The following is a 57,671-nucleotide window of genomic DNA, read 5'->3' on the forward strand; positions in this document are numbered from 1 at the left end:
GGCTGGAGAAGCTCTGCGAGTCCGTTATCGAGCTACGCTATGACAAATCAATGGTTCAATGAACTTGGTTTAGTCAATATTGAACATGTTGTGACAGGGCATGTGTTCAGCACTTACGCTGAATGGAAATGTACATGAGCCGTATACGAGGTCCGTACGTACGGTTCTGTGAGAGGGATGAGGCGGCGACGCCTCACCCTACTCGATGTTAATTACTCATTATCCATTGAGAATGCAGAAAATATCATACTCTATACACATTTATTGCTAGAAAAAGTATTCATATTGTAAGAAAATAACCTATATTATGAATCACTAGGCACATGATATTTTTCAACATCATGCATGGAAAAGGAAATCTTCAATGAAAAGCAATAAGGCAAGAGTGATCTCAAACTGGAAACCAACCAATGAGCGTGAATCAGCAGCAATGAAAGAGTTCTTGATGCAAGAAATGGGCGTCACTACACCGCATCATGAAGGCGGGACAGGTAAACTCGCTCCCGACTCTGGCCGCCTTGTTCGCTAAATTCAAACGTCACTCACGCATTGGTAGTGTAATAAGAGAAACATGTACCTAAACTATCTTACGTGCGACAACATCACCCATGCAGTCACTACTCTCTTAATCTAAATTGTGACTGCATGCTTATTGTGTACAGCTTACTCAGGCTTCGCCTTCATTTGCTCCCACTTAAGTGCCCCATTCGTCTCAAAGCTTTTTTCTGGCTGGCAGGTTAGCAAAATACCTTCCACTGCAATGACTGAACCCAATGAGTAAGCCTTACCATCAAAATAACACACTCGTTCTGTGTTCAGGTTACCATCAAATGTAATAGCGGGCTGATACCCAACAGTGGTTTCTTTCGCAGACACAGCAGTAATAGGAAGTACGCTAAATACGCCAGCGATCAATGCTGTGATCATCTGCTGTTTCATTACTCTCTTATTCATTCCCATTTCCCCTATAATAGGGTTATTTTTCAGCCGCGATCACTGAAATTTCAACTAAAAGCACATCTCGCGCCATACTTGCTTCAACACATGCACGAGCAGGAGCATGACCAGCAGGAACCCAGTTGTCCCATACTGCATTCATGGCAACAAAATCATTCATATCTTTAAGGTAAATCGTCGCTGAAAGCATGTGCTCTTTATCGCTGCCGGCTTGCTCAAGTAGGTTTTCTACTTTATCGAGCATGCTCTGCGTTTGTTCAGTAATGCCTTGGGTTGCATCGGCACATACTTGGCCGCACAAATAGACGGTCCCATTGTGTTTCACAATACGGCTCATACGTTGGCCGATTTCCTGACGTTCAATCATGACGATACCTTTTTCCCATTTATTTCATTCATTAAATAGCAATACTAACAACCAATATAAAGAGAATACAGGATGAGACCAACATATTTAACTGATACGTCAAGATATAATAAAAGATCACGCTACATGTGTTTTAACGCTTCTCGCTGGCTTAACGCAGACAATTGATCACTATGACGAGCAACAAAATCTTTAACATACTCAGGATCGGTCTTGGCGTACTCGCGTAGTACCCATCCAATCGCTTTGCGGATAAAAAAATCTGATTCATGGGTTAGCAGTAGAATTGTCTCTTCCAATAAAGCGAGGTTCATCTGATCTTTATGTTTCAAATGCACCAACAAGGAAGCGCGACGTAGCCACATATTGTCTGAACATCGCCAAACAAGCAGTTTCTGCTCCAGTTCGCGGTGATCTATGACTAACGGACCAATCAAATTAGACGCTATTTTATCCAACGTGTCCCAATGATCTGCCCCGAGCAAGATTTCCTCGTACACTTCAAATGCATCCAGAGTGCGAAAGGCCTTATAGTATTCTGCTACGTCTAATGCAAGATACTGTTCTTCACGATTTTCACCCGACCAAAGCCACAGCACTAATCGCTTGTAATCAATCAATGATTGAATCTTGGTATGCTGCCGCGCCCGCCTGAAAATAGCTTTACGTTCTGGAGCTTTAACCCCATAAAATGGTTGCTCGGTTTTCATGTATGCTTGCATTGCTTTAGCGTCGGTGGCATTTCCGGCTTCAGCCATTTGTTGCTGCATGAATATCACCATCGGTATAACCAGTGACATCAATAACTTCCTTTTTCTTATTGTATTTTCAAATATTTGAACATAGTTCGGTCACTAATACCATGGTTACCCAATTACCCTCAACATACTCATTGCCGTAAAAGTGCGTTGGCTTATCAGCAAACAGGGAGCTGTTGACGAATCCCCTTCATCTTCCTACGTTTATTATCAATACCAACGAAAGCTAGACACGGCCAAAGCGTTCATATTAGACACCCTTAAGGTTATGTTATGGGTTTTCTCAAGATATTTGCCACTACGCCAGTACGGGCGTCCTCGACCGATAGGAAAGTAAAATGAAATTGGGCATTTTATTGTGTGACGACGTCAGGCCAGAACTACAAACTTGCCATGGTAATTATCCAGAGATGTTTACTCGGCTGTTTGAACGCATTGACACTGACGTCAAGCTCCATTTTTACCGCGTGACTGATGGTCAATATCCCCAGTCGCTCGACGAGTGCGATGCTTACCTAGCCAGCGGCAGTCGATTTAGTGTTTATAATGAAAGCCGATGGATAACGGTATTCAAAGCATTCATTAATCGCCTGTATCGCCAAAAGATCCCCTTTGTTGGCATCTGCTTTGGCCATCAAATGCTGGCTTGGGCATTAGGCGGAGAAGTCACTCGCTCGATAAATGGTTGGGGTATTGGCGTCCATCAAGCGAATATCGTGCGACACCAGATCACTCAGCACCGCTGGCTAGCAGATATACCGTCGCCATTCTCTCTGCTTGTGAGTCATCAAGATCAGATCACCGAACCACCGCTACACACTACCGTATTAGCCAGCAGCGATTTTTGTCCCTATGCCATGATATTGGTTGGCGATCACAGCCTCGGCATTCAGGGACACCCGGAATTTACCCCAGAATATAGCCACGATTTAATCACATTACGACAAAGCAACTACTCCGTAGCCACCTTCCAAACCGCCATTGCCTCACTCGAATATCCAACTGACCACGATTTACTTACCCGCGGAATTTTGCGATTTATTCGCTCATGCTGATATAACTTTAAAACATGATAGAAACCGCTTCATGCGGCTGCTTTTTATCCCGACTCAACTAAATGATACTTTAATATTATTTATTACTTACAGCCCATCACTTCATCAGTGATATGCATCATACCACCACCATTTAGTAACTCATCAATGTAAACACTGTTGTTGTCCAGCCTTCATCACACGATCATCAACCTTTAACACCCACCAGCCATTTAATTTTGCCAGTGCCTCAACTTGCTGTCTATTTAAGACCACACAGCATTGTTCTGGATGAGATAAAATAATTTGATGAATCCTTTTATCAATTATATCTTTATCAATATATTTTGGATCAAAATACCAACCATCATCATCACCTGGTAGCAGTTCAAACTCCATTACTCTATTCTCACCCGATTCAGATAAAAAATATTCTCAACCGTGATTTTCAACAATGAATAATATTTCATTACACTTATTGTGCATGCAGGAAGCATTAATATAGCCACCAAAAGTAATATCAACCTAATAAAATACATTAATTATTCACACGCCATCATCTCATTATTAACCATTATCTGTGAACCTCCATCTAATAACTTTGCTATTCGCTGCCGATCTAACTCAACCGAACAACCGCTAGGGTGAGATAATGTTATCTTTTGTAATCTTTCATAAAGCCTATTGCCCGCCATTATACTTTGCTCATAAAACCAACCATCAGACTCTCCAGGTAATAATTCAAATTCAAGATTATGATAACCTCCACCCTCTGATTTAAACTCACCTAAGAAAATCAATTTATAGTCAGTTTCATTATGAATCATAATAAGATGTCTTGATGCACACCCAACTAAAATAAATAATGACAATGCTATAATATTCATCATTTTAAAGCTCATTGATTTACCCATTTGATATCCGCCCCCCAGATTAAACGTTTTAAATCTACTTCTGTTACGATTGAATCTCTATGTACGATCTCGAAACGGTTCTCAGAGTCATCAAATTTATAATATTTCATTAAATCAATATCTCCATTATTAGGATATTCTGTAGCTTTATTATTAGCTCTTTGAATGAAAATATCACTTGTTCCTTTATGTCCCCAAGATAGTTTAACCCCACCGGCATACATTAGAACAGAATGGCCAAACTCATGGGCAGTAGTAAGTTTAAAATCCATTTCGGCATTTTTATGTGTCATCGTTCCTTTATTATAAATAAAGCTGGCATCGACACCTAAAACTGCTGGGTTCATTGACCTTGCATATTTACCTCGTTCCATCTCTATATATAGATCAACAGGAATAGCTCGATTATCACGATGATGTGCTTTAACCCTGACAGAGAATCTGGCAGTACCTAGCTTTATATTTCTTGACCAATATTGTTCAATACCTTCTTTAGCCAAGCTAACTAATTTATTATACTCTGACTGTGATAATGAATTTTTCTTGAAGTTTAAATACACATTGATATTTATAACCTTGTTAGTCAAAAAGATGGTTGATTCAGTCCACTCTATTTTATGCGCCCCTGTATGAGTGTTAATATAAGTCGTGCTATTCCCTGCAGGTATTCTCAACTTTCTGGATTCACTTATGGGCTTCTTAATGTCCGTATGAAGAATTTCATGAAATTTCTCTTTCGTTAAAACAGTATCACTCATAACAATTCGCTTATTTATGAAAAAATAACAAGTATTGTTACGCTAAAATGCCTATCGTTACACCATCTGTTTTCATTTCCTGAATTTATCGCAAAATAAATCTCATACCTTTCATTTTTATACAATGTATTTAATCAATACCCAAATCGACACAGTAATACTTACATAGTAGCGTTTTGACATGCAAAAAAAGCGCGAAGGATAACCTTCGCGCTGTTATATGTTATATCGCTTATTATGACGTTATACTTCTACCGTGACCTTTTTCGCCATCGACATGGCTAGGTTATTATCATAGTAAGCCGCTTCATTGATGAAATGCGGATAGGCTTCGTAATCACCTTCCCAACACACTTCAGAGCCATCAAATAAGGTAAAGATTGGATCACCATGTCGCAACGGTTTGAAATCTGCATCCTGAACATTGCGGTGTACCATCCCCAAACGCTCACCGCTTTCATCCTCTGGCAGCTTTAGTGTTTCATGGTATTTATATGCTTCAAAATGGGTAGGCAGTGCAGGCAGCGCATCGCGATTAAAGAGATCAATAAAATCGAGGATATGACCGGTCATCTCCTCCATCCAATCCAGTACATCTTGGCGGATCACTGACTGTGATTGCGGCCCAACTTCAACAATCACTCCCTGCTCGGAAATCGAACTGAGGAAGTGATGTTCTTCGACTGAAATCTGATCTTCTAATACCACCACAGCATCAGGCATATTAACCTTTACATACGCGCCCAATTGACGATTAAACAAATCAGACTGAAGTAATATAAGCGACGGACCCATATTACTGGTGGTATTGTGCAGATCAATAATGAAATCGGTTTTTGCATTGCCTTTGGGGCCAAGCTGCGCATTAATCACTTTTGCGCGACTCTGCTCATAGTTAGCTAATGTCGGATCACTCAGATCAGACAGCCCAAACTGGCGATTCATATCGACATCCAAATAGCGTTTGTTTTCTTCAAACGCTTTTGGATTAGCAAACAGCATCTCAACGCTAAAGCTGTCTCGAGCAATCAATGCAGGGCTTTTCTGCCATTTCTTTAGCAGGTAAATGCCACTAAATTCATTTCCATGTGTTCCGCCGACGATGGCGACGGTATCAATGTTACTCGTCCTTGTTGTCACTTCTCTGACTCACTCTGTCATGGATAAATTACCGTAACAAAATGAATACCAGTTTAATGATGATTTGGCTAGCAAAAGCTGACATCGACACGATATCTCATTATTCATTTTTGTGAATATCAATTGGCCTTGCCTGTACCAGTTTCAGGTATGAATGCAACGCACCATTTTTGTATTCAATCGCAGCGTGAATGCTGCTGCCTAAACTGGCGACAATGTTACTCTTATACTGGTTATTATCTTTATTGATTGTCAATTCAATCATGCCATCAATCAGCTGCCACTCACCCGTGGTTTTCATTCGCTTGAATAAGGTGAACTCCTCAAGCGAACCGTTGGCATGCAAAATTAACTCGGTAATATAGCCTGCACTACAGGTTTTAACCCACCGCTGAGAGGCAATTTCATCATGCTGAAAATGGCGCTTTGTCGCTAACCACACAAGCATGGCTTGCTCTTCAACGGTATCTAACGGAGGCAGGGCCTCGAGATCAAACAACCTTGCTCGATCTGACTCGCGATAAAACAGCTGAAGTAGCTGTTTTGTTTTCTGTTCGGACATCCATTTCACCGGCAAAAAAGTTTAAAAAATAGACTTTAACGCCAATCAGCCAAGAAATTTAGAGCAATTAATCCATTCTGTTACGCAGTTCAAAACTTCACCTTCCCTCTTAACGTCTTAGTCTGTCCCCGTTGAGTCTTATTATCCATCCGTCGCTTCTGTGAGGATCGGGTTGGCTTGGTATCACGACGGGCTTTTTGTTGTACCACCGCCGATTGGATCAATGCCACTAACCGTTCTAACGCATCATCACGATTTTGTTCCTGAGTGCGATATTGCTGCGCTTTAATCACTACCACTCCATCCTTTGAGATGCGGCTATCAGACAAAGCAAGTAGTCGTTCCTTATAAAAAGGTGGCAGTGATGAGCGGTTGATATCAAACCGAAGGTGGATTGCGCTGGAAACTTTATTGACGTTTTGCCCGCCAGCGCCCTGAGCTCGAATTGCGGTTAATTCGATTTCCCAATCGGCTAGCTGTACTGAATTTGAAATAATGAGCATGATAGGCGTTGCTGAGTAATAATGTCTAGAGTATACCACTTCAGCTCAGTAGGAATGCCACTTCTTACCTAACAATAAGAAATGGCATGTTGTTTAAGATACTGGATTCAACCTGATATCAGATCTTTTCATAAGCGAAAAATCTGCTGCATCATCAGCAACCATAAGGCGCTACCAGCAACGGCGTAGAGGCTAAAAACAGCAACCGTCCTTATTTTTGCAAGAAAGCACGACACTAACATAGCGAACCTCCTTCAATACCTTTGGTATCAATTTCCAAATATCCTTTGAATACTTGGAACATCACTACCTTATCTCACCTTGGAGACAAAAATAATGAAGGAGATCGCCTTTCTGAACAGCCGCTGAATAAACCTGACGCTACACCCTGCGATACGGTAAATACACGGGTTCCCAGATATGTACTGCAAGCTCCTGGTCTAGATCTTTACCGACCAATGGGCTATTGGGCTCAGTCGAACGCATATTTTCAAGGATCTGGCGTGCTACATGTAAGGAAACCGGCTTCAGTTCACGGATACGAGGATAAACACACCCCTTCTGTAAGTCTTCATCACTGACCAATTCAGACAATGCATAAGAAGCAGTGGTAAACATATCCAACGTCACTTTCGATGCCTGTGACACAATGGCCGCTAACCCAACCCCTGGAAAAATAAAGACATTATTACCTTGACCAATCCGATAACTGTGGCCATTGTAACTCACATCATTAAATGGGCTCCCGGTTGCAACAATTGCTTGGCCATCACTCCAACGATAAATATCTTCCGGCACCGCTTCACAGTTCGCGGTTGGGTTAGACAGCGGGAATACCATCGGCCGCTTGGTGTATTCCAGCATTTTCTGAATATGTTCTTCTTTAAACGCGCCACCAATACCGCTGGTTCCCAGTAACACCGTTACCGGATGGTTATTGATTAACTCACTTAATGAAACTTTTCCAGCTTCAGCCACCGCCCATCCTGCTGCCAATTCTCTTGGCTTAGCATAACGTTTTTTGTACTCATCCAAGCCTTCACGATCATCAAATACCAATCCCTGAGAATCAAGGATAAAGACTTTCTCACGGGCAGCACTGTGCGAGCAGCCTTCTTTCAATAGGCCCGCGTAGATTTGATCGGCAACGCCGACCCCACCTGCACCAGCGCCATATACCACATAGGTTTGATCCGCGAGAGATTCCCCCTTAATCTTCATTGCGCCAAGAATACCGGCCAATACCACAGACCCCGTCCCTTGAATATCATCATTAAACGACGGCAGAAACTCTTCGTAATCCGTCAGGTTATCAAACGCATTCGATTTACTGAAGTCCTCCCACTGCAATACCGCTTTCGGGAAATTACGCTTAACCTGACAGACAAATTTCGCGATAAATGCTTTATATTCAGCACCGCGCATTCTCCGACGCGGTACACCAAGGTACATAGGATCATCAAGAAGATCCTGGTTATCGGTCCCGACATCCAATGCTATAGGTAAACAGTGTGCCGGGTGAATGCCCGCCCCGAGTGTATACAAAGAAAGCTTACCAATCGGAATCCCCATCCCGCCGACACCCTGATCGCCAATTCCCAAAATCCCCTGACTGTCGGTGACAACAATGATCTTGATATCTTTGCCCGCGAAATGCCGCGCTTGTTCATCCATCTTGTCAATATTGTCTTCCGTGATATATAAACCACGTGCTTTCTGGTAACGGTGGCTAAATTCCTGACACGCTTTACCCACGGTAGGGGTATAAATAATGGGAGTCATTTCTTCAATGTGACGGGAAAGCAGCGCATAAAAGAGGGTTTCGTTTCGATCTTGGAGAGCACGTAAGAACAAATACTTTTCAATATCAGTAGACGCACTTTTAAAGCCGTCATAGACGCGATTTAACTGGTGATCAAAGGTTTGAACTCTTGGCGGGAGCAGCCCGTCAAGCTGGAAAGCTTGGCGCTCTTCGTATGAAAATGCAGTACTCTTATTTAGGGTTCGATCATTGAGTAATTCAGTTCCGGTCAATGAAACGGGCCTAAATTCTTGTCCGTGTTCATCCTTCCAACGCAAGTATTTTCCAATTGTCATTGTGTTTCTCCGTTCACAAGTTCATACGAATTAATTGATAAATCTGCTGATATCTAGTGTCGTTCTAATACTGACACCCCTGATTGTAGATTTTTTGTATGATGAAAAATGTGACATTGACAGTTTTGGAAAAAATAGAATCACTGTCAATTCGCAGAATTGTTCTCATGCCCTCGATTCAAGTGCACAACAGACAGCATGGCTTGACCTGATACCTCAAAAGCTTGCCCGAATCCTTTTACATAGCGCCCAAGCAGTGGATTCAAACAATACAGATGAAAATCACTCAATTGGCTGAGGTTCGTGACCATCCCCCCTAGCCTTTTCCGCATAACCGCCATTGCGACAGGCCAATGGGCGGTATCTCGCTCAATACGTTCAGCGGATGTATCAAAAGAGAGGCGACGGCGCACAAATATAGAATCGGCTTCTCCTTCATCCTCGATCATCATAATAGAAACCGCTTTATTCGTTTTTAAATTTTGACCATGTTGGGCCAAGTCACTCACAAGGATGTAATATCCTTGTTCTGAAAAAGCAAACGGGGCATAACTGGTATGAGGCTTTCCCTTCTGATCCACGGTACCTAATTGCAGCGTATAACGCGAATCTCGAAATGCTCGAATTTCTGACCCTAACCGATGTTGTAATCGCTCAGCTTTATCGTTCACGATACTCACTCCTGCCTTATAAAATAACGCAACATGCTCCCTTTCAATCATTCATTATAGAATGTACAGGCGCACAAAGGACGCTTGAGCTGTGCACTCTGCGCCACTTCATCTTGAGGTCATTGGAATAGTTAAAATAGAGATGGCTAAGGGGAAAGACTAAATACCGCAATTAATGGAGCTGTATGCAGCTATTACGCAGTGGGTTGTATACTTCACCTTGCATCAAGCAGTTTTCGAAATGCCTGTAGTCCAGATACTGAAAGGCAAAAATCACGAACACCGACAGTACCATGCCAAGTAATGACAACTTGACTAACCATATCTTTTTTCGCTTCAGTGCGAACAGCATCACCAACACAGAAATTGGGGCAATAGTGAGCAGTAAAGGTTGAATATCAAGCACAGCAACGGTCACGAACAGTCCAGCAGTTAGGGTTAAATTCAGCAGGCGTCATCATACGTTTTTAGAATACTAAGTGCCAACCTAAACCCCGACATTTGCAAAACATTACATATCAATCACATCTCGGTCACCCCTTCATAGTACTTCGTCCACTCAACATTCACTCACTGCATATTCTTTCTGAAGCTAGTCACACTTTTCACTCGACAAACGTGCACATCGAAACGTTTGCTTTTACATTTACAGCCATCGAAACGATTACGCAAACGTTTCGATGGTAAGGATACTGGATGCCAGGGTCGGCACTATTTAGCATCATCACTATCAAAAACTAAGGTGCAACAATGAAAAAAAGCACACTCATCAATTCCGAACTGTCATATGTGGTCGCCACTCTCGGCCATACAGATGAAGTCACAGTGTGTGACGCAGGTTTGCCGATCCCTGATGAAACACAGCGTATCGATCTTGCGCTAATTCCCGGTGTACCTACGTTTATTCAAACCGTTCAAGCACTACTCAGTGAAATGCAAATTGAAGGGGTGGTGATGGCCGAAGAATTTAAGCAAATCAGCCCAGAACACCATAGTGCGCTGATTAGCCTTATCAAACACGAAGAAGCATTGTGTGGTAAAGCCATTACTGTTCGCTATATCCCACACGACGCTTTCAAAGTTGAAACTAAAAATAGCAAAGCTGTCATTCGTACCGGCGAATGCACACCTTATGCCAACGTCATTTTTCAATCCGGTGTCGTGTTTTAACCGCAACCATAATCTGCAAGTTGCAAGGAACTGACATGAAACAGCCAATTTTAGCACTCAAAGATATCGAAAAAGCATTCCCTGGTGTCAAGGCGTTGGACTGCGCGAGCTTAAATGTATATCCGGGCAAAGTCATGGCGTTGATGGGCGAAAATGGTGCCGGTAAATCAACCCTAATGAAAACCCTAACGGGTATCTACAGTATGGATGCGGGTGAAATTCAATACGAAGGTAAAAAGGTGAACTTTACTGGCCCTCGTCATTCGCAAGAAGCCGGGATCAGTATTATTCATCAGGAATTAAACCTGATCCCTGAGCTCACCATTGCTGAAAATATTTTCCTCGGTCGTGAACAAACCAATGCATTCGGCGGGATCAAATGGTCTCAGATGTACCGCGATGCCGATGCCTTGCTGCAACGCCTGAATGTTAAACACAGCGCGCGCACGTTACTCGGAGATCTTAGCCTTGGCGAACAACAAATGGTTGAAATCGCTAAAGCACTGTCATTCAAATCAAAAGTCATCATCATGGATGAACCGACAGACGCGCTTACTGATACCGAGACAGAATCACTGTTCAAAGTGATCAACGAACTGCGCGATGAAGGCACTGGCATTGTTTATATTTCGCACCGTTTAAAAGAAATCTTTGAAATCTGCGATGATATTACTGTGCTGCGTGACGGTAAATTCATTGGTCAACGTGCGGTTGCCGATATCGACGAAGACAGCATGATCGAAATGATGGTTGGTCGTCGCTTGGATGAACAGTACCCTCGCATTGACGTAACGCACGGTACAACCTGCCTTGAAGTCAAAAATGTAACGGGCTCTGGCGTACATGACATCAGCTTCACCCTCGACCGTGGTGAGATCCTCGGCATTTCTGGCCTGATGGGTGCGGGTCGTACTGAGTTGATGAAAGTGATTTACGGCGCACTTCCCTGTGAATCCGGCGATATTATTCTTGATGGTAAATTAATTAACCCCGTCAACCCACAGGATGGCCTATCAAACGGTATCGCTTATATCTCCGAAGATCGTAAGGGTGATGGCCTGATCCTTGGGTTATCCGTCAAAGAGAATATGTCACTGTGTGCGCTTGAGCAGCTATCAAAAGGCATTCAGCTCAACCATGGCGAAGAAATTATTGCCGTCGATGATTTTATTCGTCTGTTCAATATCAAGACGCCAACACGCAATCAGATCATCGGTAACTTATCCGGTGGTAATCAACAAAAAGTGGCGATTGCCAAAGGGCTGATGACCCGTCCCAAAGTGCTGATCCTTGATGAGCCGACACGCGGTGTCGATGTCGGGGCGAAGAAAGAAATTTACCAACTGATTAACAAATTCAAAGCTGATGGTATGAGCATCATTCTTGTGTCGTCCGAAATGCCGGAAGTGCTAGGAATGAGCGACCGTATTCTGGTCATGCATGAAGGCAAGATCAGTGGCGAATTCATGGCCGCAGACGCCAATCAAGAAATTCTACTCGCCTGCGCTGTGGGTAAACAAAACAAAGAGGTAGCAGCATGAGCAGCAACGCTATGACCAAACAACAAGATTCCAATAGTGCCAAGTTATTTAGTAAGGCGTGGCTCATTGAGCAAAAATCACTGATCGCCCTTATTTTCCTGATTGTGGTGGTGTCGTTCCTTAACCCGAACTTCTTCACTGTCGATAACATCATGAATATTCTGCGTCAGACCTCGGTTAACGCCATTATTGCTGTGGGTATGACACTAGTTATTCTAACCGCGGGTATCGACTTAAGTGTGGGCTCGGTACTGGCATTGTGTGGTGCCTTTGCCGCAACCATGATTGGCTTGGAAATTCCGGTCATGATCGCGGTACCGACAGCCCTATTAGCGGGTGCCGTACTGGGTGCAATCAGCGGCGTGATCATTGCAAAAGGGAAAGTGCAGGCCTTTATTGCCACCCTAGTGACTATGACCTTGCTGCGTGGTGTGACCATGGTTTACACCGATGGCCGCCCTATTTCTACTGGCTTTACCGATGTCGCTGACAGTTTTGCTTGGTTCGGTACGGGCTATGCGTTGGGTATCCCGGTGCCAATCTGGTTGATGGTGATTGTGTTTGCCTCGGTTTGGTACCTGCTTAACCACACACGCTTTGGTCGCTACATCTATGCATTAGGTGGCAATGAATCTGCTGCACGTTTGTCTGGCATCAACGTCGACCGCGTCAAGATTGGCGTCTACGCAATCTGTGGTTTATTAGCCGCGCTTGCAGGCCTAATTGTTACCTCTCGCCTGTCATCCGCTCAACCTACCGCAGGGATGGGCTATGAACTGGATGCGATAGCTGCCGTTGTATTGGGTGGCACCAGCCTAGCTGGTGGTAAAGGCCGCATTATGGGAACCCTGATTGGTGCCTTGATCATTGGTTTCTTGAATAATGCGCTTAACCTGCTGGACGTTTCTTCGTACTACCAGATGATTGCAAAAGCAGTCGTTATCCTGCTTGCCGTACTGGTTGATAACAAGAACAAGTAACTTCACCTGAAAAATAGCAACACAGCGGGCAGCTCCCCCCTGCCCGCGACCTCATCCGACGTGACATTTGTAGAAAGGAATACAGAATGAAAAAGTTAGCAACCCTGATCTCTGCCGCTGTACTATCTGCGTCATTCAGTGCGACAGCCTCAGCCCAAGAGACCATGGCGATGGTGGTATCCACACTGAACAACCCATTCTTCGTGACGATGAAAGAAGGGGCAGAAGCAAAAGCACAAGAGCTGGGCTACAACCTGATTGTTCTCGATTCACAAAATGACCCGAGCAAAGAGCTTTCTAATATTGAAGATTTGACTGTTCGTGGCGTAAAAGCAATTTTAATCAACCCTACTGATTCTGATGCGGTTTCCAATGCCATTCGCATGGCTAATCGTTCAAAGATCCCAGTCCTGACCCTTGACCGTGGCGCCAACCGCGGTGACGTTGTCAGCCACATTGCATCAGACAACGTAGCTGGTGGTGAAATGGCAGGCAAATTCATCATGGAAAAAGTCGGTGAAAAAGCTCGCGTAATCCAACTGGAAGGCATCGCGGGGACGTCTGCAGCGCGAGAACGCGGTCAGGGTTTCATGAATGCAGTAAAAGCAAACGACATGAATCTACTGGCCAGCCAGCCGGCTGACTTCGACCGCACCAAAGGCCTGAACGTAATGGAAAACATGCTCGCGGCTAACCCTGATGTTCAAGCCGTATTTGCCCAGAACGACGAGATGGCGCTTGGTGCACTTCGTGCAGTACAAGCATCAGGTAAAGACGTATTAATCGTTGGTTTCGATGGTACTGAAGACGGTATTGCGGCTGTTAAGCGCGGCATTCTGGGCGCAACCATTGCTCAACAGCCTGATCTTATCGGTGCTCTGGGTGTAGAAACTGCCGACAAGATGCTAAAAGGCGAGCAAGTTCCGGCAAATATTCCAGTACCACTCAAAGTAATTACTAAGTAATAACGTAAGCATATTACAAGGTAAAAACTATAAACGTGAGAATGAGCGTCGAGGTGCAAGCTGTGCATCTCGATACTCACTCTCACAAACCCAAACAGCAAAACGCATCGCTTAACACCGCACATTTCGCCCTGTTAACCCATACGTTTTGGCCACATAAAATAAAAAGGTTCCATGATGAATAAATTAGTCGTTCTAGGCAGTGTGAACGCCGATCATGTTCTGCAAGTCGCGTCATTCCCTCGTCCGGGAGAAACGCTACATGGCCATAGTTACTGTGTGATCCCTGGCGGGAAAGGGGCCAACCAAGCAGTTGCTGCTGCCCGCTTAGGTGCTGACATTGCCTTTATTGCCTGTGTTGGCGATGATAGCTTTGGCCACCAAATTCGTGACGCCTTCGCTAAAGACGGCATGAACACAGAAGCCGTCATGGTTGAAACGGGTATGCCAACCGGTATTGCGATGATCCAAGTCGCGGCGACCGGTGAGAACAGTATCGCCATTTCTGCTGAAGCGAATGGCTGCCTCAGCCCTGAGCGACTGGCTCCGCATCGCCACTTGATAGAACAAAGTGACACCCTGCTGATGCAGCTAGAAACACCAATGGCCACCATAGAGGCCGCAGCGAAAATTGCCAAGCAAGCCAGAACACGTGTCGTGCTTAATCCGGCACCTGCGCAACCATTATCAGATGACTTATTGCAACATATTGATATGATTACGCCAAACGAAACAGAAGCGGAACTTCTTACCGGTGTAAAAGTGGTTGATACGGTATCTGCTCAACAGGCGGCTAATGTGCTTCATAGCAAAGGCATCAAGCAGGTTATGATCACGCTGGGTAGCCAAGGGGTATGGATCAGTGAAAATGGCCAAGGCCAGCAAGTGCCAGGGTTCCGCGTTGATGCGAAAGATACCACCGCCGCAGGTGATACGTTCAATGGCGCGCTGTTAACAGGCCTGCAAGAAGGCCGTCAAATCAATGATGCAATCCGCTTTGCACACGCAGCCGCCGCGATTTCGGTAACTCGTATCGGAGCTCAAACCTCGATCCCATTCCGCCGCGAAGTGGAACGCTTTCTTATCGAGCACTAATAAAAGCAATATTGCTGCGCCCGTCGCAAGGCGCAGCTCAGGGAGAACCTATGGCGACCATTAAAGATGTAGCAAAACACGCAGGGGTCTCAACCTCCACCGTAAGCCACGTCCTCAACAAAACCCGCTTTGTCAGTGAAGACATTTCAGTGCGTGTGCTCGCTGCCGTTGATTCGCTCAATTATGCACCCTCGGCTTTGGCTAGAAGCCTAAAAGTCAATCATACCCGTACTTTTGGCATGCTGGTTACCACATCAACCAATCCTTTCTTTGGCGAAGTCGTCAAAGGGGTTGAGCGACGCTGCTACCAACAAGGCTATAACCTGATCCTCTGCAATACGGAAGGCGATCTGGAACGCATGCATGCTAATCTCGATACCCTGCTACAAAAGCGGGTTGATGGTTTATTACTGATGTGCAGCGAAGTGGAAGATGAAGCCTTTGATTTATTCGCACGCCACCAGCCTGTTCCCACCGTTGTCATGGATTGGGGCCCGGTCAATTTTCCCAGCGATAAAATCCAAGATAATTCTCACCACGGGGGTTATCTCGCGACTCGCTACCTGATTGAACAAGGCCATACTCGTATCGGTTGCTTAACGGGGCCGTTAGACAAACTACCGGCTCAGCAGCGTCTCACCGGTTTTGTCCAAGCGATGGAAGAAGCAGGACTCGAGATTAATAAGCAATGGATAGCGGCAGGAAACTTTGAATGTGAAGGTGGCGAACAGGCGTTTAATGAGGTTTTGGCTCGTGGCGAGCTTCCCACCGCACTGTTTGTGTGTAATGACATGATGGCAATGGGGGTGATCAATACCGCTGCCAAGCGAGGCATCGCAATCCCTGCTGACTTATCCATTATTGGGTATGACGATATTAAACTGGCTAAGTACATAACTCCATCACTGACAACGATCCACCAGCCGAAGCATCGCCTGGGTCAGCAGGCCGTTGATACCCTGCTTGATAAAATCCAGAACAATCGTGACACCAATAAGGTTATTCAGCTTGAGCCAACCCTTGTCATCCGTGATAGCGTTAGGCTTATGACAAGCAACTAAGCATATCGAGTATTGCGGTAGCAGGCAGCCTACCGCAATACTTATACGGTAACGAATAGGCTCAACCTGGCACAACGACAAGGCCAAAGGATTCAAGCAGCTGCTCTTGTTGCCAATCACATATCATTACCCCTTTCATGTTGACTCTTCGCGGGTCAAGACCAGTTAAATCGACGTGGCAAAGATTACAGTCACTAATGTCAAATAGTCCCCAATGATCAACTGAAAACTCACATCGGGTCAGATCGGAACCTTTAAACGATGCGCCATTCAGATTTGCGCCATTCCATCGATTTTCGAATAAATCACACTTTTCAAGGCGCTGATTTTCAAAATTGGCGTAAGCCAAATTACAGCCTGTAATATAGCCCGAACAAAAATACGTATTATGCGTAATGTAATTGGCAAAACTGGCTATCGCGAAATTTGCACCTTTCAGATTACAGGTTCTAAATTCAGTCCCAAAACATTGGGCCCCTCTGAAATTAGCCATGCTTAAATCACAATCTTTAAAACTCGCATCTTTCAACTTAGCATATTCAAAGCTGCTCCCCTCTACCTCACCACGCTCAATAAACTGGCAGTCGATAAATTCGGCATCACTCAGATCTGCTCGTCCAAAATGGCAGCGGAAAAATTTACATTGCTTAAAAATGGCTGATTGCAGATCTTGCTTCGAAAAATCATGGTCTTCAAAGGTTTGGTTGGTAAACATTACTGGTGGTATTCCCTGTTTAATTTTCCGAAAAGGTTACCGCTAAAACGGGGAGAAAATCCAGCAATAAACCCATAAATTTTACAGATAATTAAAGCCATCAAAAACACGCTAATAAAGCGCCTCAGTCATACAGTAGCAACCATAACAAATAAAAATTGCACCGCCATGAGATCACAAAAAACATGCCCATACAGTGCTTTCTATGCGCCATAGCGGGCAATTCTATAAACATCATTCAACTCGCTTTTTAACTGACTAATAATTAATCAACACCAATCGCATTCCTGAACTTTTCATTACTCTGATACAGATCGGATTTTTGAACAAAAAACACCTCTCGTTGCCATCATTGCCAAACTATGAATTGACCTCCCACCTAACTCAGCGTACAACTGTACTCCTAACTCGGCATACAGTTGTACGCTGAAATGTGATTTAGATAATTCTGCTTAGTACCCATGGGCAACTAACGGCCTTATAATGGCCCTAATAACACTTGCCTCTCCATCAGGCCAAAGGAAAATACTGCAATGTTCAGCAAAATGACAAACTGGTTCAAATTACGCTCACTAAAGCCAAGCAAAGGATGGGAGGCTGATTTTTTCTCAAACCATTTCTAAGGCCAATATAGCGAAAGGAACACGGTTTCTTGATAGTAAAAAGCCCCGACACCACAGTCGGGGCTCATTCATCAACACGGCTTTAACGAGGTTAAATCACCAACCCTCCATCTATTTTCAGGGTTTGTCCTGTAATAAATGCCGCATTATCACTCGCCAGGAACAGTGCTCCATTAGCAATATCTTCTGGTTTACCCATTCGCCCAAGAGGTGTTTTCTTTTTCATATGATTTAACACTTTCTCTGGCAGCTCGACGGTCATCGGTGTCTCGACAAATCCAGGGGCAATACAATTAGCACGCACTTGCGCACCTTTACGGGAAAACTCTTTTGACCACCCTTTGGTCATGGCAATAACGCCGCCTTTTGTTGCGGCATAGTTACTCTGCCCAATATTTCCATCGGTACCGACAACGGATGACATCGTAACGATAGAACCAGATCCACCTTCGATCATCACAGGTGCAACCGCCTGAGTCATATTAAACACGCCTTTGAGATTAACATCAGAGACAAAATCCCAGTCTTCTTCTGTCATTTTCTCAATCAAGTTATCCCGCGTTATACCAGCATTATTAACCAGTACATCAATGTGACCGTGCTCGGCTTTAACTTGCTCAACAAAATTAGCAATAGACGCTCTATCACAGACATTAAGTTCAATCGCTTTTACATTCGGATACTTAGTCTCAAGATCGACCATCGCTGCGGCATTCATATCACAAGCATAAACGTGTAATGCATCGTTTTTTGCAAATGTTTCCACTATGCAACGTCCAATTCCTTGTGCACCACCTGTCACAATACATACTTTATTATTTAACATCATCTATTCCCCTTATAGAAAACACGGTTTGTAGCGAGAGCGCCAACAGTTGTGTCGGGTATCACAACTCACTGTATTCCCTTATTTTAGAAGAGTCGTGTCACTTGATTACCCATATTGATGCAAATCACCTTTGCAAATTTGGTGACATATTAAGACGACAATACTAATTTCTTACAATACTAATTATTCATACCCGAACTCACTCGCTATCACCATTATATTGGGTACCACTATTCATCTTTGCTATAAATAAAGAAGGTAGGGCAATTTTCGGGATAGTTCATGCTAGACAAGGTCGTCTTCTTTCTACATGTTATGCGTAAAGGTTCCATCAGCGAAGCTGCGAAGCTGAACAACATGTCTGCGTCAGCAGCGAGCCGCTGGCTCAATGAGCTGGAAGAGTCAATGGGGGTGAGTTTACTTAAACGTACAACCCGAAAAATCACCCCGACACAGGCAGGCCAACGTCTGTATGACCGTTTCAGTTTGATTCACACTGAAATTGACGATGTGTTTAATGAAGTCCAAAACCTCAGTAACGAAAATAAAGGCACCATAAAAATTGCCAGTACACCTCTCTTTGCCAAGCACTACCTCAGCCAAATTATCGGGGAGTACCTGCAATTACACCCTTCAATGAACTTCGTGGTGCTGGAAACAGCCTTTGATGTCGATCACGTCCATGATGTCGATTTCGCAATTCGAGCCAATGCCACTTACCGTGGCTTTCAGGATAAAGACAGCTTACTCGTTAAGCGCGCCTTACTGCGTGAACCATTGATGGCTTGCTGTTCCCCCTCATATATCCAGAAAAATGGCAGACCGGTGGTGCCTAACGATCTAAAAAATCACCAATGCCTCTACGCCACCACATTGGTCGGTGGTAATCGTTGGATTTTTGAATTAAATGGTGAATACAGCTCGGTAGATATCGCTCAAACCGTTGAGGCTGATGATAGTGAAATACTCAAAAATATTGCGATCACGGGAGGAGGGATCGCCTATTTGCCCATTAGCCTAATTAAAGATGAGGTCGCCAATAAAATTCTGATCCCCGTACTGGAAAACTATGTCAGTAGCCAATTCGAAATCAACCTGTATTTCAAACCTCAGAAATACATGCCGGCACGCAGCGCGAACTTCAAAGATTACTTGCTCAGCCGGGTGCCTGAAATTGAACGTCTCAAACGACAAGCTCAGCAGCTAACCCCCAGGCCTGCGGCTACCACAACAGAAAAGGTTTGATCCACGGTAGTAAGCTGAATACGAGTGACTAGCAAATAAAAAACCCGACAAATGTCGGGCTTCTTATCACATTATAAAAAATTACCACATTAGATCATCAGGGATCTGGAATGCTGCATATGGATCATCTTCATCCATTTCCTGCTCTGAAACAATGTTGTTCAATACAATGCTTGATTCATCACGCAGGCTAATTTTATCTGCGACTACGCCAGGGATAACCGCATAGCTATCAAGGTAGCGAGCAATAGCAAGGCGACCACTTACGAGCTGATCTTGGGTTGCTTTATCCACATACACTTTTTTCACTAATGTACCATCAGTGAAGTTATAACCAATATCACCGTTTGATGTGTCAATTTTATTCATCTCTATTAACTGTTTAACCTGAGATGCAATAGCCTTTTTATCTGCTTCGGCTTGCTTTTGACGATTTAATTCTTGATCTTGAGCAAGTTGAGAAGCTTTGTTCGATTCAACTGCCGCTTTAGCTTCTTTGCGTAAAGTGCGAGACTTTTTAGACGATTTTCCCGCTTTTTTTAATTTTTTCTTATCAATAAGACCAGCTTGTAGCAGCTGCTCTTGAAGGGATAGCTTTGCCATGTAGACTCCGTCACGGGCACAGGTTAATAAATCTCATTGCTTTAATTATACCAAAAGCATCGTCAACTTCGATACCCAGCAATCGTCTATACATCAAAAAGCAATCAGATGTTATTCTCGCTGAAACGGGTAGATCGAGCCTAAAGACATTATCTGAGTAAGTGCATCAAGCGCAGAACGTGATTCATCCAACAACTGCGGGTCTGCCAAATCATGTTCTAACAGTCGGTCACGGTAGTGCTGATCAATCCATATATTGAGCTTTTCAAACAATAAATCTGACATCAGAGTATCAGGGTTTACCGCAGAGTGTTCCGCTGCGTTCAATACCACCCTAAGTCGCAAACAAGCCGGACCACCGCCATTAGCCATACTCTGCTTGAGATCATACACTTTGATAGCATCAATCCCTCGCTTATCTGCCAATAATTGAGAAAGATAAGCCCATACATGATCATTACTACGACATTCATCCGGTACAACGAGTACCGTCTGATCATTAGGCATGGTCAGCAATTGGGAATTAAACAGGTAGCTGGTGACGGCATCATCAATCGACACCGCTTGAGTCGGCACTTCTATCACCTGAAAATTGCCGGACAATTTTAGCGATAACTCATCAATAACGGCATGCTGATCTAAAAAAGCGTGTTCATGGCAGAACAGTAAATTCTTATTGCCGACCGCAATGACATCGTTATGAAAAACACCTTTATCGATCACCGCCGGATTCTGCTGGGCAAACACCACTTTTTCGCTATCGAGCTGGTGCAGGCGCACAACTGCTTGGCATGCTTCGTAAGTCTGACGAGCGGGATACCGCTTAGGGGAAGGAAAGCGCCCATCAAAGGCAGAGCGCCCAAAAACAAACAGCTCGACACCTTGTTCGCCATACTCCTGACAAAAACGGGTATGATTTGCGGCCCCTTCATCACCAAGCTGTTCAGAGCTAGGCAAGGCTGAATGGTGAACAAAGTGCGCCTCATCAGCAAACGTTGCTTGCAGAATACGTCCAGTCACCTCATGTTCGATAGAACGATGGAATGAATTGGCTAAATTGGCGGGGGTAAAATGCACTTTCCCATCTAAGGTGTCTGCTGACGGGGAAACTGTTGCGGCATTTGCTGTCCACATACTGGATGCAGAACAACATGCCGCTAATAGCTGAGGGGCTTGCTTGGCTGCAGAAGTGATCACGGTATTATCACTACCGGTAAATCCTAACTGGCGCAATGTATTGATATCAGGGCGCTCTTGTGGCGCTAATACACCTTGAATTAAACCAAGATCTGACAAAGCCTTCATCTTTGCCAGTCCTTGCTTCGCCGCCTGTTTCGGGTTTGATGCTTTCGTCTGATTTTTTGCTGACGCAACATTACCAAACGATAGGCCACTATAATTGTGAGTGGGGCCTACTAACCCGTCAAAATTTGCTTCCAGCGCTTTCATAAACACTCCCTGTTTGATTGTCGCACTATTTATCTAAAGGCAATGTACAAGCGGCCTCAATATACACATTTCAGCCGATATGCATCTTGAGATCATTGGGCAATATCAATCACACCCCTTATCTTTGCAACAAGGGTTAATGATGCGTTCTGCACAGTTATAGGGCTCAATATGAATAATCACATCAACCACTTCATCTATCTGCTCTAAAATACGGGTCTTGAAACTTTCACTGACGGAGTGCGCTTTTTCAACACTCATCGCAGGATCAACCAGCAAATGAAAATCTAGCAATATGGAACTACCAGTACGGCGGTTACGAATGGCATGAACTTCTTTAATCAAGGGGTCTTCAAGCGCAAAGAGATGTATTTTTGCATCAATATGGCTATCAGCTTCAGCATCCGTCAGCTCTTGAATCGCGGGCCATAAAATTTCAATAGCTGCTTTTAATATCATCGCTGTAACAATCAAAGCGGCTACTTGGTCGAGGTAATGCAGACCAGGAGCTATAAAATTAACAATTACCGCAATTGCAACAGGTAGTGAACTTAATGCGTCTGAGCGATGGTGCCAAGCATTAGCGTACAATGAACGGCTATTTATACGTTTCGCCTGTATCACAGTCCAACGATAAAGAACCTCTTTAATAATGATAGAAGCGGTCGCGGCGCCCAAAGCGAGCAACCCTGGCGATGCTGTTTTTTCATGTCCTAATGCCGAAAGAGAATCCCAACCAATTCCGATCCCAACAAGGGCGAGAATCACACCAATAAAAATATTGGTTAACGTTTCAAAACGACCATGTCCATAAGGATGTTCTTTATCCGCAGGTGCAGTCCAGTAGCGAGATCCAATCAAAATGGCACTATCTGTCACTAAATCAGAAAAGCTGTGCACACCATCGGCAATTAATGCCTGACTGCCTGTTAGCTTACCAACCGTAATTTTCAATACCGCCAGTACCACGTTTACAATCGATCCCACCCAGGTGACACGATGAATGATTTTTACGGGTGTTTCTGCCATTTGTTCCAACTTTATTTTAATCCATGACTAACGAGTTCCATGATAACAGGCAGCGATTGTATCCCCAAGCAGCCTACGCATCGAGTGATTGAGATTGGATAACTGTTTTGTGGCAATGACATGATACGAGGTGATCATTCACCATCCCAACCGCTTGCATGAACGCATAGCAGATCGTTTCCCCGACAAATTTAAAACCTTTTTTCTTCAAAAATCGACTCATCGCTTTTGACTCGACGGTTGATGCGGGCACCTCATCCATCGTAACCCAATAATTAACTACGGGTTGATGATCAACAAATTGCCATAATGCATTAGAAAGGCTGCCATATTCTGCAATTAACTGTTGAGCCGCTTTCGCATTCGTAAAAACAGAACGAATTTTCCCACGATGCCTAACTACATCATGTTGCACAATAATTTCCTCAACATGGATATCATCATACTGAGCTAATACGTCTAAGTCATAATTATCAAAAGCAACTCGATAAGCATCACGACGCTTTAATATGGTATACCAACTTAATCCCGCTTGTGCCCCTTCCAACGTGATAAATTCGAACAAATATTTATCACTCTTATTTACCCGTCCCCATTCATTGTCATGATATCGTCTTTCCAATGGCTGCTTCATTGCCCACGCACATACATTTTCAGTCATCGCCTACTCCCTACCACGTCTAATCCAGAACATTTGTAATGCATTTTTGTTATGTATTTCATCGATATATAGCTCAATATTATATTCTGTATAAAGTTAAACCACACAGCGTACTTATTATCACATTTACCATGTAAAATATCTCATCTACCCTTGAAATAATACCAGCAGGGAATTATTGTGTATAACACAAAGCAATAGGGTAATAACTACGAGCAATATATTGACGGTGATACAAAAGTGCTACTAATGGATTATTATTGCTATCATCAGTTTCATAATTTTGTATACGACGTCACATAGTGAAGAAGGGATTGTAAATCAAATTGAAAAAAACAACCTTCCTTCCATAATGGAATAATCAATACACAGATATTGATTAATATAAAAGGACTTTTATGAGACATATCGCCGATTTTATCGAGCATCTTGAAACGAGAAAAGACCCGTTCAACATTTGGGTTTACTCCAGTAAAGGTCAATATAGTCAGTTTGGCAAACAAGGTAAAAAAATACGCACGCCAGCCCTTCAGCGAGCTTTGGATCAATATCTCCAGATCGTAGTGGAGATAAATAACGATTCTAAGAACGACGCTTTTTTATTACTACCTGAAGTGCATGCTGTGGTACCGGTATCATTTTGTGACGGTCAACTACACTCACTGACAAGGCCTGATCCTATTGCAGTTACGAACGATTAAAATTCAAACCGGATAGGTTCGCTTTTTATCACTGCAAAAAGATCGCCATCAAAAACAGACCTAATCAGGTCTGTTTTTTTATGCTACCTCAGCAGAAAATGTCATAACCACTACAATCAGTTCAACCTGTTTGCTCAATATGTTACTTGATCATGAACTGAACTGCCCGGCATGATCCGTGATGATGGCATGAGTACCTGCTGACCACCAATACACGCCTTGTTTCCCGCATTCCAGCCAGCATCATAGTCAGTATCACTGCGATCTAGAGTAGCATCTTTCACGGATTGCGTATTTGCGAGACCCTTCGCGTTCAGCGCAGTTTCACATCCTTGATTATAACCATAGTGATAAATACTGTCATATGGCGGATTATAAGTATATTCATCTGGAAATAATTGATATTTGTTCCAATCAGCACTCGAACACCCCATCAACAGTATTGCTAACAAACTGACTCCACTCCAATACCCTGTCTTTTTCATGGTATCCCCTTTACTATGGGTTTTACTAAAGCGTAGACAAAAGCGGCTCACTGAGTGCAGATTAACCATGACAAAAATAGACTTTTTTCAACTCGAAATTGTATTAACACAGTTTATTCAACAACGTTCGGAGACTGACCCCGCTCACGATCTCAGTCATATCCAACGAGTCGTTGCTGCAGCCAAACAATTTGCAGCTGAAGAGGATGCTGAACTGGCCATCATTCTTCCAGCGGCCTGGCTGCATGATTGTGTCACCTTGAAAAAGAATGACCCGTTGCGACATCAAGCATCCACACTGGCTGCGCAAGATGCCATACAATTTCTTCGCACCATTAATTATCCAGCGCAGTATCTTGATGCGATTTATCACGCCATTGAGGCGCACAGTTACAGCGCGAATATTCCGGTTCGCAGCCTAGAGGCGGCGATCGTACAAGATGCCGATCGCATTGATGCGCTGGGAGCGATAGGTATCGCCCGCTGCATTCAAGTCGGTACGGGTTTTCAGTCCCAACTTTATTCTGCAGACGACCCTTTTGGTCAAAACCGCCAACGGGATGATAAAGCCTTTTGTATTGATCATTTTTTTACCAAACTCTTTACCCTTGAAGCCACAATGAATACGCCAGCGGCAAGCAAAGAAGCACATCAACGCACAGTGTATATGAAAGGATTTTTGACCCAATTAGATCACGAGATTGGCACAACATTCACGTAAAATGTCGCACCTTGATAGGTAAATAAAATATCGGTTTGTAGCGCTTAGCCTAAGCGCTACAAACACAATGATTTACAAGGCCTGCCTGAGTGCCGCATTTAAGCGATCAAAACCTCGTTCAAGATCAGCGATCAAATCATCCGCATTCTCAAGACCGATATGCAGGCGAAGCATTGGCCCAGCAAAATCTTTCTTTGCGACCGTACGTAAGTTGTTGATATTTTCATTTGCGAGGATCAAACTTTCGAATCCTCCCCATGAGTAGCCCATACTAAAATGACTCATGCCATCAAGCAGTGCTGTTAGTGCCGCAGTATTGCCACGATTAAGCACAACCGAAAACAAACCATTACAGCCTTTGAAGTCCCGCAGGTAAAATTCATGCCCTTCACAACTTTCAAATGCGGGATGGCGAACATGGTCAACCTCTTCTCGCTCAGCAAGCCATTGCGCTATTTTAATGCTGTTTTCTTGGTGCTGCTTCATTCGCACACCCAGCGTGCGTAATCCTCGCATTGCCAAGTACACATCATCCGGGGACGTACACTGCCCCATCAGATAACTGCTTTCACGTAACTGATCCCAGCAACGCGTATTCGCAACGGCTGTACCCAACATCACATCTGAATGGCCAACAATGTACTTAGTTGCAGCTTGAATCGAAATGTCCACACCATGATCAAACGGTTGGAAATTAATTGGAGAAGCCCAAGTATTATCCAGCATCACGACCAAATCATGCTCATGAGCAATACGAGCTAGTGTAGGGACATCCTGGACTTCCATCGTGATGGAACAAGGGGATTCCAAAAATAGCACCGTGGTATTGGGGCGAATCAATTCACGGATCCCTTCGCCAATGAGCGGATCGTAATACGTGGTTTTAACCCCCATTTTTAAGAGGATCTTATCGCAAAACTCACGGGTCGGCTCATAAGCACCATCAACCATCAAGATATGATCACCCGCTTTTACAAATGACAGAATGGCATTGGTGATAGCCGCGGTACCACAAGGATATAGCGCACACCCAACCCCTCCCTCCAACTCAACCATGGCATCTTGAAATGCGAAGTGAGTATTCGTCCCTCTGCGACCATAAAACAAGCCCTGATTGGTGCGGTTTTGCGTGGCTTGCTTCATCTCAGCCACTGAATCAAATACTATCGTTGATGCCCGGCTAACAGGTGGGTTTACTAATGATTGAGTCCACTTTCGTGAGCGACCAGCTGTAACGATTTTTGTCTCTAGTGCTTTTTTATCCATGCTTTCTCAAACTTCCTTTTTTAATCGTATCGCATCATACAACATGCTAAATAACAGCAAAATGCAGCGTTGCGCTATAACGTTAACACAGTTAGTTCAGCATTTGAGCCGTTGACGCATAAAAAAAGGGCCACAACGCGTGCGGCCCAAATACCTTAGTGACAGGTAATATCTAACAGATTAAAGCTCTTCTGTGATCGGTTTTGGCATGTAATGCGATGAATTCAGACCAAACAACTCAGGCAAGGTCGTACCAACGGATACCGATGACCAAGTACCGGTCAAAATACCAATAAACATCGCAATAGAGAAACCTTCTAGCGGCCCACCGCCCATGATCCATAGGGCTCCGACGGTAATTAACGTAGTCCCGGATGTCACCATTGTACGAGAGAACGTTGCCGCAATAGCTTCATTATTAATTTCTTGAATCGTCTTATTGGGTTTTGCGATCAGAAGTTCACGGATCCGGTCAGCAATAATAATAGAGTCATTTAATGAATAACCCATGATAGCGAGCACGGCAGCCAAAACCGTTAAGTTAAATTCCATTTGGGTTGCAGCAAAGAAACCCAGAATAAAGATAACGTCATGAGCCAAGGCAAACACGGAACCAGAAGCAAGACGCCATTCAAAACGGTAACTTAAATAACCTAAGATACACAACACAGCGACCAACAGAGCCAAGCCTCCTTGATCTGCCAGTTCCTGACCGACTTGTGGGCCAACAATACTGGTATTCAGTACCTGCAAATTGGCATCCAATGGTTTAAGTACAGTTTTAACATCGGGAGCTTGCCCTTGCTGAGGGATCGCATAACGCAGCACCCAACGCCCAGGCTCTCCTGCCGCAATCACGCTGACATCCTGATGCAAACTCTTATCCATCAGTTTATCAATATCACTGCTTGGTATCGTACTGTTCATTTGCACTTCAGTGACAATACCACCGGTGAAGTCTAAGCCCCAATTAAGGCCTTTCACCCCAATCATGATCAATGAACCCAGCAATAAGATCACAGAGACAACACTGGTAAAGTAGCGCCACTTAGTGGCATTTTTCATTGTAATTAGCATTATTAAATTCGCACCTCGCGTCGAGCATCACGGCCCCACACCAAATTAATGATGGCACGGGAAGCAAAAATACCGGTAAACATACTGGTCATCAGGCCTAAGCCCAGTGTTAAAGCAAAGCCCTGAATCGGGCCATTACCGATGGCGTACAACACAACAGCGGTGATCATTGTCGTGAAGTTAGCATCAAAGATGGTGCCAAATGCACTACTAAAGCCGCGGTCGATAGCTTGTGCCATACTGCGACCTTCTTTTAATTTGTCTCGGATACGCTCGAAGATCAGAACGTTAGTATCAACGGCCATACCGACGGTCAGTACCAAACCCGCAATACCCGGCAAGGTCAACACCGCACCAGGGATTAGAGCCAACAATCCAAACAGCATGATCATGTTACAAATCAGTGCAATGTTCGCCACCCAGCCTAAACGACGGTACCAGAACGCCATAAACAATAGCGTCATGCCCATACCCAGAGCCAATGCAGCAAAACCATTATCGATGTTTTCAGCACCTAACGTTGGGCCAATAGTGCGTTCCTCAACAATGGTGACAGGTGCTGTTAGTGAACCTGCACGTAGCAGCAAAGCCAGTTGCTGAGCATCTTCCATCGCACCAGTGCCCGTAATACGGAAGCGGTTACCCAGTTGGCTCTGAATGGTAGCAACACTGATGATCTTGCTTTCTTGAACCGCTTTACCGTTCGCATCACGGCTGTATTCGCTAAATGCGGTCGCCATTGGCTTGCCAATATTGTGACGGGAGAATTCAGACATGATTTTGCCACCCGTGCTATCAAGGGTGATATTGACTTCTGGCATACCCATTTCACCAAAACTGGCACGGGCATCAATAATATGATCACCACCCAGTACAGGCTTACGAGCCACACGGACATCTCGACCATTTTCATCTGGCAATGTCATCGTACTACCGCTACCCAGCTCACGAACCGGATAGAATGCTAGACTAGCCGTTGCACCAATCACATTTTTAGCGGCAGCAGGATCCTGCACACCCGGCAGTTCAATTCGAATACGGTTTTCACCTTGACGCTGTACTAAAGCTTCAGTAATCCCTAATTCTTCAATACGGCTACGCATCGTTTGCAAGTTCTGTTGAACGGTCAAATTGCGCAGCTCTGATTTTTCACTCTCTTTTAGCGTCAGCTCAACACCGCTACCTGAAGCATTCATTGCCTGCCACTGGGGATAATTAGTACTAATAAATCGACGAATTTTACCATTCGCTTCATCATTAGGCAGACGAACCAACAGCTTATCAACGCCTTCAGCTTCAACGCGTGCGTTACGGATATTTAGCTTACGAAACTCCTGACGCAATTCGTCCTGCAATTGATCCGCTTGAGCCTTGTAGACTTGATCCACATCCACATCCAACAGGAACTGCACACCACCGCGTAAGTCGAGGCCCAGTTTAATGGGCTCAAAACCCATATCCTGCAACCATTGTGGCGCCGCAGGTTCCATTGCTAATGTCAGCTGTGATTCACTTTTAGCGCCGCCCATCATTTTTGCAAGCACTGCACGCGCTTTAGTCTGCTGAGCTTCGTTGTCAAGTATGACAATTGTTTTACCTGGCTTCTGATCGATGCGTTTAACGCCTATACCCTGTTCGGTCAGCGTTTTTTGAATGGCCACAAGATCGGGCGTCGGAATCCCTTTGGCTGCTATCTGAACCGCGCCATTTTCGCCATACCACGTTGGAATCGCACTGAGCATCATCACTAAGAGGGTCGCAATCAGCACAACATACTTCCATGCGGAGTAATGATTTAATAATCGATGAGGATTGTGTTTACTCATTATTTATCGCCAATTTATGCAGTTAATAACGCCATAGACTGATGCTTAACTGCCACCTACTGACACAACATCATTAGGTGTTCTAATACTTGCCTTATCAGTCAATTCACTGAATACGAAACTGATAGGCGTAATAAAGACGGAGACACTGTCGTCGAGGTTGTGGCTCTGGATTTAATCACTAATAACCATTGACCAATAACCACGCGCACTATGCCGTATACGTCATAAAGAGATATTCGAAATAAAATTACGCGAGCGATAAACGATGCGGGTAAAGGGTATAGATAAGGTTACTGTCTTTCCAACCAGAGATACGGCTGGATGAAGAGGGCGCTTTTAACGTCCAATCTAACGCTGAATGAAAATCAACGCTATAATTTTTTGCAAAACTAGGTGCGGGTTCAATCGGTAATTCGATAGCCAACTGATACAGCGATTCTATCTCTTCAGGATCTTGACGATGCAAATTCGCCATCCGAGATGAGCAGGCTAATGCAGGATCCAAACTACGGCTTTCTTGCGAATGCTGATTACTTTGTGATTGCTCTGCAGGTGAGTGCCCGGATGCGTTATCCTGACCAAAATCCCACACCAGTGTATGATCAGAATCTAATGCTTGTGGATTGCCATGAGATTGAGCAAAAAAAGCATCAAATGAGGCTGACTCTGCAAGGTGCTGAGTCACATGAGCCGGCATAATCAATGTATCGGGAGATGTAAATACCGCGTTTAAATGCTGCATGATACTGGATTCATTCGGCACACTCAGCTCTGAGCTTGCATGGCTCGGCCATACTACCCCAAAACACAATACCAACATGAAAACACGTAACATCGAAACTAGCATTAAGTCGATCTTCTCCTCATAACTTCTCGCATAATAGGGTCAGTATCAGGGATAGACAAGACATTATTTTAACTCTCACCCATTTATCCGGAATTAATTTTGATTTTCAGTACTTAATAATCCACAAAAAATGAAATTGACTCATGATCATATTGTGGGATTTGTGATTGTATGTGGTTAGTCTGGCTTATATAGTGTTCGCTCTTTTATACAACTCGCTATTTGAAATACTGGGAAGCTGACTATGACAACACAACACATTGCATTTATTGGACTCGGCACAATGGGCTTCCCTATGGCTGGACACCTAGCGAATGCTGGTCATAACGTAACCGTCTATAACCGAACGGTAACGAAAGCCCAGCAATGGGCTAAGACTTATTCGGGCAACGTGGCGCTAACGCCAGCCCTTGCATCAGAGAATGCCGACTTTATCTTCTCCTGTGTCGGCAATGATGATGATCTACGTGAAGTCTATCTTGGTGAGAATGGTATCCTGTCAAGCGCGAAAACAGGCTCGATCCTGATCGACAACACCACAGCCTCAGCCGAAGTCTCTCGTGAAATTGCCGCCGTTGCGACAGCGAAAGGACTCCACTTTCTTGATGCACCAGTCTCAGGCGGTGAAGCAGGGGCAATTAATGGCTGTCTCACCGTAATGGTAGGTGGCAACGAACAAGTCTTTAACATCGCCAAACCTGTTATCGACTGCTTTGCCAAAGCAACCACACTAATGGGTAATGTCGGCTATGGCCAAATCACCAAAATGGCCAATCAAATCTGCATTGCGGGTATTTTACAAGGCTTGTCTGAAGCCATCATCCTAGCCAAGTCTTCTGGTCTGGATATCGGAAAAATGACCGAAGTCCTCAAGCATGGGGCAGCAGGTTCATGGCAACTTGAAAATCGCGCTGCGACCATGGCCAAGGGGGAATTCGATTTTGGTTTCGCCATTGACTGGATGCGTAAAGATCTCGGCATTTGTTTTGACGCAGCACACAAGCTGGAGGTTCCCCTTCCACTCACCAAACAGGTTGATGAGAAATATGCCGAACTGCAACAACGTGGTTTCAATCGAGCAGATACCTCCGTACTTATTAAGCAATTTGATAATGACTCGCGCTAGGACATACCGCTCAACAGCGAATTAACGACAAAAGCCAGATACAAAAAAACCGCCATCGCTGGCGGTTTTTTTTAACATGCTTCGTTATAGGCTAATAAAGATACCAGCCAGCGCTGCACTCATTAGGTTTGCCAGTGTTGCGGCAGTGACCGCTTTCAGGCCTAAACTTGCTACATCAGCACGACGCTCTGGAGCCATCACACCGATAGAGCCAATCTGGATGGCAATTGAACCAATATTTGCAAAGCCACACAGTGCAAATGTAATGATCACTTGGCTATGCTGTGACAACGTCTCTTTGATGCTGACGAAATCAAGGAATGCAACAAACTCATTCAGAATCACTTTCTGGCCAATGAAAGCACCGGCTTGTAGCATCTCATGAGCGGGAACACCAATAACAAACGCCAATGGAGCAAACAAGTAACCCAGTACTGCCTGTAAGGTGAGCCCCTGTAGACCAAACAGCTCACCAATACTTTCTAGTCCGGCGTTTGCCATTGCAATCACACTGACAAAAGCAATCAACATAGTACCAATCGCGACAGCAACTTTCATACCGTTCATCGCACCAGCAGCCAGAGCATCAATTGCATTGCTATGCTCACTCTTGGCCATTTCGATCTCTGTTTGCTCAACCGCTACACTCTGCTCAGGTACCAGTAGTTTCGCCATCATCAAACTACCTGGTGCAGCCATGAAACTAGCAGCAATAAGGTACTTAAGATCAACCCCCAGACCCGCATAGCCACCCAGTACGCTACCAGCAACTGATGCCATACCCGCAGTCATTACTGCAAACAGTTCTGAACGAGTCATTTGAGCTAAGAAAGGACGAACAAGAAGTGGTGACTCACCTTGAGAAAGGAAGATATTACCCGTTGCAACTAATGACTCAGCACGGCTTGTACCCAGAGCACGCTGAATGCCACCGCCGATCACTTTGATGATCCACTGCATCACGCCAAGGTAATAAAGAAGGGAAATAAGAGCACTGATGAAAATAACAAGAGGAAGGACGCGAACAGCAAAAATAAAACCAGTAGTAGCGAGATCACCGAATAAAAATTTGATCCCCTCATCGGCAAAACCCAATACGCTAGCAACGCCATTACTCATGGCCCCCAGCATCTTTTGCCCAAACGGTATATACAATACCAAAGCAGCAAAACTGGCCTGAAGCACCATCGCCCCTCCAACCGTTCGCCAATTGATTGCTTTACGGTTTTCAGATAGCGCGTATGCGCATAATACCAGTACAAAAATACCGGCAAAACTAATTAACAACTGCATTATTTCGTCCTGTTACTCTGACTATATATTGTGGTGCCGAAAAATGAAGGTGTTACTGTCTGCAATACAATGGGAAACATCGCCTTCGGGGAGAAAGCAAAACAGGAAGGTTCCAAGCTTTGATGCCCGGAAAGTGTAGATATGTCCGCCCAACTGTACAACATACGAGTCACCTAATTAACAAGCTAAATTAATGCCGGTCCAACTCCGTGGGTCGTTCACATGTCCTGGTGACAGCTTGTAACTAAGGTGGCTGAACTTAATGGTTCTGGCCGGAAGCGGAGTATATAGAGATATACATCACAATTAAAACCCCAAATGCCATTTTTTTTGTGATCGTCATCTAACTGAACAAATATCAATCAACTGTAAGAGAATGTTTCCGAGTGTCAATTATCTCAAGCCAGAATCTATCTTAGATTAGCCGCGATACGGCTATGTTTGTGAGGAAATGTCTGGTAAACCGAATAAAGAGATGCCTAAATAACGATAAATAATTACTTTTTCTGTGCTTTAGACCAAAATACGACACCACACTTCATGTAGATAGCTTGTATGAATATGCGCCTTTTGTTCCGCATCATTAACATCACCCAGATTTGCCTTATCACGATAATGGCAGCTCTTATACCCACAACAACAGTGGCGGGACAATTCGTCTCAGAGCAACAACTACTGAATTATACAGATACCTACGGTAACGTATCACTGCGTAACTCGGCCAACATCCGTCTGCCTGACCCTATGCGCGTTAAGGGCAACCTCAACCTTGAAAATAGCCATCTGACCCAGTTACCCAATGCATTAACAGTAAAAGGTAACCTTGACTTGGCATACAGTCAAATAACCCAGCTACCATTAAATATTAACGTTGGTGGGTATATAAATTTAGCGCATTCGGCCATCACATCGATCAACAATGGCCTACAAGTAAAAGGCGATTTAAGTTTGATGGGAACCAAAATCAAAGCGCTTCCGCCATACCTCTATGTCGGGGGAAACTTATACCTTGCTAACACGGCAATTACTGAGCTACCACAATTTCTTGTTGTGAAAGGAAACATCTTTTTAGGCGGTGCGCCTATCTCTGATATAAACGAAAATGTTCATGTTGAAGGGAAAATATATCGTTAATCTCTAGAAAACAATAAAGGAAAACGTTTGCGTTAACAATGAACAAGATAATATCGAACAACACAGAGGGAATAAGTCATCAAACAAAAGGAATAACGCCAGAAACACTGGATCACTAGATGCTTCCGGCTTTTTTACATATTTACACTTCTAAATCAAAGACATAATACAACAATGTATATATGGTAGTAGACTACAGATTACTTTGATTTACATTTTAGATTGTTCGTCTGTGACTGGTGATAAAACCATTGACGACGGCTTCTATTAGCCATAATACACCTCTCATTTTCCAAAACGAGTAAGGTTGATATTTCTCAAATATAATACCGTTCTTACTCTTCCGATACACTCTACTTTACCGTTTCTTCCATGACATCAATATGACAATTTGGTAAAGATATAGTGTCAATGCTCGCTAAAAAAATAAAACTAATTTAATCACTGTGAAGTGATTGGTGGTAAATTTCCAGGAGTTAAAGAACTGCGATAACACAAAGAGATGGAATTGAAATGTGCTTAATCTGTAAATTAAGTGTTCCGACTGGAGAATCTCTCCCTCTACTTGTTATCAACAACCATTCAAATATAAGAGGCTAATGGTTCATTTGCAATACTGATTTTGCATTTTTTTTGTGACCATTATCATTTATTCCACCTATATCAACCTTAAAAACGTACTATCGGCTTGATAACATACTAATTTAATCACACTTCTGGCCCAAACCAGCAATAAGAACCTTGATTGATGAGAAGCCAATACCTTCTTACTAAAACGATCATCTTGAGCTGACTGGGGTATATACTCTCGCAGAGACAATGATTTTTAGCTAGCTTGACCAAATGCCATTCATGATGAATCAATCATCATACCCAATCTCATGCATGTCAAAAGCAGTACGATTAATTAACTGTAATTTGACACAAAATCAACAAGTGATACCATGGCAAAATGGTTTGCTATCAAAGGGCGCCTTTATGGGCATTCACACTATAACTATTGAGCAAATAGCAAAAGTTCCAAAGAAAGTGCTATTTCAGTTGCTTTCCGATCACGATAATCTTGGTCGTTTTTTTGGTGATGATTATCATTTAATAAAAAAAGGAAAACCCAATAGTAATGGTATTGGAGCCATTAGGGAAATATCATCCGGACCATTTGTTATTCATGAACAAATTATTGATTACAAAGAAAATGAGCACCTTCACTGTAAAATTATCCAAGGTGGTCCCGTTAATGAGCATGGCAGTTGGATAAAGTTTCAAAGTCTGAATGCTCAAAATAGCTTAATCCACTATCGCATCAAGTTCAGCCCCAAAATCATTGGTACAGGCTGGATCATCAAGTTCATTTTTGAAAAAAAATTGAAAAAAGCATTACATAATTTAGCCAGCTATGGCGAGTCTACTTGGTCCTCTCGTTAGAACATCACACAAAACATATGTTACTTGTTGCTTATTTGCGCAGTAATTGATCTAGTCGCTAGTCAAAGGGCGTTCTTCACTATCTACTATAGCTATACCTACATTTATGCATAGGAAGAATAATGCTTACACACCAGCCATTACTCACAACATCTAGGTTGATCCTTCGCCCTTTTCAGCTTGCCGATAGCACTAAAGTTCAGCAGCTCGCAGGCGAAGAGCCCATCGCCAACGGCACTATCAATATTCCCCACCCCTATCAAGATGGCATGGCTGGTCAATGGATAGGGAAACTGCTTGCTGGCTGGAACAGTGGACATTCCGCCATCTATGCGATTACGCTCAAATCAACGTACCAACTTATCGGATGTGTTGGGTTGCATAATATTGATGATGGAAAAGCACAATTAGGCTATTGGGTTGGTGTGCCTTACTGGGGAAGAGGATATTGCACAGAAGCCGCTGAACGGCTTGTTGAATTTGGCTTCAATCGTCTCAATATAGACAGTGTTTATGGTCAACATTTTAGTCGAGAAGCCAATTCAGGCAAAGTAATGCAAAAAATTGGAATGAACCATGTCATGACAAAAAGCGATGCTATCAGGGTTAATATGATTTCCGAAGATCTCGAATACTATGAAATGAAACGCCCAGAACCTAGCCCTGCTACACCATAACTTGCACCTAAATTTATACCTTGATACGCGCCATATAGTAAATATCAACGTACTCACCATTGCGAAAAGCATAATGACGAGCCGTCCCTTCAATCACAAAGCCGCACTTTTCATACAAAGCAATCGCGGCGTCATTATCTGTGTATACTGTCAGCTCTATCCGTGTGACACCGGCCCAGTTTTCAGCTAAATCGACGAGTGCCGATAACAGCTGGGTCCCCACCCCATTTCGATGAAAATCATCATGGACGGCCATGCCTACGCCCGCAACATGTCGACGGCGTGGATTCTCTTCAATGTGCAAACTAGCCTGACCAACAACTTTCCCATCGTTCTCCGCTAATAGGCTATACACATTACTTGGCATGTTCTCTATACGCTGAACCCATTTATCTAACGAAGGATAAGGTAATTGCAGAGTGCCACTGTATGCTCTACTCCCCGCATATAAATCCCTAATCGCAGTTATATCTTTTCTTTCAACATGCCTGATCACAACATCCATGTATTCTTCCTTTATAACAATAAGTCACACTAAGAAATTTTTTCAATAAAAACAATACCATTGTGGTCTAACATACAGCTACATTATTATATATATTTTATAAAACAATTGAATTACCACGCTTATTTTATAATTAAAAAATACAACAGTCCGTGGTTATAACTGCTTGTTATAACTAAAATAGCACTCGATAATAATCGAGTTTGAAACACACAAACACCAGTTAAAAATCAATAAGTTAATATTTAATTTCACATAAATGTAAAATTTCACAGTTTCTAAGTTGATTCTTCTAGCTATACTAAAACTGAATGAAATATATTGATTAAGCGACATTATTGCGCAAAACCGTCCATTAATACTTAAGATGAAAAAAGTATCAAACTTAATTCCTTATGTTAACAACATAACAATAATGATGATGAAAGATAGTATTTGATGGCTGGTCTTATCTTGTGAATGTGACCAATCAGTAGCTACCACTTTGGACACATACAACAAACGGCTTAAGCCATCGATTATGAATAGTAAGGTGAAAATTATGTCTAGCTTTAAAGTACTTACGACTGCCGCTGTGATCCTTATGTCTTCTTCTGCAATTGCAGATATCCGTGTCGCTGATACGCACAACGGGGCATGGGTAACAGTCACCGAAAATGGCCAACCTGCAGCTAATGCATCCGTTTCTGTTGCGAATTTACCGCAACAACGTAAAAGTTATAAAACCGATGAGCACGGCCGCGTATTCATTCCTTTAACCTTGCAAAACTCACGCTCTATCAAATACAAAGCAACCACAGAAAGTGGTAAACGTTCTTCTCGTTTTGCTTTCCACTCAACCAACAAATAGCGGGTAAGTAAACTCTTTTCCTTGGCTCTCTCGCGAGAGCCTTGCTCATCCATGCGAGCCTGTAACCGCGAGAATGCTTATTTTGCATAATCACGCCAATTGAGATCTCTGGCTAAAACTAATGCCAATCCAATTATCTGCAAAAATAAAGCCAAATTTCGTAACCGAGATATCGATTTCATCTTCGCACCATAATCAGTTACCAGATCTAAATTATCAAGATAAAGCTGATTAATTTTATCTCTCAATGCCATCTGGGCAGTATCAATGTTTATCATTACGTTGGGTAAATTATCCAATCTAATACTGGTTAAATTTTGATGTAGCCAGTTATTCACATCCTGTTGCAACTGCAATTCAATCACCTCTGGCAGAGTGGTATTAGCCGCTTCACTGGTCGCTAGCAGTACTAAAATATGCTCCCGTTTTCGCTCAATCGTTTCAACTTGTTGCCAGGTTAAACTAATCAGTTTTTCGTTTGCCTGCTGTCGCTGAATAAGTGAATTTGCCTGCCGGGTTAGCTCATCAATATAAAAATTAGTCATCATTGCCGAGATAATATTGAGTAATAGCCCTATGCCGACCAATGTCCATGTTGGGACCGTCCATCTGATTTTTGACTCTTTCATAATTATGGCCTTTTTCATTGAAACCATTTTGTCAGTGTCTATCTTTATTTATACGCTACTTCAGGAAAAGGTTGTTAAATGGATAAGTCGTTAGAATATGCAACACGTACACTGCAACTAACGGGTGAAGACCCTGAACAAAAACGACAGCAACTTAAATCGGCTTTTAATCTCACTTGGGAGTTGTACGAATCACTCTTTAAACTCATCAATCATGATCGAGGCTATTACCTCAAAGCCGAACCACTGCGCCATCCTCTGATATTCTATTTTGGCCATACTGCAACCTTCTATATTAATAAACTTAAACTGGGAAAATACATCGATACTCGGGTCAATGAACACTTTGAGTCTATGTTTGCAATCGGCGTCGATGAAATGTCATGGGATGATTTAGATGATAGTCATTATAACTGGCCATCTGTTCCTGACGTGAAGGCATATCGAGACACGGTTAAGCACAGGGTTAATCAGCTCATTAATACCATGGATATTACCCTCCCCATCACCCAAGAGGATGTCGCTTGGGTATTAATGATGGGGATCGAGCATGAACGTATCCACTTAGAAACATCTTCCGTTATTATCCGACAGCTTCCGATTGAGTTAGTCAATTCCGATCCTCGCTGGTCATCCTGCAAAGATACGGCTTCGGCCCCTGATAACTGCTTGCTCTCTGTATCGGGTGAGACCGTGGTATTAGGTAAATCCAGCAATGATCCAACTTATGGGTGGGATAATGAATACGGTGAACAGCCGTTTCACATTGACGATTTCAACGCCGCAAAATTCCTGGTCTCTAACCAAGAATTCATGGCATTTGTCCGTGCAGATGGTTACCGGCATCCTCGATATTGGAATGAAGAAGGTAAAGCCTGGCTTCATTATACTCACGCTGAGATGCCCCGTTTTTGGCGCTACCATAACGGACAGTGGCTGCAACGTAATTTAACCGAGGAAATTTCGCTGCCATTAAATTGGCCTGTAGAAGTTAACCAACTTGAAGCCAAAGCGTTCTGTAACTGGAAAGCCGAGCAAATGCAACGGCCTATTCGCTTACTGACAGAAGCCGAATGGTATTTACTGCGGAAAAATATTGATAACGACTCACCACTGTGGGATGAGCCACCCGGCAATATTGAACTGGGTTACTATGCCTCTTCTTGTCCGGTCGACCGCTTTGAACACGAAGGTTTTTGCGACATTATTGGTAATGTATGGCAATGGACAGAAACAAGCATTGATGGTTTCCAGGGCTTCCAGGTCCATCCTCTTTATGATGACTTTTCTACCCCAACCTTTGATGGCAAACATAACCTGATAAAAGGAGGCTCCTGGATTTCAACCGGCAATGAATCTATCCGATCATCCCGCTATGCTTTTCGTCGCCATTTCTACCAACATGCAGGATTTCGTTACGTTGAGTCAACACAAGATCCTACCACCATGGCAACACTCAATATCTATGAAACTGACGAGCTTATTTCTCAATATCTCGAATTCCATTACGGAAAAGAGTACTTCTCTGTATCTAATTTCTGTGTCCATGGTATCCATCAATGCTTACAAGAAATTCAACTGGCTCATCACCATAAAGCACTCGATATTGGTTGCTCTGTCGGCCGAGCATCCTTTGAGCTAGCAAAAGTCTTTGATCATGTCGACGGCATTGATTTTTCCGCTCGCTTTATACAGCAAGCCTACTCGCTGACCGAACAAGGAGAAAAACGCTACACCATCAAAACAGAAGGCGATCTCGTCGAATTTAAGAGTGTAACCCTGTCTGAGCTGGGTTATGAGACTATTGCCAATAAAATCAACTTTGTTCAAGGTGATGCCTGTAACCTTAAAGCCCAGTTTTCAGGATATGATCTTATCTATGCCTCAAACTTGATTGATCGCCTCAATGATCCCAAACACTTCCTGACAACTATCCATCAGCGACTCAATAATGGCGGTTATCTGGTTATAACGTCACCTTATACCTGGTTGGAAGAATACACCGAAAAAGCGAACTGGTTGGGAGGGGTAAAAGTACATGGTGAAAACTTTACCACGCTGGATGGCTTAACCGAAACGCTGATCCCGCATTTTGAATTAATCGCAGTGAAAGAGATCCCCTTCGTGATCCGAGAAACGAAACGAAAATTTCAGCATTCCTTGTCAGAAATGACAATATGGCGACTGCGATCATAACAAATTTATTTGTATGATCTTTTAAATAGGTGTATAAAACTCAATCATCATTAGTTATTAACTTAGATATAGATATATTCAACAATTTTATGAGCAACTGATTTTATATTTAAATATCATTAGTTGCTCACTCAAAACAATAAAACACAACCTTTTGTTTTAAAAGATTATATTTTAAAATAAGTTCATTTTTCACACTATTCATATCTGCACATCAGCACTCATTTAAACTATCGCCCCTGCTATCACTAAATAGTCTTTAAATTCCAATAGGTATAATCTATTAAAGTAATTAATAGCTGTTCATCTTGTTTACCGCTATTGTGATTGAGTACTTGATTTGGAAGGGATTTCCTTACATGTTCAGTTAGAGATACATATAATTATGGTGATAGTTAAAAACGATAATTCCAGGATCTAATTATCCAGATTAAACACTCAATAAATAGCATCACATTTAAACACGTGATTTTGTAAAAACAAACAATACCAACGCAAAGGAATATTTATGATTAAATTACAACTACTTACTGCCGCATCAACCATTCTTGTATCATCATATGCATTGGCAAACATCCACGTTGCTGATACACATAATGGTGCATGGGTGACAGTGACGAATAACGGACAACCTGCAGCGAATAGCTCAGTATCTATTACAAATGTACCTCAACATCGTGAAATGTATAAAACAGACAAAAACGGCCGTGTATTTATTCCTATAACATTAGAAAATTCTCAATCTATCAAATATAAAGCCACAAATGAATACGGTGAAGAATCATCTCGTTTTTATTTCCACTCAATCAATAGATAATGCACAAGATAACAAACATTTTAGTGCTCGTGTAAGCATTTTAAATATAACATAAAGAATTATATACCACTTATTAAAATTAAAAAGAACAGGTTATATATTGTAATTAACAACCATAAATTTGATCATCATGTCGAAAATTAACCTATACACCTTAGATATAACAATTTATATCGTCTCAACTTAATTATATTGCAATTTCGATTATATTATCGGTATTGCTTTATCAAGTAATACAATAGGAAAATACATGTTTAAGAAAACCCTTTTAGTCACTTCATTGGCTATAACACTATCCGCTCAAGCATCCATAATTACCCGTGACAATGGTGCCCCGATTGGCGATAACCAAAACTCTATGACTGCCGGAGAAACAGGTAGTGTTCTACTTCAAGATGTGCATTTAATTCAAAAACTGCAGCGTTTTGCTCGTGAACGCATTCCTGAGCGTGTCGTTCATGCCCGTGGCACAGGTGTACATGGTGTATTCGTATCAAGTGGTGACTTCGGTGCCTTAACCATGGCTTCCCCTTTACAAAAAGCAGGCAAAGAAACACCGGTTTTTGTCCGATTCTCGACCGTTGTCCACGGTAAAGGATCACCAGAAACGCTGCGCGATCCACGCGGCTTCGCAACTAAGTTCTATTCAGATAGCGGAAACTGGGATCTGGTCGGTAATAACCTTCCGGTATTCTTCATCCGTGATGCTAAAAAATTCCCTGACATGGTACATGCATTCAAACCATCACCAGTGACCAATGTTCAAGATGCAAACCGCGTATTTGATTTCCTAAGTACGCAGCCTGGCGCAACACACATGCTGACACAGGTTTATTCAAACCTCGGGGTTCCTGCATCATACCGACAAATGGATGGGTTTGGTGTCCATTCCTACAAATTCGTGAATGAAAAAGGTGACGTTAACTATGTGAAGTTCCACTGGAAGAGCCATCAAGGTATCAAGAGCCTGCGCCCCCACGAAATCGCTAAAGTTCAGGGGATGGATTTTAATCACCTCACTAATGATCTTTATGGTGAAATAAAGAAAGGAAACTACCCGCAATGGGATCTCATGGTGAAAGTGCTAACACCAGCACAACTCAAGAAGCTTGATTACAATGGACTGGACGCCACTAAAATTTGGTTAGACGTACCAGAAAAGAAAGTCGGAACCATGACGCTTAACCGTGTTCCTGACAACTTCTTCCAAGAAACGGAGCAAGCCGCTTTTGCTCCTTCCAACGTGATTGCAGGTATCGAGCCATCAGAAGACCGCCTACTACAAGGACGGGTATTTGCGTACGCTGACACACAAATGTACCGCTTAGGCGCGAACCATTCACTATTACCGATTAATGCACCGAAAATCGGTAAGATAAACTATAACCAAGATGGTAGCGCTAACTACGGCAATACAACGTCTGATGTTAACTACCAGCCGAGCAATATGGTTAATTTGTCAGATGATACTCAATACAAAGCCACTTCAACAAAACTAATCGGCATGACACAACAAATGCCAATCAAAAATGAGCGTAATTTTTTCCAAGCGGGTGTGTTTTATAACACGCTTAGTGAGCAAGGTAAGAAAGATCTCATCACCAATCTATCGGGTGATCTGGGTAAAGTAGAGAACAAACACGTCCAAGCAACGATGTTAAGCTACTTCTATAAAGCTGATCGTGATTATGGTACTCGATTAACCAAAGCGGTTAATGGTGATATTAAACAAGTTAAACATTTAGCATCAAAACTGTAACGATAATAGCCAGCACATGTCTGTGTGCTGGCTTTAATGAGGCGATATGAAACATATAATCATCAGCATAATATTATGTTTAACGTCAATGGTATCACATGCAAATGATGAGCTTGTTAGCTACTTTTTTAGCGCGGCTCGAATTGGTGAAGTTGATGTTCTGGAAAAATACCTTGAAGCAGGTTTCCCGGTAAATATTACAAATAAACAAAGCTATACAGCATTAATGGTCGCAGCATACTCAGGCCAAGCGGCAGCCGTTGATACTCTTCTCAAGCACGGTGCGAATGCCTGCATCAAAGATAAACGAGGCAATACCGCAATAATGGGAGCCTTGATAAAAGCAGAACTAGGTATAGTAAAAACACTGTATAAAGAAGACTGCAATGTACATTCTACAAATAAAGCAGGACTCACATTAGCGCAGTTTGCTGAAATGTATGGAAAAGGCGATTTTATAAGACAACTTGAATGACAAATACTCATGTCACCTTAAAGGGTCAATAAATGTATGGTTTTGTCGATATGCTGAAAATTGTGAGCATTCACTTAGACTTATAAAATGATGACACCGCCACACCGCTCAGCCAAGACACCTTAGCCACTCTGTGGTAGTGTGGCATTATCGTGTCATACACTATGAATAGACCCTGCAGTGAAAACACCTTGTGTCGCGAAATGTAAAAACCATAACGGTATCTGTAGCGGATGCCATCGAACAATGAAAGAACTGAGTCAGTGGCCGGCGATGAGCGATGAACAGCAAGATGTGAAAATTGAAGAAATCCAAGGCATTCGTTCTACGCATATCTGTAGCCAATGTGGCAAACCCGCCTTCTGTGAGATAAGTGCCGGACACTCAACCTGCTGGTGTTTTGAGTTAGACAAACGTGATATTAGCGCCCTCAAGCCCGGAGCTTGTGTTTGTCGACAATGTTTAGAGAAATTACCTTTACTCTAGCACTGCATTCTAACGTTCTGCTGAGTGCTAATATTATATCCATACAAATACATTTAAGGTGATACAAATGAAGAGATGGCTTATTCTATTATCCGCTATTTCACTCTTTCTGGTTGGCTGTGATACCACGACCAAGCAGGTGTTAACGGTTGATAGCCTTCAGCATAGCTGGGTACTGACTAAAATTGATGGGAAGGACCTTGCTATCAGTGAACCTCGTATCATGACAGGAATGGCTATCGATGCTGACCTTAATGTGGCGGGGTTTGGCGGTTGTAACCGCTTTACGGGTCGCGCTGAAATTGCCGACGGAAACAAATTCCGTATTACTAGCATGGGCTCAACCAAAATGGCCTGTATTCAGGCTGAGCAAGCCACTGTTGAATCGATAATGACAACATCATTACAAGAGTGGAATAATGCATCACTGGAAAATAATGTTCTCACACTCACTTCTGAGCAACATGTTTTAACTTTCCAGCCAGAAGAAATTCTTGATGAAGGCGATCCGCTCTAAGCCATCAGTCACGCATCAATGTACCCAAAACAATCAACACGCAGCTTAGGCTGCGTGTTTGTTTTATGAAGGCTTCACGATGAAAATCACTAAAAACCAGGCTAAAACGCTAAATCAGGCAATAGCGCACTGGGAAAAAGAACAAACAATCAATGTAGACACGGCTAAGGCACTCCGTGATAGCTACACCATTATTGGTTTTGACTGGAAACTACTCGCTGTCTATTCCTTCTGGATTGCTATCACCTGTTTTATTATTTCTATCGGCGTTTTATTGGCCGACGACTATCTAATGACGCTACTCGCTAAACTGATTAATACACCGGCGAGTGTACTTACCGTCATCAGTGCATGCTTAGCACTACTGGCTTATTTCATCGGTTTTCGTCGTCGACAAAAGCACCCAGAAAAACAATTTAGCAACGAAGCAATTTACTTCTTTGGGGTGCTGTTTACCGCCGTATCGACAGGCTTTCTACGTGAAACACCATGGTTTGAAGGCGTTGATGTCTCTTTCTTTCTACTCATTTTAACCCTTGTCTATAGCATCGTGGGAATACGCCTTTCCAGTATGCTGATCTGGTTATTTGCCTTACTGAGCTTTGCTGGCTGGGGACTAGAATTTACCCGCTACATTGTAGAGCCTAGCGGTTACTTCCTCGGGTTAAATATGGCCTGGCGACTTGTCGTAATAGGTTTAATGGTGCTTACAAGTGCATGGTGGCTAAAAAATCCAAACAAAAAATATCAGCTACCAGCCATAAACCAAGAACAATACGATTATTTGTATGAACCTACCCGCTTCATGGGATTACTATACCTTCTTTCTGCACTATGGTTGATCTCCATTGTCGGTAACTACGATAATGCGGCCGACTGGTCAAAAGTATCGCAAATAGAGCTAATCCACTGGGCACTATTATCCGGTTTAATTTGTCTAGGGTTACTATTTTATGGCATTCGCAATGGCGATAAACTAGCCCGCAGCTTTGGTATCACATTCTTGCTGATCAACTTGTACACGCGTTTCTTTGAATACTTCTGGGATTCCATGCACAAAACCATTTTCTTTGCCTCGTTAGCCCTCAGTTTCTGGCTTATTGGTACACACGCAGAGAAGCTCTGGCAAATTAGCCACCATCAAGCTAAAGAATAAATCGCTAGCGTCCGAAAATAAGCGATACCGATTCCCCGCTATCCAAGCGGCGTATTTCAACGAAATCCAGCCGCTTGAGATAACGGGGAGAATATAATATTCATCTATCAATTCAATCGTTCACACCGATTAGACATTCATACCTAAATAGCATAAAGTGCCGCAAAATTATAAGGACTAACATCAGCTTAAGCTAAGGAATTTATGTTGAAAATGTTCAGTATGGCATCACTTACTATTGTTCAATCCCTTCGCGCCGTTTTTTCGATCATTATCCTCTCTATATTGGGGATAAGTGTGTACCTGTTTATTTCCATTTCAAATGTCAGAGATAACTTCAATTCAGTCGTCGATAATAATGTAAACCTTTTATCTACAATCTCAGATTTACGTTATTATACAGTAACTTACAGGAGATTTGCGCTCGACTATGGATTAACAGACAATAAAAACGAGCACCGGGCTATTTTAGCTAAAATTAATGATAACCAACGGCTGGTTGATACCACGCTGACCCAAATGCAGGCTATCGTTAATAGCCAAAGAATTCAAAATTTCGTCAATGACTACAGCAGCAGCATTGCGAAATATCGTACTATGCAAGAAAAATATGTACGACAAATAGATAATGGTCAATTAATCGAAGCTCGCGCGAATATGCTAGGGCCAATGCTGGCTCCTTTCGATCATACGGTGGGTTTATTAAGCCAGCTGCAAGGCAATTTAGTCAGCGAGTCACTTCACATTAAAGAGCTTGAATCCAATAAAATTACTTATTTGATCACTGTCTCCAGTGTTTTAATTTCCATTTTGATTTTAGCACTCTTTATTCTGAGCTACGTATTGAGACAAAAAATTCAACGACCAATGCTCGTGCTACTGACACAAATGAAAAATGTCGAACAAGGTGACTTAGGCACACGATTAGATTTCAATGTGTTTGGCCGAGATGAGATTGGCGATGCTGCTCAATCATTCGATAAAATGCAATTAAGCCTGATCACGCTAGTCAGCGATATCACCCACAGTGCGGGTGTTGTTCGTCGCATCAGCAGAGAACTCCATGATCAAGTTGAAATTACGACCGTAAACTCTGACCGTCAAAAAGTTGAAATGACCCAAGCCGTTGATGCGATGTCACAAATGCAAGTCGCATTGAATGAAGTGGCCGATAAAACCAATGACACCGCTGAGCAAGCTTGCCTTTCAACCAAAGAGTCTTCAGACAGTCGGTATATTGTCAGCAGCTCCATTGAAGAGAGTGAAGCGCTGTCCCAGATCATCACCCAAGCCTCAACAGTTATCAATGAACTACATGCTGACAGTGAGAATATTGGTAACGTCTCTGAGGTGATCAGCTCTATCGCCGACCAAACCAACTTATTAGCGCTAAATGCCGCCATTGAAGCCGCGCGCGCGGGACAGGCAGGCAGAGGGTTTGCCGTGGTCGCTGATGAAGTACGTAACCTTGCCCAAAAAACCCAAACCTCGATATCAGAGATCAACATGACTATCAGTGCGCTTCAAGCCAAAGCGTCACAAGCCAGTGATGTGATGAATGAAAGTCGACTAAAAATGCAATCCGGGCTCGAACAAACACAAAAAGCAGGGGATTCTATCGAAGCGATTTATCACGCATCTGAAAATATCTCGTCAATGATGACCATGGTTGCTGCTGCAACAGAAGAACAAACGGCGATGATTAACGATCTCCATACCAGTGTTGGCTCAATAGAACAGACATCAGAAACCTTAATGGAAAGTGCACACCATACACAAACGGCCAGTGAAACACTGATAACCGAAAGTGAGCGTCTAGCGTCATTAACCAGTAAATTTAAACTCTGATCCGTCCCTTCTCAGCGCATATCGATGCGAGTGATACTTCTCCATTTCATGGGATCACTCGCGTTTATTCGTGAACAACGGCTGATAACAGGGCTGCCATTAGGGTCTCAGGCTAATTACTGCTATCATCATGAAAAATGATGGAGAATAACAATGAAATCAAAGTTATTACTTGCTAGCGTGCTTGCTGCCACTACCTTACTTGCAGGTTGTTCTGATAATGAAGTCGGTGATGTTTCGTTAGGAATGTTCACCCTGAAAGACATCAAAATATCCTCACTTCAAGATGAAGAGGTCACCGGTGTGACTTGTCATATCGCCTCAATTGAAGCGAACTTAAGCCTTTCAGACCCAAGTGATAGTTCTATTTCTTGTCGACAGACCGGCGATATTACTCCTGAGATGATCGCGAAAATCGATAAGAGCGCATCGGGTGAAGTGGTGTTTAAGCAGTCAAAAAGCATCTTTTTCAAATCGATGAAAGTAAGACGGATCTTCGACCCGAAGAACCAAACCCTGCTCTACCTCTCTTACACCACAAAAGAAACCGAAGGCAGCTTCAAGCACAGCCTATCTACGGTACCGCTTTGGGGAACGAAAGCGTATCAAGCGCCACAAGTCGAACAATAAAAAAAAGAGCGATACATTAATCCGTATCGCTCTTTTTGCATCATCTACCTTCACACCATGGCGATGGTCACATCGGGTGACTCACCGTACTGACACGGGGTTTAGACTGGCGTTTTACTCGAACCATCAATCCCACCGCAATCACACCGTAAACCACCACCTGCAGCCATAGCTGTAACCATAAACCAAACACTTGGTCGAAACTGGCCCCCATCTGGTTCAACCGTAAGAATGCATTGATAGCTGGGGTAGAAGGAGCCAACTGGGCCAATGCATTAATCGGTGCGGGGATAGCTTCAACAGGCCAGATGAACCCTGCCGAAAACACCAACGGCAACGAACTCATCAGTACCACCACGGTGACCAGTTCTCGCCGAACGATCAACTGCCCGAGGATGATCCCAAGGAAAATCACACTGAGCAGAAACGGAACGGTAACCAACAATAAATCCGGTATCGACGCTAAACGGCTGATCTGATAAAAATTAAAACTAAAGCCCAAGTAGTACATCACCAGCGGAAAATAAATACCCGCAAACACAATACCTCTGACCAACAACACCTTCCATGCCGCATAGTGAAGCCAGTAACCGCTATTTCCAGCAAGTCGATACTCACTCTGCCCCGCGCCAAGCAATCCAACGCCAATCAATAATGTCTGGTGCAAGATCAGAATAAACACCGCGGGAACAACATAGTTCACATACCCCATCGTCGGGTTGAAAACCGGCTGGATGTTAACCTTGATAGGGGCATACTGCTCAGCCGCCAAAACGATATTGTCGCCTGACAATACCATTCGTGCCACTTTCACTTGCGCCCCCAGCGTGCCACCCGCGGTCGACAAGCCTTCAACTATTGTGCCGTAGACCAAAAAATATGCCGCATCACCAGCGTAAGCCAAGGTCGGGCTTTTCCCCAACAATACATCACGGTTAAAATTGGCTGGGATCACTAACATCCCTTGTACCTTACCCGCATTGATCATGGTTTTTGCACCCGCAATACTTTCCGCTTCCGCCACCACCTCTATCTGTGGCGTCGCATCAGCCATCCGTACCAATTGTCGACTAAGCTGCGTTTTATCCAGATTCACTACCACGATGTGCTGTTCTCGCGGCAGTTGGTGGGAATAAGGCATCGGGTAAAGGAACGAATAAATCAATACCCCGCCAAACACGGTGAACAGAATAGATGGATTAGTAAATATCGCCCGTAGTTCGAATTTAAACAGTGTTCGCCAACTCATAACGCAGCCTCCTGGCGACCAGCCAACTGCCTGATCCGCCATACAACAACCAAAAAGCTAATCGCAAACAAGAGTAAAGCGATCAGTTGTGGTGTTGCTTGCTGCCAACTCTGACCCTGATTGACTTGATAGACCTGCACTTCTAAATAATGTGAGACAGGCAAGATGGCACGCCACCATTGAGCAAGTATTGGCATATTGGTCGCGGGAAAGGTTATCCCGACAAAAGCAAAAGCAGGTGCGGTTAAGCCCGCCGCCAAACTCATCGCTTTAGTTGCATCAAGCGGTAGCAAATACAGCAAACAAGCGATCCCCTGACAAGCCACTACCATCAAGCATTGAGCAATTAACAATATGCTCCAGTGACCATGCATCGGCCACCCTAACAGCCCATATAGAGCCAGCAGGAACAGCATGCCCTGCCCCACAAAAAGCACAGTATAAGGAAGTAGTTTAGCCAGCAGATTTCGTACCGGTTGGTGGTTCAGCCAACGGGACATTCCGCCACCCCGCTGCTCGGCAGCTAACGCCATAATCGTGGTAACAACGATGGCAATCTGCCAGATCGCCGGGATCAGCGCAGATACCAGAAACTGGCCATAATCACTGTTGCTGTTATACAACGGCGTAACTTGAGACTGCAACGGAACGGCTTGCCCTAATGCCTGCCGAGGAACAACATCTCCCGATACCATGTATTTTAAAGTATCGATCTGCGCGTTCAACGTGCCTTGAGCTTGTGCAACAGCCGAGTGGACCAATTTGCCAATCAAAATAAACTGACTGTTATAGAACGTCGTTACCGTCGGAGCCATACCCAGTAAGGTATGAGATTCTAAATCCGAGGGGATCACCAGCAGGGCATAGATATCACCACCCCGTAATGCATGGCTCCCCGCATCAATAGATGGAAAAGCCGCCGTAACAGATAGCACCGGGCTGGCATCATATTGACGGATCAACTGTCTGGACAGCTTACTGTGGTCAAGATCAACGACACCAATCGGTAAATCCCGAGCAATCCCAACCGAGAATATCCCCCACATCAATATAAACAGTGATAATGGCAGCCAAGACACCATGGCACCGAGCCAGCCATCTTTGCGGATCAGCCGCCACTCTCGCAGTAGCTGTTGAGTAAAGCTACTGACTTTACCCGTGGTCGTAGGTTGATAAGATATCATGCGTGATTACTCTACAATCACACTCATACCCACACGTAACCCGTCAATCGGGGTTACCGGACGCGCTTCAACCTCAAAAGTACGCATATCAAAACCCTGAGCAGGATCAGTGGTTCGCCACGTTGCAAAATCACCTAATACCGCAACATGGGTGACTTTAAAGGTATGAGGGCCATCAGCCAGTGCTGGAATAACGGCCTCAAACGTTGCACCCATTGGGTAGTTTTTCAGGTTATCTTCTCGCACATTAAACACCGCCCAGGCATCATTAATGTCGACCACACTCACAACCGGGAAGCCTTGTGGAGCCAGCTCACCTTGGTGCAGGAGAATTTGAGTTACTTCACCATCAAACCAACTGGTGACCTGAGTATCGGCAGCATACGCTTCCACTTCGGCAACCGCCCCAGCCGCCATACGTACTTTATCAAATGCAGCCCGCTTGGTTTCTTCACGCGCGCCTTCTTGCGCCATCGTAAACATCTGAAAAGCGGCTTGTTCGGTAAAATGTGATGCCTGCCACTGCGTATATGCCTCATCGCGTTTCTGCTCGGAAAGTACGCCGTCTTTATACAGGTTATCAAGTCGCTTATAGGTTTTTGCCATCAAGGCAGCGGCCACTTTGGCTTTTTGCCATTGGTCTTTCGCCGCCGCGATCTCCTGATGGCGCGCCCCTTTCTCGGCCTGTTCAGCCAGAGCCCCCGCAGCGGCTTCTCCCGCTTTGGCCTGCTCTAACTTGGCATCAATTTCTGGACTTAGTAGCGTAAAAATGAGCTCCCCTTGCGTGACTTGATCGCCTTTACGCACTAATACTTGCTCAATACGCCCTGGCACTTTCGAGGATATATTATATTGCTGAGCGTCAATCTGCCCTTGCATACGAACCGGCTCAGGCTGATAAGCCAGCCAAAAGTTATAGCCAAGCCACCCTACTAGCGCAGCAACTGGTACAACAGCAGCCATTACTGCTGCACTCGACTTCAACTTACTCATGACTGAACCTCTATACCTTGGTATTGCTGATACTGATTAAAACTGTTGATTTCACCGCTCACCGCGAGCAAACGCGTCAGAGAAATCACATACTGATACGCGGCGGCAGCACGTTGGGTTTTCACGCTGGCAAGAAATAACTCGGCATCAACCACATCTAATGACGTTGATAAACCTTGGCGAAAGGCTTTCTCACGCAAGAACACATTTTCTTTCGCTAATGACAGGCTTGATGCCAGACCGTTATATTCCTCCAGTGACTGCATTGCTTCACGGTAGGTTTTCTCGACCAGTACGGTAAGATCCTGCTCAGCCTGCGCACGCAGGTAATCCACCTGCTTCACAGCACTGTGTGCGGCTTTAACTTTCCCCGAGCGACCCGAATTATCCAGTAGCGGGATATTCACCCCCACGCCCACAGCCCAGTCCGGAGCGGTTTTAGCGGCAAGGGTGTCGTCTTCATGCAAACTGTAATTACCGTACAGGAAAACTTCTGGGTAATACTTGCCTTTTTCCACGTCGATCAGGCCATTAGCTTGTTGCCTCTTGGCATCAAGAATGTGCAGACCCGGGTAATCCACCAGCGTTTTTTCGACAAACGCCGACATGGGAGGTAAAGAGGTATTGATAAACAACTGAGTAGAAGGGACGGCAGGTGTATCTAACTTAAGTAGTTGAGTCAGCGCAACTTGAGCAATTTCCATATCACGCTGAGCTTTTTGTCTTTCGACCCGAGCCTTATCATAAGAAGCTTGTGCCTGTAATCGCTCAACTTTGGCAATCTGGCCTTGTTGTTCAAGCTTCTTAGCGTGCTCAAAATGTTTCTTCAGTCCCTGCTCAACCTCAATCCGGGTATTCAATACCTGCTGAGTCATGGCGACACCAAAATAGAATTTGGATAAGTCTTCAAATGTCGCCTGCTGCTTCATTGTCATTAAATACTGCGCTTCCGCCGTTTTTCCTTTAGCAATATCTTGAGCTGCGTTGATCCTACCGCCTGTAAAAATAGGCCAGACTGCGCGAATCGAACTGGTAAAAACATCACGATCAGTCAACTGGGAAGTAAAAAGTTTATCGATATTAGAGGTACTGATACCTAATGACTGCGCCAATCGGCCAATCGTATCACCCGCAGGCATGCTCTCAATAAGATCAGAAGGTTTGATCTCAACGGGTTTATCTAGCCGAGTATATTTGGCCGTGGCGGTAATTTTCGGTAAGTAGAGATCGCGCGCAGCTTCTTGCATATAACGAGAACGATCAACATTGGCACGCTCAGCGGCCAGACCATCATTACCAGTCACAACCACTTGCCAAGCATCGGTAAAACTGACCGGATGTTGCCTCTCAGCTTGGGCCTCATGGGGGGGACTCATGGCTGGCTCAACGGCAGCTTGAGCAACTACCGGGCCTAACATCACGGCGCTGTACATTAATACCGCTAATGGCTTCATCTTCATTTTTGACCCTTTAAGCCTTTCATTTTGCCTAGGTGTACCAATTTTAGAGTGTTAACTCTAAAACTCAACACGCAGAGAAGAATTAAGACAATTTAATACGTGATGACCTGTTTAACGACAGATCTGCCACACTTAAGACTCATCCAACTGACACTCGACGGCTGCTATGGACTCTGAGTTAGCCCCACTGATCTTCGAGCTGTGTGCCATTATCATCAGTGCCGCCATACTCGGCACCCTATTTCTCTATGCCTGCCAGCCTATCATCCTGGCCTATATCGCAGCAGGCATGCTTATCGGCCCGCATGGCTTCAATCTCATTACCAGTGCAGAAAACATCACCCAAATCGGTAATATTGGCGTGATATTGCTCCTGTTTTTGATCGGGCTGAACCTACAACCGAAAAAACTTCTCAGCTTATTTCAAGAAAGTGCCATCGTCACGCTAACCACCTGTGCCTTTTTCTTCTCCATCACCTTGCTGTTTTGTCTGGCTATCCAATTTTCTATTTTGGATGCCAGCCTCATTGCTGCCTCTTTGATGTTTTCCAGTACGGTAATTGGTCTGAAGTTAATCCCGACAACAACGCTTCATCACAAAAGAATGGGCGAGATGATCACCAGTATTTTGCTAATTCAAGACATGCTCGCAATCAGTGTGATCATTTTTATCAACATGGGTGACGGCGATATTATGCTACTCAGTTTTTTAATCATGCTCGGTAAGTTTGCCGCTGTCTGCGCCTTAGCGTTTGCTGGCGTGCGTTATCTTATTCTGCCGCTATTTACCCGGTTTGATGTCATACAAGAATACACCTTTGTGACCACCTTGGCGTGGTGTTTTCTCTGGGCAGAACTCAGTCATCAAGTGGGGTTATCCTATGAAAGCGGCGCCTTCATTGCCGGCATTTCCATCGCTGTCAGCCGGGTATCACAAGCGATTTCAGTCCACCTTAAACCGTTACGGGAATTCTTTTTGATCCTGTTTTTCTTCGCTATCGGGGCAAGGATGGATCTTAGCCAAGCCAATCTCTACAGCTTATTGGGGTTATTGTTCGGCGGGGTATTAGTTATCGTCAAATTCTGGGGATTTTCGCTTACGCTCAAGTTAGCCAAAGAGCCCCCTGTTATGCGCAAAGAGCTTAGCGCCCGATTAAGCCAAGCCAGCGAATTTTCTTTTTTAGTTGCCTATGCGGCAATGCAAACCGGATTATTATCAATGCAAGCCGCACTGTTCATTCAGGTGGCGACCATGACCACCTTCATTATTTCAACCTATTGGGTGGTTAGACGCTTTCCCACACCAATCTCGCCGGTCAACAAACTCCGTCAAGACTGAGGTTATTCAGTTGGCTGAGCAAATGGATAACGATATGTGAGCGTTATCATGTCCGAGTCAACCTGAAATATCACCTGCCGTTCATCACCCAAACCATCTTGCGACTGACCACTAGCCAACCAGGCTTCAACATCGGCGATCCCTTTACGGTACGCGTTCTGGAAAGTCCGGTTATCCATTAACCAGTACTCCCGTTGCGCGGTAAAATCTGATTGATTGGCTAATGCAAACATCTGCTGATCCAATGTTTGACTGTCCAGCACCTGCAAGCCCGCCAATACATCGAGCTTTTCATCATGAACTTTGAGATAAACAAAGGAATAACCATCACGCCGCAAGCCATTCAACACAGTATTATAATTGGACAAGGTAAGTGGTATTTGCCACTGCACTTCAGCCACATGTTGATTATCAAAACGGATCACCAACAGTTCGGCATCAAGGCCAAATAGACGTTGCTTATCCAAACAATAGGTTAATTGTTCATCAAACATCGCAGAGCAATCAAACGCAGTCGGCAGCGAGGCGACAGACGCCACCGTATCGCCTAATTCAATGTCTGGTGTTAATGGCTTTGCCTGAGCACTACCTTGCGCCATGAGAAAAGCCATGCCTGTGACGATCCTCAACTTCATTCGATCTGCCATTCGCCACCGCCAGCCTTGTCGCAATAACATCTGTCGCCTCTCTGATTTGCTATACCTTCACTATTTTACCCTGAATCATGCACCTTGAGTTAACTGGGATACACATATAAAAAAAGCTGCAATCCTCAGCCAAGAGAAATTGCAGCCACTACAATCAGTGTAGTTAAAATAGGGAGGAGGATTCAGTTCCTCCCTGGCAGTATATGACGCGGTTAGATCACACGGGTTACATGGACCAAATATAGTAGATCTGGGATTTCATACGAATAATGATGCCTCGGATCACATCCAGAAACTGCATAAAACTAATCGGCTTCTCAGCACTGATCCATGCCAGCCCCACCGATCCCACTGGAATGTCGTACCCTGCAGATTCATCCAGCTTAAGTCGGACAAAGTGGTGTTTATTCATCGCATTAAGCCCTGTGGTCTGACGGACATTCGCATCTTTTGCCAGCAAGCTGCCCTGAGCTTCACCCGTTGCCTCAATGATCCCTTCCACCTGCGCATTGAAAATCTTTCCGGGATAAACCGCCGAGGTGAATTCCGCGCGCTGGCCTACTTTTACGTTACGAATCGCTTGGTGATTCACCCGCATCAAGACATACTTTTCATTGGTATACATCTGAATACGCGGAAGTATTCCAACATACTGTCCTTCTCGGGTAATGAAATTCGTCAGATACCCATCAGCTGGGGCATACACTTTAGTGTTATCCAAGTTCCACTGGGCTTGAGCCACATTTTCCTGCTCTCTCAGCACATCAACTTGACGGCTGTTTACCAACAGTTTCGCCTTCTCAAAGCCTAACTGAGCCCGATCTGCCGCCAGCTTGGATTTCTCCAGCTTGGACTGTAATGTCACTAACTGAGCTTTCGCGACCTCAACCGCAGTGCGCTGCTCATCCAATTGCGTTTCGGTGATGGTGTGGTTCACCGCCTTGTTTTGATCAACATAGCGCTTTAATGTGGTTTGCTTCCATTGCAGATCTTCTTTTGCCGCTACCAGCTGATTATTCGCGATATCAATATCTTTCAACGCAGCATGTGAATCTTCGTTAGCAATACGCACATCTTCCTTGGCGATTGATAATCCAACCTCAGCCGCATTCAACGTCGCCTTAGCTTTGTTCAAGGCAATTTGATAGGGCTTGTCATCCAAGCTGTAAATTAGCTGTCCTTTACTCACCGCTTCATTGGGGTGAACAAAAATGTCGGTGACATTGCCTTTGATCTGTGCCGAACCGGGTCTCAGCTGAATATGGGGAGACTGCACCACTGAGCCACCCGACATATCCATCGGTGCATAAGTGATTAAGCCAACCCAAACAAATAATAACCAGCCCCCCCCCCCTAGGTAGGCAAACGCTTTGGTGGCTTTATTCCACGGCATCCCTACCATGCGTAATAAATAGATAAACAGTGCCCATACCGCTAACCCCTCAAGCATTTTCGATCTCCTTCTTGCTGATCGCTGGCACCGTATTCACTTGCGTTTCAGAGACATTGTTCTGCGGTGAAGATGACGCATCATCCCCCTTCCAGATATCACGAATACGGCGTAACGCTTGCTCTCCATCAACAAAGGCAATAAACACCGCCAGCACCCATACCCAATGCCAGATAAAACCGATCCAAGTCAGGGCAGTGATCAATCCCAGCTGGTGATGTTCTTTGGTGTGTGCTTTCTGAATCGGGAGTTCATGGATCCGCCAGAACCCGTAGCCTGCAGCGGCTATCGTTCCTATCAACACCACAGCGGCAACAATATGCAGCGCAGTATCAACCCCAGTATCGACAAATGGCATACTGACCAGACTCATTCACTTGCTCCACTTCTACTCAAAATAATAATTGAACTAACATGTAATTTTTATGTGGTCAGTTTGCCTAAAAAAGTGATCTACGCACTATTAGTGGTTCGATTTAATTAAAACAGTGCTAATATTTGAATCAATCTGACCACACCAGTCATGTCATACGTAAAAATTGAGCCACTATGCCTTTACCTAAAACCTTGTTTGACGTCTCTTTTATTCGATCAATTTTGATCCGTCCTGTGATTCGAGCTCTGGAAAAACACTATGGCATTACCCCTAGCCAGCTGCAGCTACCCGACAAATTGCTTACCGAATCCATGTCGCTGCTCCCCTTTATGGACGTAAACCAATGGCTAGAAGACATTGAAACGTGGGTTGATGATCCGGCTTATATGGCTAAACTTGCCCCCGATCTAACCTTCACGCAGGTAGATATGTTAGGTAATTGGTTACTCTCTACCCCGGATCTCGCCTTGGCTTTTCGCCGAATTAACTATGGGACATCTTGCCTACAATCAGGCGCCAGTTTTCATGGGGAAATATCAGGAAAAATCATCAAATGGTGTTATGACAACCATTTTTCTCATGGTAGAGGGAGGCTTCATGACAGCCTGAGAATGGCGTGTATGCTGACCAATACGCTGAAATACTTCATGGGGGAAAACTATACGCCACTGCATGTTGAAATCAGCGGACCGCGCTGTGGAAATGGTGAACTTGAGGCCTTTTTCGGTTGTGATGTACGCTGGAATGCTCCGCGCACCAAAGTCTGGCTTGATTTGTCTATTTTAGAGCATGGCAAC

At 43.9% G+C, this 57,671-nt stretch carries 60 protein-coding genes (1 of these 60 running past the window's edge); 27 read left to right on the forward strand and 33 right to left on the reverse strand.

The features are described from left to right. The first annotated feature begins 364 nt into the window (after positions 1–364). A complete protein-coding gene (locus L4D12_RS20765; RefSeq protein ID WP_428449746.1) occupies positions 365–529 on the forward strand; it encodes a hypothetical protein in 165 nt (54 codons plus the stop codon). Positions 530–663: 134 nt separating this feature from the next. On the opposite strand, the gene L4D12_RS20770 is transcribed toward L4D12_RS20765, so the two are convergent. From L4D12_RS20770 to L4D12_RS20780, 3 genes are all read right to left on the reverse strand, one after another. After that, positions 664–954 (reverse strand): DUF1496 domain-containing protein, encoded by a 291-nt coding sequence (locus L4D12_RS20770; protein WP_428449747.1) that lies wholly within the window; start codon positions 952–954, stop codon positions 664–666. A gap of 22 nt (positions 955–976) precedes the next feature. Beyond that, complete coding sequence (locus L4D12_RS20775; protein WP_428449748.1) at positions 977–1,324, reverse strand: RidA family protein; 348 nt, start codon at positions 1,322–1,324, stop codon at positions 977–979. 122 nt (positions 1,325–1,446) lie between these two features. Continuing rightward, on the reverse strand, positions 1,447–2,124 hold the full coding sequence (locus tag L4D12_RS20780) for a DNA alkylation repair protein (RefSeq protein WP_428449749.1): 678 nt from the start codon (positions 2,122–2,124) through the stop codon (positions 1,447–1,449). Positions 2,125–2,420: 296 nt separating this feature from the next. Here L4D12_RS20780 and L4D12_RS20785 point away from each other — a divergent pair, with 296 nt between their 5' ends. Continuing rightward, a complete protein-coding gene (locus L4D12_RS20785; protein ID WP_428449750.1) occupies positions 2,421–3,137 on the forward strand; it encodes a glutamine amidotransferase-related protein in 717 nt (238 codons plus the stop codon). A gap of 144 nt (positions 3,138–3,281) precedes the next feature. On the opposite strand, the gene L4D12_RS20790 is transcribed toward L4D12_RS20785, so the two are convergent. From L4D12_RS20790 to L4D12_RS20830, 9 genes are all read right to left on the reverse strand, one after another. Then, positions 3,282–3,515: a hypothetical protein gene (locus L4D12_RS20790; protein ID WP_428449751.1), complete on the reverse strand. Its 234-nt coding sequence runs from the start codon at positions 3,513–3,515 to the stop codon at positions 3,282–3,284. Between the two features lie 143 nt (positions 3,516–3,658). Continuing rightward, positions 3,659–4,030, reverse strand: coding sequence for a hypothetical protein (locus L4D12_RS20795; RefSeq protein WP_428449752.1), 372 nt, complete (start codon positions 4,028–4,030; stop codon positions 3,659–3,661). After that, complete coding sequence (locus L4D12_RS20800) at positions 4,015–4,788, reverse strand: hypothetical protein (RefSeq protein WP_428449753.1); 774 nt, start codon at positions 4,786–4,788, stop codon at positions 4,015–4,017. The genes L4D12_RS20795 and L4D12_RS20800 overlap by 16 nt, the downstream gene beginning before the upstream one ends. Before the next feature lie 243 nt (positions 4,789–5,031). Then, the gene (locus L4D12_RS20805) at positions 5,032–5,928 is read right to left on the reverse strand and encodes an aspartoacylase (protein WP_428449754.1); all 897 of its coding nucleotides are present in this window, start codon (positions 5,926–5,928) and stop codon (positions 5,032–5,034) included. 100 nt (positions 5,929–6,028) lie between these two features. Beyond that, on the reverse strand, positions 6,029–6,490 hold the full coding sequence (locus tag L4D12_RS20810; protein ID WP_428449755.1) for a hypothetical protein: 462 nt from the start codon (positions 6,488–6,490) through the stop codon (positions 6,029–6,031). Between the two features lie 89 nt (positions 6,491–6,579). Then, positions 6,580–6,993: an alternative ribosome rescue aminoacyl-tRNA hydrolase ArfB gene (arfB, locus tag L4D12_RS20815; protein ID WP_428449756.1), complete on the reverse strand. Its 414-nt coding sequence runs from the start codon at positions 6,991–6,993 to the stop codon at positions 6,580–6,582. A 381-nt stretch (positions 6,994–7,374) separates the two neighbouring features. Then, positions 7,375–9,090: an NAD-dependent malic enzyme gene (locus L4D12_RS20820; RefSeq protein WP_428449757.1), complete on the reverse strand. Its 1,716-nt coding sequence runs from the start codon at positions 9,088–9,090 to the stop codon at positions 7,375–7,377. 146 nt (positions 9,091–9,236) lie between these two features. After that, the gene (gene hutZ / locus L4D12_RS20825; protein WP_428449758.1) at positions 9,237–9,761 is read right to left on the reverse strand and encodes a heme utilization protein HutZ; all 525 of its coding nucleotides are present in this window, start codon (positions 9,759–9,761) and stop codon (positions 9,237–9,239) included. Positions 9,762–9,933: 172 nt separating this feature from the next. Then, entirely contained in the window at positions 9,934–10,179 is a 246-nt protein-coding gene (locus L4D12_RS20830) for a hypothetical protein (protein WP_428449759.1), read from the reverse strand. Between the two features lie 332 nt (positions 10,180–10,511). On the opposite strand from L4D12_RS20830, the gene rbsD reads away from it, so the two are divergent. The 6 genes from rbsD to L4D12_RS20860 all read left to right on the forward strand — a co-directional run bounded on the left by rbsD (position 10,512) and on the right by L4D12_RS20860 (position 16,573). Further along, positions 10,512–10,931, forward strand: coding sequence for a D-ribose pyranase (gene rbsD / locus L4D12_RS20835; protein WP_428449760.1), 420 nt, complete (start codon positions 10,512–10,514; stop codon positions 10,929–10,931). Positions 10,932–10,966: 35 nt separating this feature from the next. Beyond that, positions 10,967–12,472, forward strand: coding sequence for a ribose ABC transporter ATP-binding protein RbsA (rbsA, locus tag L4D12_RS20840; RefSeq protein ID WP_428449761.1), 1,506 nt, complete (start codon positions 10,967–10,969; stop codon positions 12,470–12,472). Beyond that, positions 12,469–13,452, forward strand: coding sequence for a ribose ABC transporter permease (gene rbsC / locus L4D12_RS20845; protein ID WP_428449762.1), 984 nt, complete (start codon positions 12,469–12,471; stop codon positions 13,450–13,452). The genes rbsA and rbsC overlap by 4 nt, the downstream gene beginning before the upstream one ends. A gap of 86 nt (positions 13,453–13,538) precedes the next feature. Next, positions 13,539–14,417, forward strand: coding sequence for a ribose ABC transporter substrate-binding protein RbsB (rbsB, locus tag L4D12_RS20850; protein WP_428449763.1), 879 nt, complete (start codon positions 13,539–13,541; stop codon positions 14,415–14,417). A 177-nt stretch (positions 14,418–14,594) separates the two neighbouring features. Then, complete coding sequence (gene rbsK, locus L4D12_RS20855; protein WP_428449804.1) at positions 14,595–15,512, forward strand: ribokinase; 918 nt, start codon at positions 14,595–14,597, stop codon at positions 15,510–15,512. Between the two features lie 50 nt (positions 15,513–15,562). After that, positions 15,563–16,573, forward strand: a complete 1,011-nt coding sequence (locus L4D12_RS20860; protein ID WP_428449764.1) for a substrate-binding domain-containing protein — start codon at positions 15,563–15,565, stop codon at positions 16,571–16,573. A 61-nt stretch (positions 16,574–16,634) separates the two neighbouring features. On the opposite strand, the gene L4D12_RS20865 is transcribed toward L4D12_RS20860, so the two are convergent. Both L4D12_RS20865 and fabG read right to left on the reverse strand, forming a co-directional pair. Continuing rightward, positions 16,635–17,288, reverse strand: a complete 654-nt coding sequence (locus L4D12_RS20865; protein ID WP_428449765.1) for a Qnr family pentapeptide repeat protein — start codon at positions 17,286–17,288, stop codon at positions 16,635–16,637. Positions 17,289–18,002: 714 nt separating this feature from the next. After that, positions 18,003–18,737, reverse strand: a complete 735-nt coding sequence (gene fabG / locus L4D12_RS20870) for a 3-oxoacyl-ACP reductase FabG (protein ID WP_428449805.1) — start codon at positions 18,735–18,737, stop codon at positions 18,003–18,005. A 285-nt stretch (positions 18,738–19,022) separates the two neighbouring features. Here fabG and L4D12_RS20875 point away from each other — a divergent pair, with 285 nt between their 5' ends. Further along, on the forward strand, positions 19,023–19,985 hold the full coding sequence (locus L4D12_RS20875; RefSeq protein ID WP_428449766.1) for a LysR family transcriptional regulator: 963 nt from the start codon (positions 19,023–19,025) through the stop codon (positions 19,983–19,985). 81 nt (positions 19,986–20,066) lie between these two features. Here L4D12_RS20875 and L4D12_RS20880 read toward each other — a convergent pair whose 3' ends face one another. The 4 genes from L4D12_RS20880 to L4D12_RS20895 form a co-directional block, all read right to left on the reverse strand. Further along, on the reverse strand, positions 20,067–20,588 hold the full coding sequence (locus L4D12_RS20880) for a DUF2058 domain-containing protein (RefSeq protein WP_428449767.1): 522 nt from the start codon (positions 20,586–20,588) through the stop codon (positions 20,067–20,069). 111 nt (positions 20,589–20,699) lie between these two features. Then, on the reverse strand, positions 20,700–22,037 hold the full coding sequence (astB, locus tag L4D12_RS20885; RefSeq protein WP_428449768.1) for an N-succinylarginine dihydrolase: 1,338 nt from the start codon (positions 22,035–22,037) through the stop codon (positions 20,700–20,702). A gap of 105 nt (positions 22,038–22,142) precedes the next feature. Then, positions 22,143–23,066: a cation diffusion facilitator family transporter gene (locus L4D12_RS20890; protein ID WP_428449769.1), complete on the reverse strand. Its 924-nt coding sequence runs from the start codon at positions 23,064–23,066 to the stop codon at positions 22,143–22,145. Positions 23,067–23,139: 73 nt separating this feature from the next. Beyond that, on the reverse strand, positions 23,140–23,727 hold the full coding sequence (locus tag L4D12_RS20895) for a DNA-3-methyladenine glycosylase I (RefSeq protein WP_428449770.1): 588 nt from the start codon (positions 23,725–23,727) through the stop codon (positions 23,140–23,142). 398 nt (positions 23,728–24,125) lie between these two features. On the opposite strand from L4D12_RS20895, the gene L4D12_RS20900 reads away from it, so the two are divergent. Next, positions 24,126–24,428, forward strand: a complete 303-nt coding sequence (locus L4D12_RS20900) for a hypothetical protein (protein WP_428449771.1) — start codon at positions 24,126–24,128, stop codon at positions 24,426–24,428. Between the two features lie 134 nt (positions 24,429–24,562). On the opposite strand, the gene L4D12_RS20905 is transcribed toward L4D12_RS20900, so the two are convergent. Further along, positions 24,563–24,913: a hypothetical protein gene (locus tag L4D12_RS20905; protein WP_428449772.1), complete on the reverse strand. Its 351-nt coding sequence runs from the start codon at positions 24,911–24,913 to the stop codon at positions 24,563–24,565. A gap of 67 nt (positions 24,914–24,980) precedes the next feature. Between L4D12_RS20905 and L4D12_RS20910 the strand changes: the two genes are divergently transcribed. Beyond that, positions 24,981–25,634 carry an HD domain-containing protein gene (locus L4D12_RS20910; protein WP_428449773.1) on the forward strand — a complete coding sequence of 218 codons (654 nt, stop codon included), beginning with the start codon at positions 24,981–24,983 and terminating at the stop codon, positions 25,632–25,634. 72 nt (positions 25,635–25,706) lie between these two features. On the opposite strand, the gene L4D12_RS20915 is transcribed toward L4D12_RS20910, so the two are convergent. From L4D12_RS20915 to L4D12_RS20930, 4 genes are all read right to left on the reverse strand, one after another. Next, on the reverse strand, positions 25,707–26,900 hold the full coding sequence (locus L4D12_RS20915) for a cystathionine beta-lyase (protein WP_428449774.1): 1,194 nt from the start codon (positions 26,898–26,900) through the stop codon (positions 25,707–25,709). A gap of 180 nt (positions 26,901–27,080) precedes the next feature. Further along, positions 27,081–27,977: a protein translocase subunit SecF gene (gene secF, locus L4D12_RS20920; protein WP_428449775.1), complete on the reverse strand. Its 897-nt coding sequence runs from the start codon at positions 27,975–27,977 to the stop codon at positions 27,081–27,083. Between the two features lie 2 nt (positions 27,978–27,979). Further along, positions 27,980–29,803, reverse strand: coding sequence for a protein translocase subunit SecD (secD, locus tag L4D12_RS20925; protein WP_428449776.1), 1,824 nt, complete (start codon positions 29,801–29,803; stop codon positions 27,980–27,982). Between the two features lie 250 nt (positions 29,804–30,053). After that, positions 30,054–30,653 carry a hypothetical protein gene (locus L4D12_RS20930; protein ID WP_428449777.1) on the reverse strand — a complete coding sequence of 200 codons (600 nt, stop codon included), beginning with the start codon at positions 30,651–30,653 and terminating at the stop codon, positions 30,054–30,056. A gap of 244 nt (positions 30,654–30,897) precedes the next feature. Here L4D12_RS20930 and L4D12_RS20935 point away from each other — a divergent pair, with 244 nt between their 5' ends. Then, the gene (locus tag L4D12_RS20935) at positions 30,898–31,779 is read left to right on the forward strand and encodes an NAD(P)-dependent oxidoreductase (RefSeq protein ID WP_428449778.1); all 882 of its coding nucleotides are present in this window, start codon (positions 30,898–30,900) and stop codon (positions 31,777–31,779) included. An 84-nt stretch (positions 31,780–31,863) separates the two neighbouring features. Here the strand turns inward: L4D12_RS20935 and L4D12_RS20940 are convergent, their stop codons facing one another. Next, positions 31,864–33,072, reverse strand: coding sequence for a NupC/NupG family nucleoside CNT transporter (locus tag L4D12_RS20940; protein WP_428449779.1), 1,209 nt, complete (start codon positions 33,070–33,072; stop codon positions 31,864–31,866). Positions 33,073–33,627: 555 nt separating this feature from the next. On the opposite strand from L4D12_RS20940, the gene L4D12_RS20945 reads away from it, so the two are divergent. From L4D12_RS20945 to L4D12_RS20955, 3 genes are all read left to right on the forward strand, one after another. Beyond that, complete coding sequence (locus tag L4D12_RS20945) at positions 33,628–34,206, forward strand: hypothetical protein (RefSeq protein WP_428449780.1); 579 nt, start codon at positions 33,628–33,630, stop codon at positions 34,204–34,206. A gap of 978 nt (positions 34,207–35,184) precedes the next feature. Continuing rightward, positions 35,185–35,631, forward strand: a complete 447-nt coding sequence (locus L4D12_RS20950) for an SRPBCC family protein (protein ID WP_428449781.1) — start codon at positions 35,185–35,187, stop codon at positions 35,629–35,631. Positions 35,632–35,753: 122 nt separating this feature from the next. Continuing rightward, on the forward strand, positions 35,754–36,308 hold the full coding sequence (locus L4D12_RS20955; protein WP_428449782.1) for a GNAT family N-acetyltransferase: 555 nt from the start codon (positions 35,754–35,756) through the stop codon (positions 36,306–36,308). A gap of 13 nt (positions 36,309–36,321) precedes the next feature. Here the strand turns inward: L4D12_RS20955 and L4D12_RS20960 are convergent, their stop codons facing one another. Further along, a complete protein-coding gene (locus tag L4D12_RS20960; RefSeq protein ID WP_428449783.1) occupies positions 36,322–36,813 on the reverse strand; it encodes a GNAT family N-acetyltransferase in 492 nt (163 codons plus the stop codon). A 541-nt stretch (positions 36,814–37,354) separates the two neighbouring features. Between L4D12_RS20960 and L4D12_RS20965 the strand changes: the two genes are divergently transcribed. Beyond that, on the forward strand, positions 37,355–37,663 hold the full coding sequence (locus L4D12_RS20965; protein WP_428449784.1) for a hypothetical protein: 309 nt from the start codon (positions 37,355–37,357) through the stop codon (positions 37,661–37,663). 77 nt (positions 37,664–37,740) lie between these two features. On the opposite strand, the gene L4D12_RS20970 is transcribed toward L4D12_RS20965, so the two are convergent. After that, the gene (locus tag L4D12_RS20970) at positions 37,741–38,292 is read right to left on the reverse strand and encodes a hypothetical protein (RefSeq protein ID WP_428449785.1); all 552 of its coding nucleotides are present in this window, start codon (positions 38,290–38,292) and stop codon (positions 37,741–37,743) included. A gap of 78 nt (positions 38,293–38,370) precedes the next feature. Between L4D12_RS20970 and ovoA the strand changes: the two genes are divergently transcribed. The 9 genes from ovoA (at position 38,371) to L4D12_RS21015 (ending at position 48,176) form a co-directional block, all read left to right on the forward strand. Then, complete coding sequence (ovoA, locus tag L4D12_RS20975; protein WP_428449786.1) at positions 38,371–40,488, forward strand: 5-histidylcysteine sulfoxide synthase; 2,118 nt, start codon at positions 38,371–38,373, stop codon at positions 40,486–40,488. Between the two features lie 508 nt (positions 40,489–40,996). Next, complete coding sequence (locus tag L4D12_RS20980; protein WP_428449787.1) at positions 40,997–41,305, forward strand: hypothetical protein; 309 nt, start codon at positions 40,997–40,999, stop codon at positions 41,303–41,305. A 250-nt stretch (positions 41,306–41,555) separates the two neighbouring features. Further along, on the forward strand, positions 41,556–43,064 hold the full coding sequence (locus tag L4D12_RS20985; protein WP_428449788.1) for a catalase: 1,509 nt from the start codon (positions 41,556–41,558) through the stop codon (positions 43,062–43,064). 46 nt (positions 43,065–43,110) lie between these two features. Next, positions 43,111–43,539 (forward strand): ankyrin repeat domain-containing protein, encoded by a 429-nt coding sequence (locus tag L4D12_RS20990; protein ID WP_428449789.1) that lies wholly within the window; start codon positions 43,111–43,113, stop codon positions 43,537–43,539. Positions 43,540–43,719: 180 nt separating this feature from the next. Further along, positions 43,720–44,025 (forward strand): cysteine-rich CWC family protein, encoded by a 306-nt coding sequence (locus L4D12_RS20995; RefSeq protein ID WP_428449790.1) that lies wholly within the window; start codon positions 43,720–43,722, stop codon positions 44,023–44,025. 67 nt (positions 44,026–44,092) lie between these two features. Continuing rightward, positions 44,093–44,542, forward strand: coding sequence for an META domain-containing protein (locus L4D12_RS21000; RefSeq protein ID WP_428449791.1), 450 nt, complete (start codon positions 44,093–44,095; stop codon positions 44,540–44,542). A 79-nt stretch (positions 44,543–44,621) separates the two neighbouring features. Beyond that, on the forward strand, positions 44,622–45,698 hold the full coding sequence (locus L4D12_RS21005) for a hypothetical protein (RefSeq protein ID WP_428449792.1): 1,077 nt from the start codon (positions 44,622–44,624) through the stop codon (positions 45,696–45,698). Between the two features lie 204 nt (positions 45,699–45,902). Beyond that, positions 45,903–47,546 (forward strand): methyl-accepting chemotaxis protein, encoded by a 1,644-nt coding sequence (locus L4D12_RS21010; protein WP_428449793.1) that lies wholly within the window; start codon positions 45,903–45,905, stop codon positions 47,544–47,546. Positions 47,547–47,699: 153 nt separating this feature from the next. Further along, positions 47,700–48,176 (forward strand): CreA family protein, encoded by a 477-nt coding sequence (locus tag L4D12_RS21015; protein ID WP_428449794.1) that lies wholly within the window; start codon positions 47,700–47,702, stop codon positions 48,174–48,176. Between the two features lie 67 nt (positions 48,177–48,243). Here the strand turns inward: L4D12_RS21015 and L4D12_RS21020 are convergent, their stop codons facing one another. Genes L4D12_RS21020 through L4D12_RS21035 form a run of 4 tightly spaced genes read right to left on the reverse strand, consistent with a single transcriptional unit; the run spans position 48,244 to position 53,062 of the window. After that, positions 48,244–49,425, reverse strand: coding sequence for an ABC transporter permease (locus tag L4D12_RS21020; RefSeq protein ID WP_428449795.1), 1,182 nt, complete (start codon positions 49,423–49,425; stop codon positions 48,244–48,246). Beyond that, positions 49,422–50,609, reverse strand: coding sequence for an ABC transporter permease (locus L4D12_RS21025; protein ID WP_428449796.1), 1,188 nt, complete (start codon positions 50,607–50,609; stop codon positions 49,422–49,424). Before L4D12_RS21025 ends, L4D12_RS21020 begins: the two co-directional genes overlap by 4 nt. Positions 50,610–50,615: 6 nt before the next feature. Continuing rightward, positions 50,616–51,602: an HlyD family secretion protein gene (locus L4D12_RS21030; RefSeq protein ID WP_428449797.1), complete on the reverse strand. Its 987-nt coding sequence runs from the start codon at positions 51,600–51,602 to the stop codon at positions 50,616–50,618. Then, complete coding sequence (locus tag L4D12_RS21035; RefSeq protein ID WP_428449798.1) at positions 51,599–53,062, reverse strand: TolC family protein; 1,464 nt, start codon at positions 53,060–53,062, stop codon at positions 51,599–51,601. Before L4D12_RS21035 ends, L4D12_RS21030 begins: the two co-directional genes overlap by 4 nt. 166 nt (positions 53,063–53,228) lie before the next feature. Here L4D12_RS21035 and L4D12_RS21040 point away from each other — a divergent pair, with 166 nt between their 5' ends. Beyond that, positions 53,229–54,401: a cation:proton antiporter domain-containing protein gene (locus L4D12_RS21040; protein ID WP_428449799.1), complete on the forward strand. Its 1,173-nt coding sequence runs from the start codon at positions 53,229–53,231 to the stop codon at positions 54,399–54,401. 2 nt (positions 54,402–54,403) lie between these two features. Here L4D12_RS21040 and L4D12_RS21045 read toward each other — a convergent pair whose 3' ends face one another. The 3 genes from L4D12_RS21045 to L4D12_RS21055 all read right to left on the reverse strand — a co-directional run bounded on the left by L4D12_RS21045 (position 54,404) and on the right by L4D12_RS21055 (position 56,871). Further along, positions 54,404–55,048 (reverse strand): hypothetical protein, encoded by a 645-nt coding sequence (locus L4D12_RS21045; RefSeq protein WP_428449800.1) that lies wholly within the window; start codon positions 55,046–55,048, stop codon positions 54,404–54,406. 226 nt (positions 55,049–55,274) lie between these two features. Continuing rightward, on the reverse strand, positions 55,275–56,498 hold the full coding sequence (locus L4D12_RS21050; protein WP_428449801.1) for an HlyD family secretion protein: 1,224 nt from the start codon (positions 56,496–56,498) through the stop codon (positions 55,275–55,277). Beyond that, positions 56,491–56,871, reverse strand: coding sequence for an MFS transporter (locus L4D12_RS21055; RefSeq protein ID WP_428449802.1), 381 nt, complete (start codon positions 56,869–56,871; stop codon positions 56,491–56,493). Before L4D12_RS21055 ends, L4D12_RS21050 begins: the two co-directional genes overlap by 8 nt. A gap of 176 nt (positions 56,872–57,047) precedes the next feature. Here L4D12_RS21055 and L4D12_RS21060 point away from each other — a divergent pair, with 176 nt between their 5' ends. Continuing rightward, positions 57,048–57,671 carry the 5' portion of an AraC family transcriptional regulator gene (locus tag L4D12_RS21060; protein ID WP_428449803.1) on the forward strand. The gene runs 408 nt beyond the window's last position, so the window shows 624 of its 1,032 coding nt (coding positions 1–624); its start codon is at positions 57,048–57,050; its stop codon lies off the right edge, out of view.

The organism is Photobacterium nomapromontoriensis, from assembly GCF_050336815.1.
Lineage (GTDB): Bacteria > Pseudomonadota > Gammaproteobacteria > Enterobacterales > Vibrionaceae > Photobacterium > Photobacterium nomapromontoriensis.

Bases quoted from the DNA above. Each gene is read 5' to 3' on its own strand.
- L4D12_RS20900 (WP_428449771.1), top strand. From the start codon at position 24,126: ATGAGACATATCGCCGATTTTATCGAGCATCTTGAAACGAGAAAAGAC.
- L4D12_RS20880 (WP_428449767.1), bottom strand. From the start codon at position 20,588: ATGGCAAAGCTATCCCTTCAAGAGCAGCTGCTACAAGCTGGTCTTATT.
- L4D12_RS20875 (WP_428449766.1), top strand. From the start codon at position 19,023: ATGCTAGACAAGGTCGTCTTCTTTCTACATGTTATGCGTAAAGGTTCC.
- L4D12_RS20810 (WP_428449755.1), bottom strand. From the start codon at position 6,490: ATGTCCGAACAGAAAACAAAACAGCTACTTCAGCTGTTTTATCGCGAG.
- L4D12_RS21025 (WP_428449796.1), bottom strand. From the start codon at position 50,609: ATGATATCTTATCAACCTACGACCACGGGTAAAGTCAGTAGCTTTACT.
- L4D12_RS21040 (WP_428449799.1), top strand. From the start codon at position 53,229: ATGGACTCTGAGTTAGCCCCACTGATCTTCGAGCTGTGTGCCATTATC.
- L4D12_RS20930 (WP_428449777.1), bottom strand. From the start codon at position 30,653: ATGCTAGTTTCGATGTTACGTGTTTTCATGTTGGTATTGTGTTTTGGG.
- L4D12_RS21015 (WP_428449794.1), top strand. From the start codon at position 47,700: ATGAAATCAAAGTTATTACTTGCTAGCGTGCTTGCTGCCACTACCTTA.
- L4D12_RS20955 (WP_428449782.1), top strand. From the start codon at position 35,754: ATGCTTACACACCAGCCATTACTCACAACATCTAGGTTGATCCTTCGC.
- L4D12_RS20935 (WP_428449778.1), top strand. From the start codon at position 30,898: ATGACAACACAACACATTGCATTTATTGGACTCGGCACAATGGGCTTC.
- rbsK (WP_428449804.1), top strand. From the start codon at position 14,595: ATGAATAAATTAGTCGTTCTAGGCAGTGTGAACGCCGATCATGTTCTG.
- astB (WP_428449768.1), bottom strand. From the start codon at position 22,037: ATGAAAGCGCTGGAAGCAAATTTTGACGGGTTAGTAGGCCCCACTCAC.
- secF (WP_428449775.1), bottom strand. From the start codon at position 27,977: ATGCTAATTACAATGAAAAATGCCACTAAGTGGCGCTACTTTACCAGT.
- rbsC (WP_428449762.1), top strand. From the start codon at position 12,469: ATGAGCAGCAACGCTATGACCAAACAACAAGATTCCAATAGTGCCAAG.
- L4D12_RS21055 (WP_428449802.1), bottom strand. From the start codon at position 56,871: ATGAGTCTGGTCAGTATGCCATTTGTCGATACTGGGGTTGATACTGCG.
- L4D12_RS21020 (WP_428449795.1), bottom strand. From the start codon at position 49,425: ATGAGTTGGCGAACACTGTTTAAATTCGAACTACGGGCGATATTTACT.
- L4D12_RS21035 (WP_428449798.1), bottom strand. From the start codon at position 53,062: ATGAAGATGAAGCCATTAGCGGTATTAATGTACAGCGCCGTGATGTTA.
- L4D12_RS20910 (WP_428449773.1), top strand. From the start codon at position 24,981: ATGACAAAAATAGACTTTTTTCAACTCGAAATTGTATTAACACAGTTT.
- L4D12_RS21050 (WP_428449801.1), bottom strand. From the start codon at position 56,498: ATGCTTGAGGGGTTAGCGGTATGGGCACTGTTTATCTATTTATTACGC.
- L4D12_RS20980 (WP_428449787.1), top strand. From the start codon at position 40,997: ATGATTAAATTACAACTACTTACTGCCGCATCAACCATTCTTGTATCA.
- rbsD (WP_428449760.1), top strand. From the start codon at position 10,512: ATGAAAAAAAGCACACTCATCAATTCCGAACTGTCATATGTGGTCGCC.
- L4D12_RS20860 (WP_428449764.1), top strand. From the start codon at position 15,563: ATGGCGACCATTAAAGATGTAGCAAAACACGCAGGGGTCTCAACCTCC.
- L4D12_RS20960 (WP_428449783.1), bottom strand. From the start codon at position 36,813: ATGGATGTTGTGATCAGGCATGTTGAAAGAAAAGATATAACTGCGATT.
- L4D12_RS20990 (WP_428449789.1), top strand. From the start codon at position 43,111: ATGAAACATATAATCATCAGCATAATATTATGTTTAACGTCAATGGTA.
- L4D12_RS20905 (WP_428449772.1), bottom strand. From the start codon at position 24,913: ATGAAAAAGACAGGGTATTGGAGTGGAGTCAGTTTGTTAGCAATACTG.
- L4D12_RS20785 (WP_428449750.1), top strand. From the start codon at position 2,421: ATGAAATTGGGCATTTTATTGTGTGACGACGTCAGGCCAGAACTACAA.
- L4D12_RS20945 (WP_428449780.1), top strand. From the start codon at position 33,628: ATGAATATGCGCCTTTTGTTCCGCATCATTAACATCACCCAGATTTGC.
- L4D12_RS20765 (WP_428449746.1), top strand. From the start codon at position 365: ATGAAAAGCAATAAGGCAAGAGTGATCTCAAACTGGAAACCAACCAAT.
- L4D12_RS20790 (WP_428449751.1), bottom strand. From the start codon at position 3,515: ATGGAGTTTGAACTGCTACCAGGTGATGATGATGGTTGGTATTTTGAT.
- L4D12_RS21030 (WP_428449797.1), bottom strand. From the start codon at position 51,602: ATGAGTAAGTTGAAGTCGAGTGCAGCAGTAATGGCTGCTGTTGTACCA.
- rbsB (WP_428449763.1), top strand. From the start codon at position 13,539: ATGAAAAAGTTAGCAACCCTGATCTCTGCCGCTGTACTATCTGCGTCA.
- L4D12_RS21005 (WP_428449792.1), top strand. From the start codon at position 44,622: ATGAAAATCACTAAAAACCAGGCTAAAACGCTAAATCAGGCAATAGCG.
- L4D12_RS20965 (WP_428449784.1), top strand. From the start codon at position 37,355: ATGTCTAGCTTTAAAGTACTTACGACTGCCGCTGTGATCCTTATGTCT.
- L4D12_RS20940 (WP_428449779.1), bottom strand. From the start codon at position 33,072: ATGCAGTTGTTAATTAGTTTTGCCGGTATTTTTGTACTGGTATTATGC.
- L4D12_RS20985 (WP_428449788.1), top strand. From the start codon at position 41,556: ATGTTTAAGAAAACCCTTTTAGTCACTTCATTGGCTATAACACTATCC.
- L4D12_RS20780 (WP_428449749.1), bottom strand. From the start codon at position 2,124: ATGTCACTGGTTATACCGATGGTGATATTCATGCAGCAACAAATGGCT.
- L4D12_RS20795 (WP_428449752.1), bottom strand. From the start codon at position 4,030: ATGGGTAAATCAATGAGCTTTAAAATGATGAATATTATAGCATTGTCA.
- ovoA (WP_428449786.1), top strand. From the start codon at position 38,371: ATGGATAAGTCGTTAGAATATGCAACACGTACACTGCAACTAACGGGT.
- L4D12_RS20950 (WP_428449781.1), top strand. From the start codon at position 35,185: ATGGGCATTCACACTATAACTATTGAGCAAATAGCAAAAGTTCCAAAG.
- arfB (WP_428449756.1), bottom strand. From the start codon at position 6,993: ATGCTCATTATTTCAAATTCAGTACAGCTAGCCGATTGGGAAATCGAA.
- secD (WP_428449776.1), bottom strand. From the start codon at position 29,803: ATGAGTAAACACAATCCTCATCGATTATTAAATCATTACTCCGCATGG.
- L4D12_RS21000 (WP_428449791.1), top strand. From the start codon at position 44,093: ATGAAGAGATGGCTTATTCTATTATCCGCTATTTCACTCTTTCTGGTT.
- L4D12_RS20970 (WP_428449785.1), bottom strand. From the start codon at position 38,292: ATGAAAGAGTCAAAAATCAGATGGACGGTCCCAACATGGACATTGGTC.
- L4D12_RS20800 (WP_428449753.1), bottom strand. From the start codon at position 4,788: ATGAGTGATACTGTTTTAACGAAAGAGAAATTTCATGAAATTCTTCAT.
- L4D12_RS20915 (WP_428449774.1), bottom strand. From the start codon at position 26,900: ATGGATAAAAAAGCACTAGAGACAAAAATCGTTACAGCTGGTCGCTCA.
- fabG (WP_428449805.1), bottom strand. From the start codon at position 18,737: ATGTTAAATAATAAAGTATGTATTGTGACAGGTGGTGCACAAGGAATT.
- rbsA (WP_428449761.1), top strand. From the start codon at position 10,967: ATGAAACAGCCAATTTTAGCACTCAAAGATATCGAAAAAGCATTCCCT.
- L4D12_RS20890 (WP_428449769.1), bottom strand. From the start codon at position 23,066: ATGGCAGAAACACCCGTAAAAATCATTCATCGTGTCACCTGGGTGGGA.
- L4D12_RS20820 (WP_428449757.1), bottom strand. From the start codon at position 9,090: ATGACAATTGGAAAATACTTGCGTTGGAAGGATGAACACGGACAAGAA.
- L4D12_RS20865 (WP_428449765.1), bottom strand. From the start codon at position 17,288: ATGTTTACCAACCAAACCTTTGAAGACCATGATTTTTCGAAGCAAGAT.
- L4D12_RS20775 (WP_428449748.1), bottom strand. From the start codon at position 1,324: ATGATTGAACGTCAGGAAATCGGCCAACGTATGAGCCGTATTGTGAAA.
- L4D12_RS20770 (WP_428449747.1), bottom strand. From the start codon at position 954: ATGAATAAGAGAGTAATGAAACAGCAGATGATCACAGCATTGATCGCT.
- L4D12_RS21045 (WP_428449800.1), bottom strand. From the start codon at position 55,048: ATGGCAGATCGAATGAAGTTGAGGATCGTCACAGGCATGGCTTTTCTC.
- L4D12_RS20895 (WP_428449770.1), bottom strand. From the start codon at position 23,727: ATGACTGAAAATGTATGTGCGTGGGCAATGAAGCAGCCATTGGAAAGA.
- L4D12_RS21010 (WP_428449793.1), top strand. From the start codon at position 45,903: ATGTTGAAAATGTTCAGTATGGCATCACTTACTATTGTTCAATCCCTT.